The organism is Streptomyces sp. 351MFTsu5.1 (assembly GCF_000383655.1).
Classification (GTDB): domain Bacteria; phylum Actinomycetota; class Actinomycetes; order Streptomycetales; family Streptomycetaceae; genus Streptomyces; species Streptomyces griseorubiginosus.
The window spans coordinates 1-57,671 of the sequence record NZ_KB911788.1 but is presented as its reverse complement, the minus strand read 5'-3'; the positions used below and the strand labels follow the sequence as shown (position 1 = coordinate 57,671).

Annotated in this window: 45 protein-coding genes, 5 tRNA genes and 1 pseudogene (1 of these 51 running past the window's edge); 19 read left to right on the top strand and 32 right to left on the bottom strand. The window is 71.0% G+C overall.

What is annotated here, in order from left to right:
* From H295_RS0128245 to leuC, 3 genes are all read right to left on the bottom strand, one after another.
* Positions 1–149 carry the 5' portion of a hypothetical protein gene (locus H295_RS0128245; RefSeq protein ID WP_028809826.1) on the bottom strand. It extends 82 nt beyond the left edge of the window, so the window shows 149 of its 231 coding nt (coding positions 1–149); its start codon is at positions 147–149; its stop codon lies beyond the left edge, outside the window.
* 302 nt (positions 150–451) lie between these two features.
* Positions 452–1,045 (bottom strand): 3-isopropylmalate dehydratase small subunit, encoded by a 594-nt coding sequence (leuD, locus tag H295_RS0128240; protein WP_020138714.1) that lies wholly within the window; start codon positions 1,043–1,045, stop codon positions 452–454.
* A gap of 5 nt (positions 1,046–1,050) precedes the next feature.
* The gene (leuC, locus tag H295_RS0128235; protein ID WP_020138713.1) at positions 1,051–2,475 is read right to left on the bottom strand and encodes a 3-isopropylmalate dehydratase large subunit; all 1,425 of its coding nucleotides are present in this window, start codon (positions 2,473–2,475) and stop codon (positions 1,051–1,053) included.
* Positions 2,476–2,665: 190 nt separating this feature from the next.
* Here leuC and ndgR point away from each other — a divergent pair, with 190 nt between their 5' ends.
* Positions 2,666–3,382 (top strand): IclR family transcriptional regulator NdgR, encoded by a 717-nt coding sequence (ndgR, locus tag H295_RS0128230; protein WP_007384919.1) that lies wholly within the window; start codon positions 2,666–2,668, stop codon positions 3,380–3,382.
* Positions 3,383–3,630: 248 nt separating this feature from the next.
* Here ndgR and H295_RS0128225 read toward each other — a convergent pair.
* From H295_RS0128225 to H295_RS45710, 7 genes are all read right to left on the bottom strand, one after another.
* A tRNA-Glu gene (locus H295_RS0128225) sits at positions 3,631–3,703 on the bottom strand.
* Positions 3,704–3,744: 41 nt separating this feature from the next.
* Positions 3,745–3,816 (bottom strand) — tRNA-Gln (locus tag H295_RS0128220).
* A gap of 20 nt (positions 3,817–3,836) precedes the next feature.
* Positions 3,837–3,909, bottom strand: a tRNA-Glu gene (locus H295_RS0128215).
* 62 nt (positions 3,910–3,971) lie between these two features.
* Positions 3,972–4,044: transfer RNA gene (locus tag H295_RS0128210), tRNA-Glu, on the bottom strand.
* Positions 4,045–4,100: 56 nt separating this feature from the next.
* Positions 4,101–4,172, bottom strand: a tRNA-Gln gene (locus H295_RS0128205).
* Positions 4,173–4,264: 92 nt separating this feature from the next.
* Positions 4,265–4,996, bottom strand: coding sequence for an HAD family hydrolase (locus H295_RS0128200; RefSeq protein ID WP_028809825.1), 732 nt, complete (start codon positions 4,994–4,996; stop codon positions 4,265–4,267).
* Positions 4,993–5,193 (bottom strand): DUF4241 domain-containing protein, encoded by a 201-nt coding sequence (locus H295_RS45710; protein WP_324606082.1) that lies wholly within the window; start codon positions 5,191–5,193, stop codon positions 4,993–4,995. The genes H295_RS0128200 and H295_RS45710 overlap by 4 nt, the downstream gene beginning before the upstream one ends.
* A 156-nt stretch (positions 5,194–5,349) precedes the next feature.
* Between H295_RS45710 and H295_RS43625 the strand changes: the two genes are divergently transcribed.
* Positions 5,350–5,634, top strand: a complete 285-nt coding sequence (locus H295_RS43625) for a hypothetical protein (RefSeq protein ID WP_020138710.1) — start codon at positions 5,350–5,352, stop codon at positions 5,632–5,634.
* Positions 5,635–5,694: 60 nt separating this feature from the next.
* On the opposite strand, the gene gltX is transcribed toward H295_RS43625, so the two are convergent.
* Positions 5,695–7,179: a glutamate--tRNA ligase gene (gltX, locus tag H295_RS0128185; protein WP_078616765.1), complete on the bottom strand. Its 1,485-nt coding sequence runs from the start codon at positions 7,177–7,179 to the stop codon at positions 5,695–5,697.
* Positions 7,163–7,948, bottom strand: coding sequence for a fumarylacetoacetate hydrolase family protein (locus tag H295_RS0128180; RefSeq protein WP_020138708.1), 786 nt, complete (start codon positions 7,946–7,948; stop codon positions 7,163–7,165). Before H295_RS0128180 ends, gltX begins: the two co-directional genes overlap by 17 nt.
* A 253-nt stretch (positions 7,949–8,201) precedes the next feature.
* Here H295_RS0128180 and H295_RS0128175 point away from each other — a divergent pair, with 253 nt between their 5' ends.
* Positions 8,202–8,642, top strand: coding sequence for a peptidase inhibitor family I36 protein (locus H295_RS0128175; RefSeq protein WP_020138707.1), 441 nt, complete (start codon positions 8,202–8,204; stop codon positions 8,640–8,642).
* 89 nt (positions 8,643–8,731) lie between these two features.
* Positions 8,732–9,562 carry a hypothetical protein gene (locus H295_RS0128170; protein ID WP_020138706.1) on the top strand — a complete coding sequence of 277 codons (831 nt, stop codon included), beginning with the start codon at positions 8,732–8,734 and terminating at the stop codon, positions 9,560–9,562.
* A 60-nt stretch (positions 9,563–9,622) separates the two neighbouring features.
* On the opposite strand, the gene H295_RS0128165 is transcribed toward H295_RS0128170, so the two are convergent.
* Complete coding sequence (locus tag H295_RS0128165; protein ID WP_020138705.1) at positions 9,623–9,808, bottom strand: hypothetical protein; 186 nt, start codon at positions 9,806–9,808, stop codon at positions 9,623–9,625.
* A gap of 567 nt (positions 9,809–10,375) precedes the next feature.
* On the opposite strand from H295_RS0128165, the gene H295_RS0128160 reads away from it, so the two are divergent.
* The 8 genes from H295_RS0128160 to H295_RS0128125 all read left to right on the top strand — a co-directional run bounded on the left by H295_RS0128160 (position 10,376) and on the right by H295_RS0128125 (position 21,109).
* Positions 10,376–14,263, top strand: a complete 3,888-nt coding sequence (locus H295_RS0128160) for a nitrate- and nitrite sensing domain-containing protein (protein WP_028809824.1) — start codon at positions 10,376–10,378, stop codon at positions 14,261–14,263.
* A gap of 9 nt (positions 14,264–14,272) precedes the next feature.
* Positions 14,273–14,686, top strand: a complete 414-nt coding sequence (locus H295_RS0128155) for a roadblock/LC7 domain-containing protein (protein WP_003993189.1) — start codon at positions 14,273–14,275, stop codon at positions 14,684–14,686.
* 111 nt (positions 14,687–14,797) lie between these two features.
* Positions 14,798–15,196 (top strand): DUF742 domain-containing protein, encoded by a 399-nt coding sequence (locus H295_RS0128150; RefSeq protein ID WP_003973454.1) that lies wholly within the window; start codon positions 14,798–14,800, stop codon positions 15,194–15,196.
* Positions 15,177–15,752 (top strand): GTP-binding protein, encoded by a 576-nt coding sequence (locus H295_RS0128145; RefSeq protein WP_007384912.1) that lies wholly within the window; start codon positions 15,177–15,179, stop codon positions 15,750–15,752. Before H295_RS0128150 ends, H295_RS0128145 begins: the two co-directional genes overlap by 20 nt.
* 402 nt (positions 15,753–16,154) lie before the next feature.
* Positions 16,155–19,454: a nitrate- and nitrite sensing domain-containing protein gene (locus H295_RS0128140; RefSeq protein ID WP_028809823.1), complete on the top strand. Its 3,300-nt coding sequence runs from the start codon at positions 16,155–16,157 to the stop codon at positions 19,452–19,454.
* Between the two features lie 10 nt (positions 19,455–19,464).
* Positions 19,465–19,878 (top strand): roadblock/LC7 domain-containing protein, encoded by a 414-nt coding sequence (locus H295_RS0128135; RefSeq protein WP_007384910.1) that lies wholly within the window; start codon positions 19,465–19,467, stop codon positions 19,876–19,878.
* Positions 19,879–19,974: 96 nt separating this feature from the next.
* Positions 19,975–20,547, top strand: a complete 573-nt coding sequence (locus tag H295_RS0128130; RefSeq protein ID WP_028809822.1) for a DUF742 domain-containing protein — start codon at positions 19,975–19,977, stop codon at positions 20,545–20,547.
* The gene (locus tag H295_RS0128125; RefSeq protein WP_026248371.1) at positions 20,528–21,109 is read left to right on the top strand and encodes a GTP-binding protein; all 582 of its coding nucleotides are present in this window, start codon (positions 20,528–20,530) and stop codon (positions 21,107–21,109) included. The genes H295_RS0128130 and H295_RS0128125 overlap by 20 nt, the downstream gene beginning before the upstream one ends.
* 146 nt (positions 21,110–21,255) lie before the next feature.
* Here the strand turns inward: H295_RS0128125 and H295_RS0128120 are convergent, their stop codons facing one another.
* The 3 genes from H295_RS0128120 to H295_RS0128110 form a co-directional block, all read right to left on the bottom strand.
* The gene (locus tag H295_RS0128120) at positions 21,256–21,447 is read right to left on the bottom strand and encodes an acyl-CoA carboxylase subunit epsilon (protein ID WP_020138701.1); all 192 of its coding nucleotides are present in this window, start codon (positions 21,445–21,447) and stop codon (positions 21,256–21,258) included.
* Between the two features lie 57 nt (positions 21,448–21,504).
* The gene (locus H295_RS0128115; RefSeq protein WP_043218082.1) at positions 21,505–23,100 is read right to left on the bottom strand and encodes an acyl-CoA carboxylase subunit beta; all 1,596 of its coding nucleotides are present in this window, start codon (positions 23,098–23,100) and stop codon (positions 21,505–21,507) included.
* 151 nt (positions 23,101–23,251) lie between these two features.
* The gene (locus H295_RS0128110) at positions 23,252–25,582 is read right to left on the bottom strand and encodes a polysaccharide lyase 8 family protein (RefSeq protein ID WP_043218081.1); all 2,331 of its coding nucleotides are present in this window, start codon (positions 25,580–25,582) and stop codon (positions 23,252–23,254) included.
* 132 nt (positions 25,583–25,714) lie between these two features.
* Between H295_RS0128110 and H295_RS0128105 the strand changes: the two genes are divergently transcribed.
* The gene (locus H295_RS0128105; protein WP_020138698.1) at positions 25,715–26,269 is read left to right on the top strand and encodes a YceI family protein; all 555 of its coding nucleotides are present in this window, start codon (positions 25,715–25,717) and stop codon (positions 26,267–26,269) included.
* A 27-nt stretch (positions 26,270–26,296) separates the two neighbouring features.
* Here H295_RS0128105 and H295_RS0128100 read toward each other — a convergent pair whose 3' ends face one another.
* Positions 26,297–30,169, bottom strand: coding sequence for a hypothetical protein (locus H295_RS0128100; RefSeq protein ID WP_020138697.1), 3,873 nt, complete (start codon positions 30,167–30,169; stop codon positions 26,297–26,299).
* 252 nt (positions 30,170–30,421) lie between these two features.
* Here H295_RS0128100 and H295_RS43620 point away from each other — a divergent pair, with 252 nt between their 5' ends.
* Entirely contained in the window at positions 30,422–31,711 is a 1,290-nt protein-coding gene (locus H295_RS43620; protein WP_020138696.1) for a glycosyltransferase 87 family protein, read from the top strand.
* Between the two features lie 143 nt (positions 31,712–31,854).
* Positions 31,855–32,637, top strand: coding sequence for a serine protease (locus tag H295_RS0128090; protein WP_020138695.1), 783 nt, complete (start codon positions 31,855–31,857; stop codon positions 32,635–32,637).
* A gap of 214 nt (positions 32,638–32,851) precedes the next feature.
* On the opposite strand, the gene H295_RS0128085 is transcribed toward H295_RS0128090, so the two are convergent.
* A complete protein-coding gene (locus tag H295_RS0128085) occupies positions 32,852–34,240 on the bottom strand; it encodes a hypothetical protein (RefSeq protein WP_020138694.1) in 1,389 nt (462 codons plus the stop codon).
* Positions 34,241–34,337: 97 nt separating this feature from the next.
* Positions 34,338–37,352 carry a glycoside hydrolase family 3 protein gene (locus H295_RS0128080; protein ID WP_020138693.1) on the bottom strand — a complete coding sequence of 1,005 codons (3,015 nt, stop codon included), beginning with the start codon at positions 37,350–37,352 and terminating at the stop codon, positions 34,338–34,340.
* Between the two features lie 134 nt (positions 37,353–37,486).
* On the opposite strand from H295_RS0128080, the gene H295_RS0128075 reads away from it, so the two are divergent.
* Positions 37,487–37,993, top strand: a complete 507-nt coding sequence (locus H295_RS0128075; protein WP_106960960.1) for a hypothetical protein — start codon at positions 37,487–37,489, stop codon at positions 37,991–37,993.
* A 7-nt stretch (positions 37,994–38,000) separates the two neighbouring features.
* Here H295_RS0128075 and cimA read toward each other — a convergent pair whose 3' ends face one another.
* From cimA to H295_RS0128040, 7 genes are all read right to left on the bottom strand, one after another.
* On the bottom strand, positions 38,001–39,605 hold the full coding sequence (cimA, locus tag H295_RS0128070; RefSeq protein ID WP_020138691.1) for a citramalate synthase: 1,605 nt from the start codon (positions 39,603–39,605) through the stop codon (positions 38,001–38,003).
* 390 nt (positions 39,606–39,995) lie between these two features.
* The gene (locus H295_RS0128065) at positions 39,996–40,598 is read right to left on the bottom strand and encodes a TetR/AcrR family transcriptional regulator (protein ID WP_020138690.1); all 603 of its coding nucleotides are present in this window, start codon (positions 40,596–40,598) and stop codon (positions 39,996–39,998) included.
* Between the two features lie 185 nt (positions 40,599–40,783).
* Positions 40,784–41,809, bottom strand: a complete 1,026-nt coding sequence (locus H295_RS0128060; RefSeq protein WP_020138689.1) for an agmatine deiminase family protein — start codon at positions 41,807–41,809, stop codon at positions 40,784–40,786.
* A 16-nt stretch (positions 41,810–41,825) separates the two neighbouring features.
* Complete coding sequence (locus tag H295_RS0128055; RefSeq protein ID WP_020138688.1) at positions 41,826–43,535, bottom strand: urease subunit alpha; 1,710 nt, start codon at positions 43,533–43,535, stop codon at positions 41,826–41,828.
* A 55-nt stretch (positions 43,536–43,590) separates the two neighbouring features.
* Complete coding sequence (ureA, locus tag H295_RS0128050; protein ID WP_020138687.1) at positions 43,591–44,286, bottom strand: urease subunit gamma; 696 nt, start codon at positions 44,284–44,286, stop codon at positions 43,591–43,593.
* 141 nt (positions 44,287–44,427) lie between these two features.
* Entirely contained in the window at positions 44,428–45,516 is a 1,089-nt protein-coding gene (locus H295_RS0128045) for a branched-chain amino acid aminotransferase (protein WP_020138686.1), read from the bottom strand.
* A 254-nt stretch (positions 45,517–45,770) separates the two neighbouring features.
* A complete protein-coding gene (locus H295_RS0128040) occupies positions 45,771–46,814 on the bottom strand; it encodes a 3-isopropylmalate dehydrogenase (RefSeq protein WP_020138685.1) in 1,044 nt (347 codons plus the stop codon).
* 166 nt (positions 46,815–46,980) lie between these two features.
* On the opposite strand from H295_RS0128040, the gene H295_RS0128035 reads away from it, so the two are divergent.
* The gene (locus tag H295_RS0128035; RefSeq protein ID WP_020138684.1) at positions 46,981–48,540 is read left to right on the top strand and encodes a purple acid phosphatase family protein; all 1,560 of its coding nucleotides are present in this window, start codon (positions 46,981–46,983) and stop codon (positions 48,538–48,540) included.
* A gap of 67 nt (positions 48,541–48,607) precedes the next feature.
* Here the strand turns inward: H295_RS0128035 and H295_RS48425 are convergent, their stop codons facing one another.
* The 3 genes from H295_RS48425 to H295_RS0128020 all read right to left on the bottom strand — a co-directional run bounded on the left by H295_RS48425 (position 48,608) and on the right by H295_RS0128020 (position 51,681).
* Positions 48,608–48,739 (bottom strand): hypothetical protein, encoded by a 132-nt coding sequence (locus tag H295_RS48425; protein WP_020138683.1) that lies wholly within the window; start codon positions 48,737–48,739, stop codon positions 48,608–48,610.
* A 305-nt stretch (positions 48,740–49,044) separates the two neighbouring features.
* The gene (gene pruA / locus H295_RS0128025) at positions 49,045–50,676 is read right to left on the bottom strand and encodes an L-glutamate gamma-semialdehyde dehydrogenase (RefSeq protein ID WP_020138682.1); all 1,632 of its coding nucleotides are present in this window, start codon (positions 50,674–50,676) and stop codon (positions 49,045–49,047) included.
* A gap of 78 nt (positions 50,677–50,754) precedes the next feature.
* On the bottom strand, positions 50,755–51,681 hold the full coding sequence (locus tag H295_RS0128020) for a proline dehydrogenase family protein (RefSeq protein WP_020138681.1): 927 nt from the start codon (positions 51,679–51,681) through the stop codon (positions 50,755–50,757).
* A 146-nt stretch (positions 51,682–51,827) separates the two neighbouring features.
* Here H295_RS0128020 and H295_RS0128015 point away from each other — a divergent pair, with 146 nt between their 5' ends.
* Complete coding sequence (locus H295_RS0128015; RefSeq protein WP_020138680.1) at positions 51,828–53,258, top strand: PucR family transcriptional regulator; 1,431 nt, start codon at positions 51,828–51,830, stop codon at positions 53,256–53,258.
* 13 nt (positions 53,259–53,271) lie between these two features.
* On the opposite strand, the gene H295_RS0128010 is transcribed toward H295_RS0128015, so the two are convergent.
* Positions 53,272–53,859, bottom strand: coding sequence for a TetR/AcrR family transcriptional regulator (locus H295_RS0128010; protein WP_020138679.1), 588 nt, complete (start codon positions 53,857–53,859; stop codon positions 53,272–53,274).
* 76 nt (positions 53,860–53,935) lie between these two features.
* Between H295_RS0128010 and H295_RS0128005 the strand changes: the two genes are divergently transcribed.
* Positions 53,936–55,465 carry an MFS transporter gene (locus H295_RS0128005; RefSeq protein WP_020138678.1) on the top strand — a complete coding sequence of 510 codons (1,530 nt, stop codon included), beginning with the start codon at positions 53,936–53,938 and terminating at the stop codon, positions 55,463–55,465.
* 8 nt (positions 55,466–55,473) lie between these two features.
* On the opposite strand, the gene serA is transcribed toward H295_RS0128005, so the two are convergent.
* Entirely contained in the window at positions 55,474–57,063 is a 1,590-nt protein-coding gene (gene serA, locus H295_RS0128000) for a phosphoglycerate dehydrogenase (RefSeq protein ID WP_020138677.1), read from the bottom strand.
* 229 nt (positions 57,064–57,292) lie between these two features.
* A pseudogene (locus tag H295_RS0127995) lies at positions 57,293–57,671 on the bottom strand (ketol-acid reductoisomerase); the annotation flags it as partial.

Here is a 57,671-nt window from a genome sequence, read left to right as displayed (position 1 = left end):
TGCTTGGCCGCGGCCGTAATGACCAGCAGCTTCCGGGTCAGCGCCATCCGTACGCCCTCCGGGACTTGCAGTGCGCGCACTCTTGCGTGCGCTTCCTTGAGTTGGTCCGCGACTGCCGCATAGAGCTCGAGTTGGCCGTCGTGTTCCATGCACAGATTGTGCCATCTGGGGCGAGTTGTCGCCTGCCAGGGGTGCAACTGCCGCCTGAAACGGCCTTCCGGGCAGATGGGGAAGCCACGGTGACAAGGGACGCGTACCCCGACAACACCCGTCTTAACGTGGGAAGTTGAGCGGGCGTGTCGCAGCGCGCCGGGCCGTGCGGGAACAGACACGGCCGTACCCCCGATCGGGCTGATCGGGGGTACGGCCGGGGGTGTTGGGGTGGCCGAAACTCGACCTGTTCAGTTGCTCCGAAGGAGGGGTGGCGGCACCCCGGGGGGCGCCCCCGGGGTCAGACCTGAAGCGTCCGCGGCTTGAACGAGGGCCGCTTGGCCTCGTACGCCGCGATGTCCTGCTCGTTCTGGAGGGTGATGGAGATGTCGTCCAGGCCGTTCAGCAGCCGCCAGCGGGAGTTCTCGTCCAGCTCGAAGCTCGCCGTGATGCCCTCGGCGCGCACCTCGCGGGCCTCGAGGTCGACGGTGATCTCGGCCTCGGGGTCCTTCTCGGTCAGCTCCTGGAGCGCGTCCACGATCTTCTGGTCCAGAACCACCGTGAGCAGGCCGTTCTTCAGCGAGTTGCCGCGGAAGATGTCGGCGAAGCGCGAGGAGATCACGGCCTTGAAGCCGTAGTTCTGCAACGCCCACACCGCGTGCTCACGGGAGGAACCGGTGCCGAAGTCGGGGCCGGCGACCAGGACCGTGGCGCCCTCGCGCTCGGGCTGGTTGAGGATGAATTTCTCGTCCTTGCGCCAGGCCTCGAACAGCCCGTCCTCGAACCCGTCCCTGGTCACCTTCTTGAGCCAGTGAGCAGGGATGATCTGGTCGGTGTCGACGTTCGAGCGACGCAGCGGAACGGCCCGGCCGGTGTGTGTGGTGAATGCTTCCATGACTCTCAGACTCCAGCGGCGGCAGGGGCGTCGGACAGGTCGGCAGGCGAGGCCAGGTGGCCCAGTACGGCGGTGGCGGCCGCGACCTGCGGCGACACCAGGTGCGTACGGCCGCCCTTGCCCTGCCGGCCCTCGAAGTTGCGGTTGGAGGTGGACGCGGAGCGCTCACCCGGGGCCAGCTGGTCCGGGTTCATGCCCAGGCACATCGAGCAGCCCGCGTGCCGCCATTCGGCGCCGGCCTCCTTGAAGACGACGTCCAGGCCCTCGGAGACGGCCTGTAGACCGACCCGCGCGGAGCCGGGGACGACCAGCATCCGTACGCCGTCGGCGACTTTGCGGCCCTTGACGAGCTCGGCGGCCGCGCGCAGGTCCTCGATGCGGCCGTTGGTGCACGAACCTACGAAGACGGTGTCCACCTTGATGGAGCGCAGCGGCTGTCCGGCCTCCAACCCCATGTATTCCAGGGCCTTTTCGGCGGCGAGGCGCTCCGAAGCGTCTTCGTACGAAGCAGGATCGGGGACGTGGGCCGAAAGCGGCGCGCCCTGGCCGGGGTTGGTGCCCCAGGTGACGAACGGCGACAGTTCGGCGGCCTCGATGACGACCTCGGCGTCGAACTCGGCGTCCTCGTCCGTCTTCAGGGTCTTCCAGTACGCGACGGCCGCGTCCCAGTCCTCGCCCTTGGGGGCGTGCGGACGGCCCTCGAGGTAGTCGAAGGTGGTCTGGTCGGGGGCGATCATGCCCGCGCGGGCGCCGGCCTCGATCGACATGTTGCAGATGGTCATGCGGGCTTCCATCGAGAGCTTCTCGATGGCGGAGCCGCGGTACTCCAGGACGTAGCCCTGGCCGCCGCCGGTGCCGATCCTGGCGATGATCGCCAGGATGAGGTCCTTGGCGGTGACGCCGTCGGGCAGTTCGCCGTCGACCGTGATCGCCATGGTCTTCGGGCGGACCAGGGGCAGCGTCTGGGTGGCCAGCACGTGCTCCACCTGGGAGGTGCCGATGCCGAACGCCAGACCGCCGAAGGCGCCGTGCGTGGAGGTGTGGGAGTCGCCGCAGACCACGGTCATACCGGGCTGGGTCAGGCCCAGCTGCGGGCCGACGACGTGCACGACGCCCTGCTCGACGTCGCCCAGCGGGTGCAGGCGCACACCGAACTCGGCGGCGTTCTTGCGCAGCGTCTCCAGCTGGACCCGGGAGACCGGGTCGGCGATGGGCTTGTCGATGTCGAGGGTCGGGGTGTTGTGGTCCTCGGTCGCGATGGTCAGGTCGAGCCGGCGCACCGGGCGTCCGCTCTTGCGCAGTCCGTCGAAGGCCTGCGGGCTGGTCACCTCGTGCAGCAGGTGCAGATCGATGAAGAGGAGGTCGGGCTCGCCCTCGGCGCGCCGGACGACGTGGTCGTCCCAGACCTTCTCCGCGAGTGTCCTACCCATCGCTTTCCCTCCGGCCGGCGAGATCGTCCACCGGCCCAACTAGAGATCTTGAGGAGACGGCACCCGGCCCCAGTTCACGGGCGCCCGTCACCAGGCCCGTACGGTCACCGGGCCGCTGTGCCTACAAGGGTTGCGCGTCTCACGGAAAAAGGAACTTGCGTTTCACAGAGTGAGACGTGAGTATCGTTTCATGGACAACAGTAGCGGCGTCGGCGTTCTGGACAAGGCAGCCCTTGTCCTCAGCGCCCTGGAGTCCGGTCCGGCCACCCTCGCGGGTCTGGTCGCGGCGACCGGACTGGCTCGACCCACGGCCCACCGGCTGGCCGTGGCTCTGGAACACCACCGCATGGTGGCACGCGACATGCAGGGCCGTTTCATCCTGGGCCCCCGGCTGGCCGAGCTGGCCGCCGCGGCGGGCGAGGACCGCCTCCTCGCGACCGCGGGCCCGGTGCTCACGCATCTGCGGGACATCACCGGCGAGAGCGCGCAGCTCTACCGCCGCCAGGGCGACATGCGCATCTGCGTCGCCGCGGCGGAGCGCCTGTCCGGCCTTCGGGACACCGTCCCGGTGGGCTCGACGCTCACCATGAAGGCGGGCTCCTCCGCGCAGATCCTGATGGCCTGGGAGGAGCCGGAGCGCCTGCACCGCGGCCTCCAGGGCGCCCGCTTCACGGCCACGGCCCTGTCGGGCGTACGGCGCCGGGGCTGGGCCCAGTCCATCGGCGAGCGCGAGCCGGGCGTCGCGTCCGTCTCGGCGCCCGTACGCGGCCCGTCCAACCGCGTGGTGGCCGCGGTCTCCGTCTCCGGCCCGATCGAGCGCCTCACGCGCCACCCCGGGCGCATGCACGCACAGGCGGTCATCGACGCGGCGGCCCGTCTCTCCGAGGCCCTGCGCCGCACGGGTTGAGGGCGGTTCCCTGTCGGACCGGGCCGGCCTCAACGCCGCGGCAGGCCTGTGCGCCGACGGGGACATGTCTCACCTTCTCGGGGTGCGCGGGGAACCGCGCCCCTGACGCCTCATCCACGTCGCCCTGCGAGCGAAGAGCCCGAACAGCTCGTGCCGTACGCCGAGTTGGTGCATCGGGCGGCGACCCTGGACCGAGTGATCCCGGACGCAACGAAGGCCCTCCGCCGAAGCGAAGGGCCTTCATCTCGTACCCCCGACCGGATTCGAACCGGCGCTACCGCCTTGAGAGGGCGGCGTGCTAGGCCGCTACACAACGGGGGCGTGGAGCCTGTAGGCGGTGATCACACCACCACAGGTCCGAGCTGGTCTACCTGGACTCGAACCAAGACTAACTGAACCAGAATCAGTCGTGCTGCCAATTACACCATAGACCAATGTGGTTTAGACCAGTGCGTACCCCCGACCGGATTCGAACCGGCGCTACCGCCTTGAGAGGGCGGCGTGCTAGGCCGCTACACAACGGGGGCCCTAGCGATCCTGCATGAGAGTCAGCGGGTGCGACCCGGACTGACCCTCCGGGAAGGATCTGTACCCCCGACCGGATTCGAACCGGCGCTACTGCCTTGAGAGGGCAGCGTGCTAGGCCGCTACACAACGGGGGCTTCGCGGAGTTGATCTCCGCTTGCAGATACTGTGTTCAATTCAAAGCATCTGCGAGCTGGCCTACCTGGACTCGAACCAAGACTAACTGAACCAGAATCAGTCGTGCTGCCAATTACACCATAGGCCACTGGAACGCAAGCCCCTGCGGGGATCTTGTTCTAGTTCTGCTCCTCCGGTTTCCGGCCTTTCGGCCCGCTCCCCGGCGGCGCAGGAAGAACATTACCCGAAGGTGGACGGGGCTCCAAAACGGGTATCCGCGCCGAGGATCGTGGGGAGTTCGGCGAGGGAAGCGATGCGGTGGGTGCCGTCGGGGGCTTCGACGGTCGCGTACATGCCCTCGCGGGCGATCCAGACCGAGAGCAGCCCGGCGTCCGCGGCACCCCGCCCGTCGATCTCGGGGTGATCGCCCACGTACGCCACCTGGTGCGGATCCAGCTCCAGGGCGTCGCAGGCCGCGAGGAAGGCGCCGGCCTCGGGCTTGGAGACGCCCAGCTCGGCGGCGCACAGGATGACCTCGAAGCGGTCGTGGACGCCGAGCACGCGGAGCTTGTGGTCCTGGACGTGGATGCTGGAGTTGGACAGCACCGCGTGCCGGTGGCTGGCGGCGAGGGCGTCCAGCGCGGGCAGGACGTCCGGGAAGAGGGACCAGGCGGTCTCGTAGTGAGCGATGTAACGCTGGAACCAGGCGTCGGCCTCGGCGTCGGTGAGCTCCTCGCCCAGGAACACCCGGACCCGGTCCCGACGCTGGCCCTGGAAGTCGACCTCCCCCGCCGAGAAGCGCGCCCACTGCGCGTCGGTGACCTCCCGCCACCGGTCGATCGCCTGCTCGACGCTGTCGTGGGCCGCCAGCAGCCCCTCGGCCGCCAGGTGCAGCCCCATTCCGATCCGGTCGGCCCCCCTGTAGTCGAAGAGAGTGTCGTCGACGTCCCAGACCACGGCCCGAATGCTCATGATCCGACGGTAACCCGGGGTACGGGGCCGCGTCCGGGGATTGCCGCCCCGCAGGAGGGGTCGGGCGCGACGAAGAAGTCCGTGAGGAAGCAGGTGACCTCGCCGGACGCCGAACGCCCGATCCAGGTCGGGCAGAAGCCGTCGCCCCAGCCGGAGGTGAACGCGACGAGGGTGCGACCGGTGGAGGGGGACGTCACCAGGTGCGGGCCTGGGGACCACGCCGTAGCCGTAGAACTCGTCGTCCTCGATGTCGGCGAGGTCCTGGTCGGGGCGCAGGGCCAACTCCCAGGTGGCGGTGGGTTCGGCGACGGCAACCCGGGCCGGCGGCGGGGCGTCGCTGGCACACTGGGGTCATGAGCGAGTACCGCGTCCAGTTCACCGTCGAGGCCCGTGCGGCCTACGACGCCCTGCCCCCCTCGCGTCAGGCCCACCTGGACAGGGCTGTGCGGATACTGGCGCGTGACCCTTTCCGTAAGCACTCGACCGCACAGTTGGGGCCCGACGAACATCTGCGCAAGGCGTACGTCGCTCCGGGCGTGATGCTGGAGTACATGGTGGCCGGCGCCGTCATGGTCGTCGTCGTGCTGGAGATCTTCGACGAGAGCGCCTACTTGATCGACGAGGCCGACGCGCAGTGACCGCAACACGAAGGGGCGGTACCCGGAGTTCCGGGTACCGCCCCTTCGTGCGGGTGCGCCCTACGCCGCCAGCTTCTCCAGGGCCGCGTCGATCCGGGCCAGCGTGGTGTCCTTGCCCAGGACTTCGAGGGACTCGAAGAGGGGCAGGCCGACCGTGCGGCCGGTGACCGCCACGCGGACCGGGGCCTGGGCCTTGCCGAGCTTGAGGCCGTGGGTCTCGCCGGCGGCCAGGACGGCCTCCTTGAGGGACTCCGGCGAGCTCCAGTCGGCCGACTCCAGCTTCTCGCGGGCCGTGCGCAGCAGGGCGTCCGAGCCCTCCTTCATCGCCTTCGTCCAGGACGGCTCGTCGAAGACCGGCTCCGGGAGGAAGAGGAAGTCGACGTTGTCGGTAATCTCCGAGAGGACCTTGAGGCGGGTCTGGGCGTGCGGGGCGATCGCCTGCCACTTCGTCTCGTCGAAGTCCTCCGGCGCCCAGGGCGCGAAGGGGGCCTTCAGCCAGGGCGCGCAACGCTCGGTGAAGTCCTTCACGTCGAGCATCCGGATGTGGTCGGCGTTGATCGCCTCGCACTTCTTCAGGTCGAAGCGCGCCGGGTTGGGGTTGACGTCCGCGATGTCGAAGGCCGCGATCAGCTCGTCGGTGCTGAAGATGTCCTGGTCCGCGGAGAGCGACCAGCCCAGCAGGGACAGGTAGTTGAGCAGGCCCTCGGGCAGGAAGCCGCGCTCCCGGTAGAGGTTGAGGGACGCCTGCGGGTCGCGCTTGGAGAGCTTCTTGTTGCCCTCGCCCATGACGTACGGCAGGTGGCCGAACTGCGGGACGCCCTTGGCCACGCCCAGCTCGATCAGCGCCTTGTAGAGGGCGATCTGGCGGGGGGTGGAGGAGAGCAGGTCCTCGCCGCGCAGGACGTGGGTGATCTCCATCAGGGCGTCGTCGACCGGGTTGACCAGCGTGTACAGCGGGGCGCCGTTGGCGCGCACGATGCCGTAGTCCGGGACGTTCTCCGGGGTGAAGGTCAGCTCGCCGCGGACCAGGTCCGTGAAGGTGATCGTCTCGTCGGGCATGCGGAAGCGGACGATCGGGGTGCGACCCTGGGCGACGTACTCGGAGACCTGCTCGGCGCTCAGGTCGCGGCAGTGGCCGTCGTAGCCGGACGGCTTGCCGGCGGCGCGGGCGGCCTCGCGGCGGGTGTCCAGCTCCTCCTGGGAGCAGTAGCAGTGGTAGGCGTGGCCGGCGTCCAGGAGCTTGGCGGCGACGTCCTTGTAGAGGTCCATCCGCTGCGACTGGCGGTACGGCGCGTGCGGGCCGCCGATCTCGGGGCCCTCATCCCAGTCGAAGCCCAGCCAGCGCATGGAGTCGAGCAGCTGGTTGTAGGACTCCTCGGAGTCGCGGGCCGCGTCGGTGTCCTCGATGCGGAAGACGAGCGTGCCCTGGTGGTGCCGGGCGAAGGCCCAGTTGAACAGGGCGGTGCGGACCAGGCCCACATGGGGGTTACCGGTGGGCGAGGGGCAGAAACGTACGCGGACGGGTGCGCTAGCCACGCTTGACAACCTTGTTGGTGAGAGTGCCGATGCCTTCGATGGTGACGGCGACCTCGTCGCCGACGGTGAGCGGCCCGACGCCTGCCGGGGTGCCCGTGAGGATCACGTCGCCGGGGAGCAGCGTCATGGCCTCGGAGATGTTGACGATCAGATCCTCGATCGGGTGGATCATCTCGCTGGTGCGGCCGAGTTGGCGCTGCTCGCCGTTGACGGTGAGCTGGATCGTCAGGTCGGCGGCCGTCCCCAGGTCCAGGTCGGTCTCCACCCAGGGGCCGAGCGGGCACGAGGTGTCGAAGCCCTTGGCCCGCGCCCACTGCTTCTCGCGCTTCTGGACGTCGCGCGCGGTGATGTCGTTGGCGCAGGTGTAACCGAAGATCACGTCCTTGACACGCTCGCGCGGGACCTCGCGGCACATGCGGCCGATGACGACGGCCAGTTCGGCCTCGTGGTGGACGTCCGCGGAGAAGGAGGGGTACTGGATCTCGTCGCCGGGGCCGATCACCGAGGTGGACGGCTTGAAGAAGGCGAACGGGACGTCCGGCACCTCGTTGCCCAGTTCCTTCGCGTGGTCGGCGTAGTTACGGCCGTACGCCACGACCTTGTTGGGGAGCACCGGGGGCAGCAGCCGCACCTTGCTCAGCGGGACCTTCGTACCGGAGAGCTGGAAGTCCGCGAACGGGATGCCCTTGATGATGTCGAGGACGAGTTCGTCCGGCTTGTCGCCCTCGACCGCGCCGAAAGCGACATTCCCGTCGATGGAGAATCTGGCGATGCGCACGGGATCTGGGCGCCCCTCACTGAGAACTGTGCGTACGTGGGCCGGCCGGCGGGTGCGACGGCCGACTCTGGACGGCTCCAGGCTAACCGGTCCGGGCTCTTGGCCGTCGGGCGGCGGGGCGGGTGGACGGGCCGCGAGCACCCGGCACTCCCCGGCCATCCCCTGGCCAGAAACCGCTTGTCGTGATCGCTTCACCCTCTTTAGGGTGATCTCCGCGAATGCCGCTCAGCGCATTCACACAAGAGGGGATTCCATGAAGTCGAAGCGTAAGGTGCTCTCTCTCGCCATGGCGGTTCCCGCTGCGGCCGTGGCGGTTCTGGGTGTGGCCCCGATGGCGCACGCGGAGGCCAGGGAGACCTGTCCCACCTGGGCGAACGACTGCGCCGTCTTCTATTACAACAGCGGCCTCTCGGGGTCGCGCACCGCTTTCACGGACGACGGCGTCCCCAATCTTGCGGGTTACACGTACCTGTCCTCCGGGAGCGGCAAGGGACAGGCCGTGAAGAACAACGCGGCGTCGTTCTGGAACGCGAGTGTCGACCACGTCGCCACGGTGTTCTTCAACAGCAATTACAGCGGCGCCTGCGACACGTTCGCCCCTCTGGCGGATGCCACCAAGCTCGCCAGGACGTACAACGAGAACGCCTCTTTCGATTTCAACCGGAACGGCACCAACTGCTACAAGTGGAATTGACCCGCCCGCTCATGAGGCGCCTGGCGATTCCCGTCCTGTCCCTCGCGCTATTGGTCGGCTGCGCCTCGCACGAGCCGTCGGCCTCACGTATGTCCAGCGACTCCCCCTCCGCACCGGAGAGCATCCCGAGCCCATCGTCCCCTGCACGCGCGAGCTACACCTTCCGGCTCCCTCTCGCCGAGTACAGCTACAGCGACGCCGACTACGAGGTGATCCGGGCGGCCGAGCAGGTCCTGGCCCGTGACTGCATGAAGGACTTCGGCCTCTCTTACAGGCCCGCGAAGAATCCGGCCCCGGCCGGGGCGCAGGACCGCCGGTACGGGTTGACGGACAGGGCGAGCGCCGAGCGGTACGGATACCGGATGCCGCCGCAGCCGGATACGCCGAAGGTGAAGCTCACGGAGGACCAGATCAAGGTCCTCTACGGAAACAGGTCCGCGCCGGCGGCCGCCTCGAAGAACCCGGAACTGCGCTACCGGGGAAAGAAGGTGCCGGACTCAGGCTGCCTCGGCGCGGCGGTGCTGGGATTCCGGAAACCCTACGAGGACGAGGCCGGAGCCGAGGTGGCGAGCCGGATATCGACGGCGAGCTACGAGAATTCCCAGAAGGCCCCGGAAGTCCGGGCGGCCTTCGGGAAATGGTCTTCCTGCATGAAGCAGCAGGGATACGACTACGCCTCCCCCATGGAGGCGATGGCGGCGCCCGAATTCCTTCGGGGCACGGTGTCGGCCGCCGAGAAGAACACGGCCGGGGCCGACGTCTCCTGCAAGGAGAGGACCGGACTTGCGGATGTCTGGTTCGCCGCGGAGTCCTCGATCCAGAAGGACATGATCAAGGCCGACGCCGGGGCGCTGCGGAGACTGGGCGAACTGCACGAGAAGAAGCTTCGCGCGGCGCGGAAGATCCTGGCCGGGTCCTGACATAAAGAAGGCCCCCCGGTCTTCCGGGGAGCCCCTTCCGTGGCCCGTGGGCCTCGTCGACTACTCTGCGGCTGCGGAGACCGGGATCTCCATCAGGACCGTCCGCCGCGGGTTGGCGGTCTGGGCCGGGAGATCGAGGGTGTGCTCCGGCTGCTCCGGGGTGTGCAGTTCGCCGGCGTCCTTGACGTGCACCAGCGTCGTGCGCCGCGGGTTGGCAATGTTGCGGAACATCATCGTCGTCTTCACGGTTGTACTCGACCTCGGATGTGGTGGGTTCGACAGAAGCGTCACTCTTGTAAAGCGTCAGGCTATGCGCGCCATTCCCCTCCGCCGTCGCGAAGACTCAATGATCGCCATGTGAGTTTGCTCACTGACCTGCGGGCAAACCGGACAATTACGAGCCTCGACCCACCCCAACGAAACGGACATTGCCCCCCTGAAGCCCTCATTCCGCTCCTGATCATGGCGACTGGGACACCGTCGACCTGTGCGGGACTCGCGGAGAGATGCCCGTTTTCCACCAGAACGGTTTCCACGCCGGGTGACTCCGTCTTCACTAGGTGTCACCTAGGTCACGGTCTGACCCATGGACCTTGTTGGAGATCCTGCACTGTGCTGGAATTCCACGGACCGCTGCGGGATCGAGCCGGCGCACAGGGGGCGCAGGGAAGCGCCGAGCGGCGGTGAGACAGGGGGAGCAGCGCCGGGTCACTCATGATCCACCGGGGTGCGCATTCAGGGCGCTCCCCACAACGCCGACACCGTGCTTCTCCGTTCTGCGGAGAGGTGCCTGGTCCAGAGGTTGCGACGCTAGTGCAGGGACGTTTCAAGAGGGATGGCAGCGCTTCGGCCGAGCCGGAGCGGCACGGCGGGACTGGCCCCAATGTCGGCAGTTCCTCCCCCCAGCACGCCCAGAACCCGGGCCCGGCTCCGTCGGCTGACGGCGGTTCCGGCGGCCCCGGCCGTCTCGGCTCGTCGGCGTCCTCGGGCCCGGCGGCTCCGGCGACACCACCGGTGAAGCCCCCGAAGGGCCCGACCGGCCCCGGATCGCGAATAGCCCTGCGCAACTGGCGGATCTCCACCCGCCTGGTGTCGCTGCTCGCGCTCCCCGTGGTGGCGGCCACCTCGCTGGGCGCGCTCCGCATCAACGACTCCATGGACGACATCCAGCAGCTCGACAACATGAAGCTGCTGACGGAGATGACCAAGCAGGCCACCGAGCTGGCGGCCGCGCTCCAGGACGAGCGCGACCAGTCGGCGGGCCCGCTGGCGCACGACTCCGCGGCGAGCAACATCACGGTCAAGGGCTACCGGGACAAGACGGACCGGGCCGCGACCAACTTCGTCAACGCCGCCGAGGACATCGACACCTCCAGCAAGGACGGCAATCTCCAGGGCGTCCGCGACAGCCTCGTCGGCCTGGTCCGCGACCTGGACACGCTGAACAAGATCCGCACCGACGCCTACGACACCAAGGGCAACGCGACCCAGACGGTGGAGTCCTACCACCGGCTGATCACCCACCTGCTGGACCTCTCCCAGGACATGGCCGAGGCCACCAGCAACCCGGACATGATCCAGCGCACGCGTGCCCTGGCGGCCTTCTCCTCCGCCAAGGAGTACGCGTCCATCCAGCGCGCGGTCCTCGCTGCGGCCCTGCCGGACAACACCAAGACCCTGGGCAACCTCTCCGAGAACGACCGGCTGTACGCCCAGGGCGCCCTCGACAGCGAGGAGTCCGATCTCAGCACCTTCCGGAGCATCTACGGCGACGACGACGCCGAGGCCCTCCTGAAGCCCATCGAGAGCGGCAACTCCACCATCGAGGCCGCCGACCAGTACGCCGACCGCGCCTTCGGCCGGCCGGAGGGCCTGGCCGACCTGGACCGGCGCTCGTACAAGGACTGGGTCGACGACAGCTCGACCAAGATCCAGGAGATGGGCCGCATCGAGCACACCCTGCTCGAGGACATGGAGCAGAAGGCCCGCGAGCTGCGCAGCGCCACCGAGCGCGACGCGATCATCGCCGGTGCCCTGATCCTGATCGTGCTCGGTGTCTCCCTGGTCGGCGCCTTCGTCGTCGCCCGGTCGATGATCCGCTCGCTGCGCCGGCTCCAGGAGACCGCCACCAAGGTCGCCCAGGACCGGCTGCCCGAGCTGGTCAAGCAGCTCTCCGAGTCCGACCCGCAGGACGTCGACACCTCCGTCGAGTCGGTCGGTGTGCACTCCCGGGACGAGATCGGCCGGGTGGCCGCGGCCTTCGACGACGTGCACCGCGAGGCCGTCCGCCTCGCCGCCGAGCAGGCCCTTCTGCGGGGCAACGTCAACGCGATGTTCACCAACCTCTCGCGCCGCTCGCAGGGCCTCATCCAGCGTCAGCTCTCGCTCATCTCCGAACTGGAGTCCCGCGAGGCCGACCCGGACCAGCTGTCCTCGCTGTTCAAGCTCGACCACCTCGCGACGCGTATGCGCCGTAACGGTGAGAACCTCCTCGTCCTCGCCGGTGAGGAGCCGGGCCGTCGCTGGACCCGTCCGGTCCCGCTGGTCGACGTGCTCCGTGCCGCCGCCTCCGAGGTGGAGCAGTACGAGCGCATCGAGCTGGCCGCCGTGCCGACCACCGAAGTGGCCGGCCGCGTGGTCAACGACCTCGTGCACCTGCTCGCCGAGCTGCTCGAGAACGCCACCTCGTTCTCCTCGCCGCAGACCAAGGTCAAGGTCACCGGTCACGCGCTGCCTGACGGCCGCGTCCTGATCGAGATCCACGACACCGGTATCGGCCTCTCCCCCGAGGACCTCGCGGCGATCAACGAGCGGCTCGCCTCGCCGCCCACCGTGGACGTCTCGGTCTCCCGCCGCATGGGTCTGTTCGTGGTCGGCCGGCTGTCGCAGCGCCACGGCATCCGCATCCAGCTCCGGCCGTCCGACTCCGGTGGTACGACCGCGCTGGTCATGCTGCCCGTCGATGTCGCCCAGGGCGGCAAGAAGCCGCAGCCCAAGCCCGGCCAGGCCGGCCCCGGCGCTCCCGCCGCGGCTCAGGCCGCCGCCGGTGTGGCGTCGGCCCGCCGTGGCGGCAACGGTCAGGGCGGTGGCGCGGGCGGCGGTGCCCTCGGCGCCGGTGCCCCCGCGGGCGGCCGGCTGAACGCCGGTCAGGGACCGCGGGCCGCGCTGCCCGGCAGCGGCCAGGGCGGTCGCCCCGGTGCGCCGGGCGGACCGCAGGGCCCGGGTGTCCCCCCGCAGGGCCGGCCCGCTCCGGCGGGTGCCGGGTTCGGCGGCCAGGCGCCGGGCGCCCCGCAGGGCCTCCAGGCCGCGGGTACCGGTGGGCCGGGCCAGGACGCCTTCAGCGCTCAGGACGCCTTCGGCGGCCAGGACGCCTTCGGCGGCCAGGACTCGTTCGGCGGACAGAACTCCTTCGGCGCCGGCCAGGACGCCTTCGGCTCCCGCACCCCGGTCCCGCCGCAGGCGCAGGCCCCGAAGGGCGGCCAGGCTCCCGAGCAGGGCTCCCGGCGCCGTCGGCCGCAGCTGCCGGGTCGCGGTGGTCCGCGGGCCGAGCTGCCGGGCGGCAACGACCAGCCCCGCACGCCCAGTTGGAGCGACGAGAACGCGCAGCCGCCGGTGCCGCGCGCCTCCCTCGACGTTCCGCGCGGCCACGACGAGCAGGACCCGGCGGCCACCTCCCGCATGCCGCGGATCGAGGAGCACCAGAGCCCCGCGGCCACCTCGGAGTTCCCCCGCCCGGACTTCGGCGCCCCGCAGAACACCGGCCAGTTCCCGCGGCCCGGTGCGATCGCTCCCCGGAACGACCTCCCGCGGCCCGGTGCCAACGGTGCGCAGGGCACGGGCCAGTTCCCGCGGCCCGGCGCCAACGGCTCCCAGGACACCGGCGAGTTCCCCCGTCCGGACGCCAACTCCCAGCAGAACACGGGTTCCTTCGTCCGCTCGGACATCTACGGCACTCCGGCCGGGCAGAACGGCGGCTCGGGGCAGTTCCCGGGTCCGCAGGCGTACGACAGCGGTTCCACGGGCCAGTTCGGCGTGCCGGGCTTCGACGGCAGCTCGACCGGGCAGCACTCCCTGCCGGGCCGACAGGACCCCGCGCACACCGGCCAGTTCGAGCGCCCCCAGGCGGGCGGTTCCGACTTCGGTGCCCCGCGGCCGCCCATGCCGCCGCGTCCGCAGCAGCGGCCGGTCCGCCAGGAGCCGGAGGCGCTGCCCCCGGCCTCGGGCCCCGGTGACGGCCGTACTCCGCTGTACGACACGCTGGAGACCAACTGGTTCCACGGCGGTCAGGGCGGTCAGGGACAGCCGGCCAACGGCAACGGCTCCTCCGCCGCGGCCCCGCGGCCGCCGCAGCAGGCGCCCGCCCCCCAGAGTTCCGCTGCGGCCCCGCAGCGGCCCACGGCCTCCTCGGCCTGGCGTTCCTCCCCGAACGACGATCTCGTCCGGCAGGCGGAGCGCGTGCGGCAGCCGGCGGCGGGCGGTGTCACCACCTCCGGTCTCCCGCGCCGGGTTCCCAGGGCGAACCTCGTCCCGGGAACCGCACAGCAGCAACAGCACCAAACCGGTCCGCAGGTCTCGCGTGCGCCTGACGACGTACGCGGTCGGCTGACCAATCTCCGTCGGGGTATCGCACAAGGTCGTCAGGTCGGCGGCAACGGCCAGACGGGCAGTTTCCCGAACCCCACTCACCAGCAGGAGCGTTAGTTGAGCCCGATGAGCCAGGCGGCACAGAACCTCAACTGGTTGATCACCAACTTCGTGGACAACACCCCCGGGGTGTCCCACACCGTCGTCGTGTCCGCCGACGGTCTCCTGCTGGCGATGTCCGAGGGCTTCCCGCGCGACCGTGCCGACCAGCTGGCGGCCGTCGCGTCCGGACTCACCTCGCTGACCGCGGGCGCCTCGCGGATCTTCGAGGGCGGCAGCGTGGCCCAGACCGTGGTGGAGATGGAGCGGGGATTCCTGTTCCTCATGTCCGTCTCGGACGGTTCCTCGCTCGCCGTCCTGGCCCACCCGGAATGCGACATCGGCCTGGTCGGGTACGAGATGGCACTGCTGGTCGACCGCGCGGGCGCCGTGCTCACGCCCGACCTGCGAGCCGAGCTGCAAGGCAGTCTGCTCCACTGACCCGCCCCGGATCCACCCGTCTCACCAAACCACCGTCCGGCCGCCACAATCCCCCCACCGGCCTCACCAGACGGCTTGCCAGACCGACTTGCTGTCCCGCCCGGAGGATTCATGACCCCGCCCACCGCCTCTCATGATCCGTACGCGGAGCCGTACGAGGATGAGGGCGACCAGCCGCTGGTACGTCCGTACGCGATGACCGGCGGCCGGACCCGGCCGCGCTACCAGCTCGCCATAGAGGCCCTGATCAGCACCACGGCCGACCCGGCGGCGCTCATGGGGCTGCTCCCCGAGCACCAGCGCATCTGCCATCTGTGCCGCGAGGTGAAGTCGGTCGCCGAGGTCTCGGCGCTGCTCGCCATGCCGCTCGGCGTGGCTCGGATCCTCGTCGCGGACCTCGCCGAGGCCGGCCTGGTGGCCATCCACCAGCCGGGCGGCGACGAGAACAACGGCGGCGCGCCCGATGTGACGCTGCTCGAAAGGGTGCTCAGTGGACTTCGCAAGCTCTGACGCGGGGCGTGCCACCACCTCCGCGAAGATCGTGGTGGCGGGAGGCTTCGGCGTCGGCAAGACCACGTTCGTGGGAGCAGTCTCCGAGATCAACCCGCTGCGTACCGAGGCCGTGATGACGTCCGCGTCGGCCGGCATCGACGACCTGACCCACACCGGGGACAAGACGACCACCACGGTCGCCATGGACTTCGGCCGCATCACCCTGGACCAGGACCTGATCCTGTACCTCTTCGGTACGCCCGGTCAGGACCGCTTCTGGTTCATGTGGGACGACCTGGTCCGCGGCGCGATCGGCGCGGTGGTGCTGGTCGACACCCGCCGGCTCGCCGACTGCTTCCCGGCCGTCGACTACTTCGAGAACAGCGGACTGCCGTTCGTCGTGGCCCTGAACGGGTTCGACGGACACCAGCCGTACGCTCCCGAGGAGGTGCGCGAGGCCCTGCAGATCGGGCCGGACGCCCCGATCATCACGACCGACGCCCGGCACCGGTCGGACGCCAAGAGTGCCCTGATCACACTGGTCGAGCACGCCCTGATGGCCCGGCTGCGGTAACGCCCTCAGGGTGTGTCGATCAGCACCCAAATCAACAGCGTCATACGGCAGTTGTCGTAGATGTACCGGAGCCGGCTGTGTCCTTGGACACGGTCGGCCCCGGTGTTCATAACGTTTCGGCAGAGGAATCGGGTGGTATGGCCACGCGTGGTTGCCAACCGGTCTCGCTGCGCTCACAACAGCCCCGTCTTTTGACGGGGCTCGCTCTTTATGACCGTTTTATCTGGGGCTTACATCACGCGTAATCCCCGCGTACCAATGTTTGGAGGTGCGCAGGACGTCGTGCTGGAATGCCTGAACTGCCCAATAGTCAAAGACGTACTCACTAGTCGATGACGCACTGGGCTCTGAGAGACTGCGGCACAACGTAGGTGCCGACCCCTCCGAGAGGTTGTTGGTCGAGTGAGGCGAAGCAAGAACGGTCCCGAGCCGTCGGCCCGGGGCAACTTCACCCCGCCGCCGCGCGGAGCGGCGCCCGCCCCTGTGTCCGGTCCGGAACCGACGGCCGCGCCGCCGTCGAGCGGCGGCCGTTTCTCCCCGCGCAACTGGCGGGTGCCGACCCGGCTGAACGCGATCCTGCTCATACCCGTGATCGTCGGCCTCGTCATGGGCGGCTTCCAGGTCAAGAGCTCGATCGACACCTGGCGGGAGGCCGAGGACGCGGAGAACACCGCGCGTCTGGTGCGGGCCTCCCTCAGCTACGCCGACGCCCTCTACCAGGAGCGCGACAGCACCGCGGCCCCGCTGCTGAGCGGCCAGGGCCAGGACAACCCCACGGTCGTGGCCGCCCGCAAGAAGACCGACCAGGCCGCCGAGGTCTTCAACGAGGCCGCCGAGAAGATGCCGAAGAAGGCGGGCCTCGAACGCCGCCTGAAGCTGTTCCGGGACGGCGAGGGCAGCCTCCAGACGCTGCGCGCCGGCGCCTACACCTCCTCCAAGTTCACCGGGGTGAAGACCGAGGAGGGCTACACCCAGGTCGCGCACCCGCTGACCGAGTTCGCCAACGAGCTCGGTCTGGGCACCGGAAACATCACCAGCTACGGCCGTACGGTCTACGCCATCGAGCTCACCAAGGCGGCCCTGTCGCTGCAGCGCTCCATCGGCATGCACCTGCTGATCAAGCCGGGCCCCGGGCTGAGCAGCTTCGCCAGCCAGAAGGTCGCCCTGTCCTCGTACGCGTACCTCGAGGGCATCGCCGTCGAGGAGTACGTCGGCGGTGGCACCGCGGCCGACGCGGCGAAGCTCGACACGGCCAAGAAGCAGATCCAGACGGAGGGTGCGGCGCTGGCCAAGGAGGCCGCCGCCAAGAACCCGAACTACGTGCCGCCGCCGTCCAACCCGGTGGTCATGGTCTCCAGCCTCGCCCAGCTGCCGTCGATGGACCAGAGCGCCCGTGAGTCGCTCGCCAAGGACGGCATCACCGCCGAGAACTGGTGGGCGGTCAACACCCTCAAGTACAACGCGTACCGCCAGATCGAGACCGACCTGGCCGACACCGCGGTGAACGAGGCCGCGGGCATCGCCGACGACGCCAAGCGGGACGCCTTCATCGTGGGTGCCGCCGTCGTGGTCGCCCTGCTCCTCGCGTTCATCCTGGCCGGTGCCGTGGCCCGCCAGATGTCCCGCTCGATGCGCCAGCTGCGCAACGCGGCCTTCGGCATCGCCGAGCAGCGCCTGCCGATGCTGGTCGACCAGCTCTCCCGCACCGACCCCGGCCGGGTCGACACCCGGGTCGCGCCGATCCCGATCAACACCAAGGACGAGATCGGCGAGGTCGCCCGCGCCTTCGACCAGGTCCACCGCGAGGCGGTGCGGCTCGCCTCCGAGCAGGCCCTGCTGCGGGGCAACATCAACGCGATCTTCACCAACCTCTCGCGCCGCAACCAGTCCCTGATCGAGGGCCAGCTGACCCTGATCACCGACCTGGAGAACAACGAGGCCGACCCGGACCAGCTGGAGAACCTCTTCCGCCTGGACCACCTCGCGACCCGTATGCGCCGCAACGGCGAGAACCTCCTCGTTCTCGCCGGCGAGGAGCCCGGCCGCCGCTGGGACCAGCCGGTCCCGCTGGTCGACGTGCTGCGCGCCGCCTCCTCCGAGGTGGAGCAGTACGAGCGCATCGAGCTGTCCGGCGTCCCGGAGGCCGAGATCCACGGCCGCGCGGTCACCGACCTCGTGCACCTGCTCGCCGAGCTGCTGGAGAACGCGACCACGTTCTCCTCGCCGCAGACCAAGGTCCGCGTCACCGCGACCCGGCTGCCCGACGGCCGCATCATGATCGAGATCCACGACAAGGGCATCGGCCTCACCGCCGAGGACTTCGCGGACATCAACCACAAGCTGGCCAACCCGCCGACCGTGGACGCCGCGATCTCCCAGCGCATGGGTCTGTTCGTGGTCGGCCGGCTGTCCGACCGGCACGGCATCCGCGTCCAGCTGCGCCCCTCGGGCGAGCAGGCCGGCACCACCTCGCTGGTCATGCTGCCCGACGCGATCACCCACGGCGGTGGCGGCGAGCACCAGCCGGCCAGCGACGAGTTCACCGTCTCGCAGATCATGCCGGAGCAGCAGTACCAGGGCGAGGACTTCAACAACGGTCTGCCCATGCGTACGGCCGCGGAGCTCGGCTTCGACGACAGCCGCTACTCCGAGGTCCCGGACGACATACGCGAGCTGGACCCGGTCGGCCGCTCCCTGATGCGTGAGGAGCGCCGCGCGGCCCTGGAGGCCCAGAGCCACGACCAGCCGCCGGCCCTCCAGGCCCCGGAGCAGTCGTACACCGAGGCGTTCGACGGTCCCCAGAACGCCCCGCAGGGCGGCGGGCAGAACGGCTACGACGGCAACCGCAACGGCTTCCCCGAGCAGCAGCCCGCCGGGTACGACCAGCAGACGTCGTACGAGGAGGCTCAGCAGGCTCCGTACGAGCAGCAGCCGCAGCCGTCGTACGAGGAGCCGGGGCGCCCGGCGTACGACGAGCCGTACTACGCGCAGAACGGCGGCCTGCCGCAGAACGACCTGTTCTCCACCAACGGCGGCTACCCCGACCCCGCGTATGCGGAGCAGGCCCAGGAGGAGCCCGCCGCGGTGCACGCGGCCGCGCCGGAGACCTTCTCGGGCTTCGAGGAGCGCCGCCACCAGGATGACTGGCCGCAGCCGGACGGTTACCGGGGCGGTTACGCGGACCAGTACGCTCCGGAAACGGAATCCGTGCAGGCCGCTGACGTGAGTGAGCGGGACCGCGTAGGCTTCGACCGTCCGGGGCCGGCCCCCGCCAACGTGGGTCACGAGTTGACCGACGCCGGGCTCCCCCGCCGTGGCTCCACCGGGAGCGGCGCGAACGGCTCGAACGGTACGCGGCACGCGAACCAGGAGTCGCCGGCCTCCGCGCCGGAGAGCAACGGCGGCGGCGACATCTGGCGCTCGGCCAACGACGCGCGGTGGCAGCAGGCCTCCCAGCTCCGGAAGCCCAAGGCGGGCGGGGTCACCTCCTCCGGTCTGCCGCGGCGGGTACCCAAGGCCAACCTGGTCGAGGGAGCCGCCGAGTCCACTCCGCAGGGAGGCCCATCGGTCTCCCGCGCCCCGGAGGACGTCCGGGGCAGGCTGAGCAACCTGCGTCGGGGGGTCCAGCGGGGCCGCAACGCAGGCAGTGAAACGAACGGTCAGGGCTTCGGTTCTGACAGCACCTACAACCAGGAGCGTTAGTGTGAGCCCGATGAGCCAGGCGGCGCAGAACCTGAACTGGTTGATCACCAACTTCGTGGACAACACCCCGGGGGTGTCCCACACGGTGGTGGTCTCCGCCGACGGACTCCTTCTGGCGATGTCCGAAGGCTTTCCGCGCGACCGAGCCGATCAGCTTGCGGCCGTCGCTTCCGGTCTGACCTCGCTGACCGCGGGTGCCTCGCGCATCTTCGAGGGTGGCGCGGTGAACCAGACGGTTGTGGAGATGGAACGGGGATTCCTGTTCATCATGTCCGTGTCCGACGGTTCGTCCCTCGCGGTTCTCGCACATCCGGAGGCGGACATCGGCCTCATCGGCTACGAGATGGCTCTTCTGGTGGACCGCGCCGGTTCGGTCCTGACGCCCGATCTGCGTGCGGAGCTCCAGGGCAGCCTGCTCAACTGACAGACAGACGGTGCGTTTTGACGTCCCGGGGCCGTAAGGTTTCGGGACGCGGCTCCACAGTGATGGGTGCGCGGCGCAGTCGGAGGAGGAGAGAAAGTGGCAACACCCCCAGGCGGTTCATCTGGCAATTGGTCCTACGGGCCCGGCCAGGGTCCGAACGACGGCCAGAACCCGAACCGTTACAACTTCCCCTCCGCACCCAGCCATCGGCAGCAGCCGTACGCGCCCCAGGGCCCCGGTCCTTCGCCGTACGACCAGCCGCCTGCCCCGCGCATCCAGCCCGTGCAGCCGCAGCGACGCTCTGAGCCGGCGCCCGCTGGGGCGTCGAACAACCCCCTGGTGCGTCCGTACGCCATGACCGGCGGCCGGACTCGCCCGCGCTACCAGCTCGCCATCGAGGCGCTGGTGCACACCACCGCGCAGCCGCACCAGATGCAGGGCCAGTTGCCCGAGCATCAGCGGATCTGCAACCTCTGCCGGGAGATCAAGTCGGTTGCGGAAATCTCCGCGCTCCTGACGATCCCTCTCGGCGTGGCCAGGATCCTCGTCGCCGACTTGGCGGAGGCGGGCCTGGTCGCCATCCATCAGCCCGGCGGCGACGAGAACGCCGGCGGCCAGCCAGACGTGACACTGCTCGAAAGGGTGCTCAGTGGACTTCGCAAGCTCTAGCGGCGGTCCTTCCCGCTCCACCACCTCGGCGAAGATCGTGGTGGCGGGTGGCTTCGGCGTGGGCAAGACCACGTTCGTCGGGGCCGTTTCGGAGATCAACCCGCTGCGCACAGAGGCCGTGATGACGTCCGCGTCGGCCGGCATCGACGACCTGACCCACACCGGGGACAAGACGACCACCACGGTCGCCATGGACTTCGGCCGCATCACCCTGGACCAGGACCTGATCCTGTACCTCTTCGGTACGCCCGGTCAGGACCGCTTCTGGTTCATGTGGGACGACCTGGTCCGCGGCGCGATCGGGGCGATCGTGCTCGTGGACACCCGTCGCCTCGCCGACTGCTTCCCCGCGGTCGACTACTTCGAGAACTCCGGGCTTCCCTTTGTGATCGCCCTGAACGGGTTCGACGGGAACCAGCCGTACAACCCGGACGAGGTCCGGGAAGCCCTTCAGATCGGGCCGGACACGCCGATCATCACGACGGATGCGCGGCATCGGGCGGATGCGAAGTCTGCGCTGATCACGTTGGTCGAGCATGCGTTGATGGCTCGGCTTCGGTAGGTTCTTGCGGCTACGGGGCTGCCTCGGACGGTGTTACGCCGTCTGCGGGCAGCCTGTGGCTTGTCGCGCAGTTCCCCGCGCCCCTAAAGACAAAAACGCTGTAGGGCCCCTCTCTTGATGAGAGGGGCCCTACAGCGTCGTACGGGCTAGTGCCAGCTGTGGGGGGCCCTGAAGCCGCCCTCGCGCTCCAGGCGGCGCCAGCGGGCCTTGGGGCGGCCGGGGTGGGACGGGGTCTCGGAGGGCCGGGCTGCTGCGCGGGCCAGGAGGATCGCCGTGATGGCGGCGACTTCCTCGGGCTCGGCATGGCCCTTCTCGACGCGGATGTCAGGGGTGCTCATAGGTCACAGTCTCCGTGAGAGAGGTTTCCGCGAGGGTGACGCGGAGGGTCCGCCGGGTTACTGCGGGGGATTGCCGTGCTTGCGGGAGGGCAGGTCGGCGTGCTTGGACTGGAGCATGGCGAGGGACTTGATCAGGACCTCGCGGGTCTCGGCGGGGTCGATGACGTCGTCGACCAGGCCGCGCTCGGCCGCGTAGTACGGGTGCATGAGCTCGGACTTGTACTCCTTGACCATGCGGGCCCGCATCGCCTCGGAGTCCTCCGCCTCCGCGATCTGGCGGCGGAAGATGACGTTCGCTGCGCCTTCGGCGCCCATCACGGCGATCTCGTTGGTGGGCCAGGCGTAGGTGAGGTCCGCACCGATGGACTGGCTGTCCATGACGATGTAGGCGCCGCCGTAGGCCTTGCGCAGGATCAGCGAGATCCGCGGCACGGTGGCGTTGCAGTAGGCGTAGAGCAGCTTGGCGCCGTGCCGGATGATGCCGCCGTGCTCCTGGTCGACGCCCGGGAGGAAACCGGGAACGTCCAGGAAGGTGACGATCGGGATGTTGAAGGCGTCGCACATCTGGACGAAGCGCGCGGCCTTCTCGGAGGCCTCGATGTCCAGGACACCGGCGAGCGTGGAGGGCTGGTTGGCGACGATGCCGACGACCTGGCCGTCCAGGCGGGCCAGCGCGCAGATGATGTTGCGGGCCCAGCGCTCGTGGACCTCGAGGTAGTCGCCGTCGTCGACGATCTCCTCGATGACCTTGGTCATGTCGTAGGGCCGGTTGCCGTCCGCCGGCACCAGGTCCAGCAGGACCTCGCCGCGCCGGTCGGCCGCGTCGCCGGACTCCGCCCGCGGCGGGTTCTCCCGGTTGTTCTGCGGGAGCATCGCCAGCAGGTAGCGGACCTCGGCGAGGCAGGTCTCCTCGTCGTCGTAGGCGAAGTGGCAGACCCCGGAGGTCTCGGCGTGCACGTCCGCGCCGCCCAGGCCGTTCTGGGTGATCTCCTCACCGGTGACCGCCTTGACGACGTCCGGTCCGGTGATGAACATCTGCGAGGTCTCGCGGACCATGAACACGAAGTCGGTGAGGGCGGGGCTGTAGGCCGCGCCGCCCGCGCACGGGCCCAGCATCACCGAGATCTGCGGGATGACACCCGAGGCCTTGGTGTTGCGCTGGAAGATGCCGCCGTAGCCGGCGAGCGCCGAGACGCCCTCCTGGATCCGGGCGCCCGCGCCGTCGTTCAGGGAGACCAGCGGGGCACCGGCCGCGATGGCCATGTCCATGATCTTGTGGATCTTGGTGGCGTGGGCCTCGCCCAGCGCGCCGCCGAAGATGCGGAAGTCATGGGCGTAGACGAAGACCGTACGGCCCTCGACCGTGCCCCAGCCGGTGATGACACCGTCGGTGTACGGCTTCTTGGCCTCCAGGCCGAACCCGGTCGCCCGGTGCCTGCGCAGCTGCTCGACCTCCTGGAAGGAACCCGGGTCGAGGAGCAGTTCGATGCGCTCCCGTGCGGTCAGCTTGCCCTTGGCGTGCTGCGCCTCGGTCGCCTTCTCGCTGGGGCCGGCCAGGGCCGTCGCACGGATCTCGTGCAGCTCCGCCACTCGCCCGCGCGCGTCCGTCGGCTCGCCCGTCGACTCACTCGGCGCCTCATCCAAAACGGTCATGTAGCGACCTTACGAAGACCCGCGCGGAAAGCGAGCCGTCGACTCCGTACAGTCTCCGGCCCGTTTTCCTGGTGCCACTGAACAGAACCCTGGAGCCATGCAGGCCTTCTGACTGTTCAGGGGGCCTTTCACTTGTAGGGGTCGCACAAAGTCAGTGCGTGAGAGCCACCTCACACACATGGGTGGCGCATACCTCCCCCGGAGTGACGCGCAGCCGGAGCAGACGGCCCGCGGCGAGCACCTCGACCGTGTCGTCGGCGCGGATCACCGAGCGCACCGGCCGGTTCCAGACGATCTCGAGGGGTTCACCCGTTCGGGTGGGTTCGGCCATGCAGAGGGTAGCCGTACGGCCCGTGCGGCGGACCAGCACGCTCGCCGGTGCCGAGGCGGTGAGCGGTCCGGCCGTGCCGGGCCGCCAGAAGTTCGCGGCGGTCAGGCCGAGGCGGTCGACGTGGACCGCCTGGCAGGTGCCGTCGTTGGCGAGGACCGACAGCCAGTGGCGGTCCGCGGCCCGGGCGGCGACGGTTCGGCGGGCGGCTCCGGGCAGCAGGACGTAGGCGTACGTGGCGTCCACGGGGTCGGTGCCGTGGTCGAGCCAGAGGGTCTGCCAGCGCCGGGTGCGCCGTTCGGCCGTACTGCCGGTGTTGATGTCGGACCAGGCGCCGGTGCGGTCCTCGCGCAGGGTGTGCACCGCGTCGGGGACGAGCCAACCGCCGTGTCCCTCCAGATGCGCCCAGCCCGGCCCCCGTACGAAGGCCTGCTCGCCGCCCTCGCCGAGGTTGCGGTTGTCGACGACGGTCTCGACCGGGACGCCGTCCGTGCAGGTGATCCCGGCGCCGAGGCAGATCACGGCGTCCGCGAGGCAGAACCACGACTTGCGGGCCTGGAGCGTCGACTCGAGCCCCTTCAGGTGCTGGCCGATCGCCGCGTACTCGCCGTCGGTGGTGCCACCGACCCAGCGGACGTCCGGCCCGGGCTCGCCCCATTCGCCGCCCGCGCGGTCGGGGAGGCGTCGGGTGGAGACGGTGGTGCCGGGGAGGCGGTACCAGTCGACGGTGGGCCAGTACCAGTCCGTGTACTGGTCGCTGCGCTTCCCGGCCCACCAGGAGAGCATTCCGGCGCCGGTGTGCCAGCCGCGCGGGTTCTCGCCGTTGCCGCACTCGTAGGCGGCGATGCGGTCGCTCGCCATGGCGATATTGACGACGAAACCGGGGCGGCGGTGGACGGCCCGGTCCATGGCGGCGAAGAGACGGTGGCCGACGGGTGCGGGGGCGGCCGGGACCGGTGAGGCGGCCACCGCGTGCAGCCGGGCGAGGTCGGCGACGCCGAACTGGGGGGAGGTCAGGACCGGCGTGACGGTGTCCCGTTCGGTCCAGCCCTTCACCAGGCCGTACCAGCGCTCCCGTGCCGCCGGGCCCGCCCCGCCCGCGAGCAGCGCGACGGCGGCGACGAGGCCGTGGCCGTGGAAGTGGTCGCTGCGCAGGACGTGCCGGTCGTCGGTTTTCAGGTAGCCGCGGCTGATGGCACGGCCGTTGACGCTGTCCATCACCAGCCCGTCGTGGATCAGCGGGGCGAAGGCGTGCTCGACGCTGCCGAGGACGGTCCGCAGGTTCGGGTCGGTCACCTCCCACGCGGAGCCGGCGAGGAGGGTGAGGAGGCGGCCCAGGCCGTCGAGCAGGACCTGGCCGTAGGTGCCGGAGTAGGCGACCCGGGTGTGCTGGACGAAGGACCCGTCGGCGTAGAGGCCGTCGCCCTTCGTGACGTACGGGAAGACCGGCGAGAGGGCGTCGCGGGCCAGGGCGATCCGGTCGGGGGCCCGGCCGAGGATGCCGCGCAGGGCCACCGAGCGGCACAGGTCGACGCGGTTGGCGCCGGTGGAGGTGCCGGAGTAGTCGGTGAGCAGCGTGTCCGGGACGAAGTGGTCCACGGCGGCGCACGCGGCTTCCCGGCGGGCGTCCGTGAGGCGGTCGTACAGTGCGGCCGTGATGTCCATGAGGAGCCGGGGGCTGCCGATCTGCCATTCCCACCAGTTGCCGTAGCGGGTGGTGGAGGGGTTGTAGACGGTGGCGGAGAGGTGGTCGAGGCCGCGCAGGACCGCCGCGAGGAGGCCCTCGTCGCCGGTCGAGCCGGTGCCCTGCTGGACGTAGGCCTGGGTCATGGTCCACAGGCGGCCGTAGCTCAGGGTGATGCCGGCCGGGGGGTCGAAGGGGACGCCGGGCCACAGGGAGGCGGAGGTCGGGACCATGGCGGCGCGGAAGCCGCGGGCGAGCTCGCCGGTCTCGGCGAGGCGCGTGGCGTAGGGCTCGGCCGCGGGGTCGTAGCCGGTGCCGAGGGCGATGTCGAGCCAGCGGCGGCGGAGGGTGTCGTAGGGGTCGTCGGCTGCGGCGGCGCGGGCGGGCGGGGCGGTGGTGGCCAGGAGCGCCGCCGCGAGTAAGACCGCTCTGCGGGTGGGACGCACAGGTGCTCTGCGCTGCGGATTCATACGGGGGCATGTACCACCTGAGGCGATCGCGCCAACACTTCGCGGATGACGTTGCAAGCTTCAAGGAATAGGTCTACGGTCGTTTCCGTTGAGTGGTTCAACGTTCAACATCCTCAGCAAAGGAGCCTCGTCATGACGAACACCGACCTGACCGCGCTGACCGGCGACTACACGATCGACGCCTCGCACTCCACGATCGGCTTCACCGTCCGCCACGCCATGGTCACCAACGTCAAGGGCAAGTTCGACGAGTTCAGCGGCTCGCTGCACCTGGACGGCGGCAACCCGTCCGCGTCGACGGCCTCCATCGACGTCAAGATGGACAGCATCGACACCGGTTCCGAGGACCGTGACGGGCACCTCAAGAGCGCGGACTTCTTCAAGACCGACGAGTTCCCGACGATGACCTTCCGTTCCACCAAGGCGGAGGCGCTGGGCGACGAGGACTACCGCATCACCGGCGACCTGACGATCCTCGGCACCACCAAGCCGCTCACCATCGACCTCGAGTTCAACGGCGCCGCCAAGGACCCCTTCGGCAACGAGCGCGTGGGCTTCGAGGGCAAGGCCGAGATCAAGCGCTCCGAGTGGGGCCTGACCTGGAACGCGGCCCTGGAGACGGGCGGCGTCCTGGTCTCGGACAAGATCAAGCTGCACTTCGACATCTCGGCGATCAAGAACGCCTGAGCCGCCCTCAGCGCTCGCGTCCGTACGTCAGCAGGTGCGCCGGTACGGCAGGTCCGGGAGGTAGGTCTTCCAGGCCGCCTCGGACAGTCCCGAACCGGCGCGTCGGCAGACCTCGCCGATCAGCCGGTCCGGGCTCAGGTCGTAGCGCAGTACGGGGACGTGGGCGCCGGAGGCGTGGAGCCTGCCGTCCGGGGCGAAGGCCAGGGCGCGGATGTCGTCGCCCGGGGTGGGCAGTGCCGTCCCCAGGAGCGTCTGGGACGCCAGGTCCCACAGGTGCAGGGTGCCGCCTGCTCCGGCGACGGCCAGCGTCCCTCCGTCGGGAGAGAAGGCGAGCGCGGTCACGCCGCCGCCGGCATCCGTCGTCGGGTCGGACGTGGTGCCGTCCAGCACACCGAGTCGGGCCCGCGCGGCACCGTCCCAGAGCGTGACCCGGCCCAGCACGTCACCCACGGCCAGCCGCGAGCCGCCCGGGGCGTAGGCCGCGGCGCTGATCAAGTCCTCGCCCAGCACCCGCGGCTCCATGCGGTCGGCGCGCAGGTCGGCGACCAGGCCCTCCTGGGTCACCAGGGCGGCCCCGTCGGGCCGCAGGGCCAGGCGCACGCCCTCCGAACCGGCGGTGACGGAGTCCGCCTCCCGGACGCTGCGCACGGTCCTCACCCGCTGGTGCCGGCGCACGTCCCACACCTCGACGGCAGGCCGTGCCGCGGAGCGGTACACCAGCAGGGTGCGGCCGTGGGTGTCGAGGGCGAGACCGTCCACCGCGAGCGAACCGCCCGGGGCGGCGCCGATCACCACGGTGGTGCGGACCCGGTGGTGCGCGAGGTCCCACACCGTGATCCTGGTCCGGTCGCGCGGCGGCTCCTGCCCCTGCGCGTAGGGGTTGAGCCCGGTCGCCAGGTATCTGCCGTCGCCGCTGAGCGCCGTGAGGTCGGCGCAGGACTCGGTGCCGGGGCACGGCGTGGCGGGCGGCTCGAAGACCACGCGCCCCGCGGGCCCGTCCCGGGTGTCCAGCACCCGCACCCGCCGCTGGCCGCCCGTCTCCACGGAACGGGCCAGGACCCGGCCGTCGTCGGAGAGTTCCGCCCGGTACGCCGTGGACCCCTGCCAGGGCGCGGCCGGAGCGGTGCCGAGGGCCAGTGAGCGTACGACGGTCGCGGAGCCGTTGAGATACCGCACGGCTCCCGTGGTCCGGTCGAAGGCGATGTCGTCCCACTCGTCCGCGTCGATCCGCCGGCTCAGCACGGGCACCTGGGGATGGGCGGCCCGCAGCACGACGAGCCGGTGGGGTCCGGTGGCCACCAGGAAGGTGCCGTCCCCGCCGGGCCACACCTGGGTCAGTCCGTCGGCCGTGAAGGACGGTGTCGCGCGTCCGCTGCGCAGGTCCCAGCCGTGGATCCCGTCGGCGGCGGCGACGGTGAGCGCGCGGCTGTCCGGGGTGAACGCCAGCGCCTGGTCACGGCAGTCGGCGGGCCGCGCCTTCGCCACCCACGGCGCCGAGACCCGGCGCCGGTGCGTGACATCCCAGAGCTCCGGGGCGTGGCCGTCGCCCGTGCACAGGGCGAGCCACCGGCCGTCCGGGCTGGCCGCGACACCGCTCACGCCGCCGGCCGGTTCGGGGAGCCGCAGGGTGGAGCGGCCGGTGTCCGGGTCCCACACGTGCACACTGCCGTCGTCCCAGTCGACGGCGACCAGAGCGTGGGCGGTGTAGGCGAACGGGGTCTGCATGGCGTCCACGCCGGGGAGTGTCCTGGTCACCCGTCCGGTCCGCACGTCCCACAGCTCGACGCGGTCTCCGGCCAGCAGCGCGAGGGTCCGGCCGTCCGGGGCGACGGCGGCCGGGACGCCGTCCATCAGTTTTCCGGGGCCGGGCGCGGAGCGGGTGAGCCGCCGGGTGCGCAGGTCCCAGATCCGGACCCGGTCCGCGGTGACGGACACCACGGACCGGCCGTCCGCCGTCAGCCGGTGCACGTCGTTGCCGGAGCCGTCGAAACCGGCGTCCGCGCCCGGCACCGCGAACACGTCCTCGTCCCGCTGGGCCATCGCCCCGATCAGCGCCGACCGGGTCTCCGTCGTGTCGGCGAGCCGGGCGGCGGCCACGCTGAGCCGCATCGCGGTGCGCGGGTCGGAGAACCGCATGCCGTCGGCCACGGCGGCGATCCGACGGGCCTCGGCCTCCACCTGGCGGCGGTCGCTCGTCCGGTTCTGCTGCCAGGCGGCGGCCCCCGCGACCAGCGCGAGCACGAGCAGCGCGGCGAGGGCCCCGACGAGTCCGCGGCGCCTGCGGCGCTCACCCCGGCGTGCGGCGCTGCTCGCCGTGAGGAAGGCCCGCTCCTGCGCGGTCAGCGAGGCCCCGGCCAGCTGTTCCTCGGCCGTCGCCAGCCGGGTGCCGCGGTACAGGGCGCCGGGGTCCCGCCCCAGGTCGTCCCAGGCCCGGGCCGCCTCGGTCAGCCGGCGGTGCGTCCGCAGTTGCTCCCGCTCCTGCTCGATCCAGCCGGACAGCCGGGGCCAGGCGGTGATCAACGCCTCGTGGGCGAGGTCGACGGTGCCGTGATCGAGGGTCAGAAGCCGGGCACGGACGAGGCGGTCCAGGACGAGGGCCATGTCGGGGGTGGTGGGCGGGGCGGGAGCGGAGGACGGGGCGGGGGTGGTGGGCGGGGCGGGGGCGCCGGGAGGGTCTGCGGACGTCGAGCCGGGCGGCCGACGGACAGCGGTCGGCCGCGCCTCCGTGTCCTCCGGCGGTACCGTGAAGTCGAGTTCCGTCCGGTCGATCGGGCGGCGGGTGTCCTGCGAGCCCTCGCCCGGGGTGATGAGCCGGAGCAGGACGAGCCGGGCGAGTTCCGCGTGGTGCAGGGAGAGGTCCGCCCAGACCTCCTCGGCGCTCTGGGCGATGGCCCCGCGGACACCGCCCGCGGCCTCGTACGCCTCCTCGGTCAGCGCCCGGCCGCGACGGCGGCGCCAGGTCTCGCGCAGGACGTGCGACAGCAGCGGCAGTCCACCGGGCTCGTCGGCGATCTCGTCGACCAGGCGGGCGGTGAGGGCCCGTTCGACGATGTACCCGGCGCCCTGGGCCGGCTTGACGATGACCTCGCGCAGCTCGGCCGGGTCCATCGGGCCGACCAGCAGCCCGGCCTCGCCCAACACGTCCGCCAGGCCCCGGTGTTCGGCGCAGCGGCCGTAGAAGTCCGCCCGTACGGCGATGACGACCCGCAGTCCGCTGCCGGGCTCCCGTGCGGCGAGCAGGCGGTCGAGGAAGGCGCGGCGTTCGTCCGGGTCCCGGCAGAGGGTGAAGACCTCCTCGAACTGGTCGACGACGACCAGGGTGTCGCCCGCGGCCCCCGCCGGCCGCAGCGCGTCCGCGTGGGTGCGGGCCGGGTGGGCCCCCGGGGTCAGGACGCGGATCGCGGCGAGTTCGCGCTCGGCGCGCAGGGCGGGGATGAGTCCGGCCCGCAGGAGGGAGGACTTGCCGCTGCCGGAGGGGCCGAACACCGCGGTGAAACGCCGGTCCCGGACCAGCCGGCACAGCGCGGTGACGAGGCGGTCGCGCCCGAAGTACCGGTCGTGGTCGTCGGGTTCGAAGCGGGCCAGACCCTGGTAGGGCGGCTCCACGTCGTCGTCGAGGCCGGCGGCCGCCTCGCGGACCTCCCGCTCGGCCTCCTTCCAGCGCCGCTCCCACTCCCCCGCGTCGCCGCCGCAGGCCGTGGCGTAGGCCAGGGTCACCTGGAGCGAGGGCAGTTGCTCGCCGGCCGCGGCCTGGGAGAGCGCGGTCACGGAGAAGTGCGCGCGGCGGGCGAGTTCGCGGTAGGTGGGGCCGCCGGCCTCCTGGCGGAGCTTGCGCAGTTCGTACGCGAACCTCGGCACCGGTCCCGCGGCCGGATCGACCGGGGTCTCCCGACGGCCCATGTGCGCTCGTCTCCCCCGTGTCCGCCCACGCCCCGTGACGTGGACGCCTGTTCGTCGCGGCCACCCTAAGGAACCGTCCGGACCCCCCGCAAGGTTCCGCCACGCCCGTCACCAGGGGCTTTCGTTTTGTTCAGAGTGGTGTGCGGTGGCTGCTGAACAACGCGCCGCCCGCTGGACTCGTGGTCACGGGCCCTGTTCCGGAGGCCGTACCGCAGCGTGCGGTCCCCGCGCTCAGACGCCATGAGAGACGACATGACCCTCACCGACAGGCCGGCGACGCCGGCCCCGCACACGGCCCGAGGTGTCCTCACGGGGGTGGGACACCTCGGGCAGACCTCCCCGCCCGTGCAGACGGCCGGACGGCGTGCCGTCCTCGCCCGCCGGACGTGGGTGTACTGGCTCGGGTGCGCGGCCTTCGCGCTGATCCTGGCGACCACGACGGGGCTCGGCCCGCACCGGGTCTGGGGCGCCTGCGCGGCGGCCGGATACGGCACGGCCGCGGTGCTCGCCGTACGGAACTCGCCCCGCCGCGCCGCCGGGGCCGCGCTCCTGGGAGCGGTCCTGGTGCCGCTGGCGGTGCTCGTCGTCTCGGGCGCGGCCCAGTCGGAGGTCGGGGTCGTCGAGCGGTCGGGTGCGCTGCTGCTGCACTCCGGCAGCCCCTACCTCCCGCATCCCGTCCACACGGTGGACTACAACCCGTACCTGCCCGGCATGGCGCTCTTCGGCGTTCCTCGCGCGCTCTTCGGGAACGGTCCGCTCACCGATGCCCGGGTCTGGCTCTGCCTCACCTTCCTGGCCTGCATGGGCGTCGCCGCGGGCTCCGGCCGACGGCAACGCCGGTCAGGCGGCGTGCTGTCGCTGGCCGCGTTCCCCGCGGTGGCCCTGCCGCTGGCCGTGGGCGGGGTGGATCTGCCGGTGGTCGCGCTGATGTGCCTGAGCCTGGCGCTGGCGGGCCGGGGCGGTTCGGGCACGGCGGCCGGCGTGGCCATGGGGGCGGCGGCCGCGCTGAAGTGGACGGCCTGGCCGTTGCTGCCGGTGGGGCTGGTGCTGCTCGCGGTCACGGCGGGGCGCCGCCCGGCGCTGCGGGCGGGTGCGGCCGCGCTGTCGGTCGCGGCCTCGGCGGTCGTGCCGGTCGCCCTCGCCGACCGGCACGCCTTCGTCGAGCACGTGGTGCTCTTCCCGCTCGGTCAGGGCGGCGTCCGCTCCCCGGCGACCAGCCCGCTGCCGGGCCGTCTGCTCGCCGAGTACGCCCCGCACGGTGCCGCGCTCGCGACGGCCGGACTCGTCGCCGCGGCCGTGGGGATGGCGGTGTCACTGCTGATACGACCGCCCCGGACCGTCCGCGCGGCGGCGGACCGGCTGGCGGTGGGCCTGGGCCTGGCCATCTGCCTGATCCCGGCGACCCGCTTCGGCTACCTCGTCCTGCCGTTGGTCCTCGCGGGCTGGTTCCGGTACCCGACCGAAACGGGTGGCACTTGCTCCGCCGATGTGGGGGACCTCGCTGAGTGTCCAGCCCCGAAGCGGCCGGAGGCGCTTGGCTGAATCGCGCCCCTTGTGCGGGAGTTCACGGGATTCTCATAATCCATCAGCAGATTTGACCGGCCCATGTCAGAACTTGGGCGTCCCTTTGCCGCCCAGATTTGGCATGTGCCCGCCAAAGCCACCCCCACCTGGAAGGCAGCACCGTGAACAAACTCGTCACCGCCCTCAAGAGATGTCTGGCGGTCGGAGCCGCCGCGCTCGCGATCGCCAGTCTCCAGCCCCTCTCGTCCGCGCAGGCCGCCCCCGCCCCCGTCGTCGGCGGCACCCGTGCCGCGCAGGGCGAGTTCCCGTTCATGGTCCGGCTCTCCATGGGCTGCGGCGGCGCCCTGTACACCCAGCAGATCGTGCTGACCGCCGCGCACTGCGTGAACGGCACCGGCGCCAACACCAGCATCACGGCCACGGCTGGCGTCGTGGACCTCCAGTCCACCAGCGGCCGGGTGCAGGTCAGGTCGACCTACGTCTACCGGGCCCCGGGCTACAACGGCGACGGCAAGGACTGGGCGCTCATCAAGCTCGCCCAGCCCATCAACCTGCCGACGCTGCCCATCGCCACGACCACGCAGTACAACACCGGCACCTTCACCGTCGCCGGGTGGGGAGCGGCCACGCAGGGCGGTGCCCAGCAGCGGTATCTGCTCAAGGCGACCGTGCCGTTCGTCAGCGACGCCACCTGCCGGTCGTACAGCGGGTACAGCGGGCTCATCGCGAACGAGGAGATCTGCGCGGGGTACACGTCCGGCGGGGTGGACACGTGCCAGGGGGACTCCGGTGGGCCGATGTTCCGGCGGGACGCGAACAACGCGTGGATCCAGGTCGGGATCGTGAGCTGGGGCATCGGCTGCGCCCAGCCGAACGCGCCCGGGGTCTACACCGAGGTGTCCACGTTCGCCTCGGCGATCGCCTCCGCGGCGGCGTCGCTGTGAGGTGACGGGGTTCTTGACGCGGGTCCGGTGCGGTGTGCCGGGCCCGCGTTCTTTCGCCCCCGCCGCCCCTACCCGTCCCATCCTCCAGGGGGGCCGGCCCCCTTCGACCCCCGATTCGGGGGCGCTGCCCCCGGACCCCCGCTCCTCGAACGCCGGAGGGGCTGAACTGCCCCACCGGCTCCGGAGGGGCTGAATGCCCGACCGGCCGGCAACCTCAGAAGCCGCCGCCTCCGAAGTCCCCTCCGCCTCCGCCGAAATCGCCGCCCCCGCCGAAGTCCCCGCCGCCTCCGAAGTCCCCGAAGTCCCCCGAGTCGAAGTCCGCCCCCGACAGGTCGCCGCCCTCGTAACCGGTGCCGAAGTCGCCGTAGCCGGAGCCGTAGTCGGCCGCGTAGGCGGGGGTGGCCATCATGGAGCCGAGGACCGTGCCGACGAGCAGGCCGGGGAGGATGCCGCCGCCGAAGTAGCCGCCCGCCCAGGGGCCGTAGGCCGGGCCCGCGTCCCAGTAGGGGCGGCGGCCCTGGTCGGTGTCGACCTCGCGCATCACCGGGTCCCGGCCGTCGGACAGCCGGGTGGCGTCGGCCGCGCAGACCGGCACCTCGCGTGCGGCACCGCCCGGCGGCGTCCACGTGGCGTCGGTGACGGACGGGCCGTGGCGCGGGTCGAAGAAGCAGGGCACCCGGCGTTCGGGCAGCGGCCGGCCCTCGCGGCGGGCCGCGAGTTGGGCCAGCGAGAAGCGGCCGTCCTCCAGGGCCTGGGTGACCCCGCGCACGTCCTCGGGTCGGGCGGCCGCCGCCATGAGCGACTTCGCCTGGTCGTAGGCGTCGAGGGCGCGCTCGTAGTCGGCGCGCATCACGTCGTCGGCGCCCGCCTCGGCCGGGTGGAAGTCCAGGCGGTCCAGTTCCTCGCCGAACGCGGTGATGTCCTCGTCCACCACCACCCGCAGCTTCTCCAGCGCGGCCCGCTGCTCCTCGGCGTGCCGGCGCCGGTTGCGGCGCACCAGCGTGTACGCGCCCGCGCCGCCCGCCACCAGGACGGCGCCGACGGTGATCAGCGCGGTGCCGGACATCCCGCCGCCGTCGTCCTGCGCGGACCGCCAGGTCGACGGGGCCGAGCCGCCCATGTTGGTGACCGCGGCGGAGGTGAAGTCGGTGAGCTGGGTCCGGGTGTCCTCGCCCTGGACGGTGGTCACCAGGTTGCGCACGGCCGCCTTCGGCAGGACGGCGGAGTCGGCCCGGGCGTCGAAGGCGTCGCCGAGGCGGACCGCGTACAGGCCGGTGATGCCGGTCGCCGTGCGCAGCTTGGTGAAGAGATCCTTCTTCGGGTAGTCGGCGGGCAGCACCGCCACGAACAGCGGTCGGTCCGCCTTGGCGATCCGGTCCGCGAGGGCGTCCGCGTCCTTGGCGGACAGCTGGGCCGCGGCGGCCGGATCGACATAGACGGGATTCTTCCGCAGGGCCTGCCCGATCTCCGAGATGCCGGTGACGGAGTCGGCCGAGGCCCGCGGGGTGCTCGCCGACAGGACGGCCAGAGCCGCCACCACCAGGGTGAGGAGCAGCCCCGGGAGGCTTCGGGCCCGTACCACGGCCTGTGCGCTGGCCTTCATACCTCGACGCTACCCGAAGCCTCCCGGATGAGACCTCCGCGAGGGGCCCCGCCCGAAACCGCGGGGCCCCTCGCCTCGGGCTGACCCGCGGCTCCGCTCAGGCCGCCCGGTACGCCTGCGTCAGCTTCGCCACCGCCTCCCCGTAGCGTCCGGTCAGCAGCAGGTGGTCGGCGTCCGCGAAGGGCCCGGCCACGGCGGCCGTCATCCGCCCGGCCGCCCGCTGCTGGACGATCAGCCGCGCCTCGGCGACGAGCGCACGGCCCGTCCCGTCGGCGCCGGCCCGCTCGGCCCTGCTCGCCGCGGCCCCGAGCGCCTTCAGGGTGCTCTCCCCGCCCTTGGGGACCTCGGTGAGGGTGGTCAGGCCCCAGCCGTACGGGAACTGCGGGTCGTACGCCCGGTCGCCGACGTTGATCGGCAGCTGGGCCTGTGACCGGGGCCAGGTGACGGGCAGCCGGCCGGTGAAGGGCCGCCTGCCGTACAGGACGTCCGCGACGCCGTCGCCCTCGGTGCCCGGCAGCCAGGAGGCGACCAGGGCGTCGATGTCGCCGAGCCGGTCGCCGATGAGCTGCGGCCGTCCGGAGACGATCAGCACCGCGCACTTCATCGCCGCACACACCTTGTCGACGGCTGCCTGGTCGGCGGCGGACAGCGCGAGGTCGTGGCCGTTGCCCACGTCCCCGACGCCCTCGGCGTACGGGGTCTCGCCGACGACGACCACGCCGACGTCATAGCCGCTCAGCGGTGCGGAGGCATCCTTGGAGTACGTCAGCGCCGCGGAGTTCTTCCGCATGGCCTGAAGGATCGTCGTACCGGGCGTGATGTTGCCGGACGCGCCCTGCCAGGTGACGGTCCAGCCGCCGGACTGGTTGCCGATGTCGTCGGCGTTGGACCCGGCGACGTACACCTTCTGGGACGTGCGCAGCGGCAGCACGTCACCCGCGTTCTTGAGCAGCACCTGCGACGCGGCGGCCGCCTCGCGGGCCACGGCCCGGTGACCGGCGGAACCGATCGCCGAGGCGCCGGCGGTGTCGGCGTAGGGCTTCTCGAAGAGGCCCAGCCTGAACTTCTGCGTGAGGATGCGGGAGACGGCGTCGTCGATCCGCCGCTCGCTGACGCGCCCGGCCTGCACCTCCGCGACGAGCGCGGTGCGGAAGTCCTTGTAGGCGTACGGCGCCATGACCATGTCGACGCCGGCGTTGACCGAGGTCCGGACGTCCGAGGCGTAGTCGCCGGGGATCTGGTCGATGCCGTTCCAGTCGCTGATGACGAAGCCGTCGAAGCCCAGCTTCTGCTTCAGCACTCCGTCGATCATGTCGGCGCGGGCGTGCATCTTGACCGGGCCGAGGCCGTCGCCGATGACGTCGAGGGAGGAGTAGGACGGCATGACCGTGCCGATGCCACGCTTCACGGCCTCCTTGTAGGGGGCGAGATGGACGGCTTCGAGCTGCTGCCGGGTGACCGTGGTGACGCCCTGGTCGATGGTGTACGTCCCCGTGGTGGACGAGCCGTAGGCGGTGCCGCCGTCGCCGACGAAGTGCTTGGCGGTGGCGAGGACCTTGTCGTCGCGGTCGAGGTCCTTGCCGTTCCGGGCGCCCTGGAGGCCCTGGATGATCGTCTCCATGGACTCGACGAGGGCCGGGTCCTCGCCGAAGGACTCGTAGGAGCGGCCCCAGCGTTCGTCGCGGGTGACGCAGAGACAGGGCGCGAAGTCCCAGGGGACGCCGGTGGCGCGGACCTCGGCGGCGGTCACGGCCCCGGTCCGCTGGACGAGTTGGGGATTCCGGGTCGCGCCGAGTCCGATGTTGTGGGGCATGACGGTGGCGCCGACCAGGTTGTTGTGACCGTGCACGGCGTCGACGCCGTAGATCAGCGGGATCTGGAACCGCGTGGCCCGCGACCGGAGCTGGAAGGAGTCGATCATCTTCGCCCAGGCCTCGGGGGTGTTGGGCGTGGGGGTCGAACCGCCGCCGGACAGCAGCGAACCGAGGTCGTAGGCGGTGACGTCGGCCCCGCCTCCGACGGCTCCGCGCTCGGCCTGGGTCATCTGCCCGGCCTTCTCCGCGAGGCTCATCCGGGAGAGCAGGTCGGCGACCCGTTTCTGCACGGGGAGCTTGCTGTTCAGATACGGCAGTCCGTGCGCGTCGATGACGACCTGCGGGGTCTCGGCGGGCGGCTTGGCGCCGGTGACGGTGAGCTTGACGGGGATGGTCTCGGCGGCCTCCGCGCCCTTGTCCCGGACGGTCGGGACCTGGATGGTCCGGCCGGCGCCGGAGGCGGTGCCGGCCGGGAAGGTGAGGGTGCCGGAGACGGGGGTGTAGTCCTTGCCGGGGGTGGCGGTGCCGCCGGCGGTCTCGTAGGCGACCGTCACGGGGTCGGCGAGCGGGGCGGAGCCGGTGGTGGCCACGGCGATCTTGATCTTCGCGGTCCCGCCCTCCCGCACCGGGTGGACGACGGAGTCGGTGGTGACGCTCGCGCGCAGGGACTGGTCGGCCCGGCCGTACAACTCGACGCCGTCCATGGCGAATCGGCCGGGTGCGCCGACCGGGAGGGTGACCGCGTAGCCCCAGGTCTCGGTGAGGCCGAGGACGTGGTCGATGCCGCCGACGGGCTGGTAGTCGGTGCGGTAGGTGAAGTCGGTGAAGGGGAGCTCGATCTGCTTCCAGCCGGTGAAGTCGTCGGTGAAGGAGGTGGTCCACAGCTCGGAGGCCTCGCCGTCGGCGCCGCCGTCCTTGAGCTCGAAGGCGACCTTCTTGCCGTTGTTCTGTCCCTCCCACCAGAAGCGGATGCCCTTGCGGGCGGACCAGTCGTGGGCGGGCTCGGCGAAGGCGAAGTCGTGGGTGAAGCCGCCGTAGCCGCTGATGTCGTAGGTGCCGGCGAGCACCTTGTCGCCCTCGGGGGCGTCGCTTCGTGTGCTCAGCTGGAGGGCCGGCGGGTCGTCGGTGTCGCCGCCCCAGGTGAAGATGCCGCCCGCGGGCGGGCTCGCGAAGGGGACCTCGCCCTCGAAGCGGTCGACGGGGACCGGGGGCGGATCGTCGGCCGCCGCGCGGGCGACCGCCACGGGCAGCAGGGAGGTGAGCAGGGCGGCGGAGACGAGCAGGGCGGTTCTTCGCATGGACCTTCCCTCGGCTCTCAGTGGTGCACACAGGACTTACGTCACGGCGTGAGTGAACTGAGAGCACACAGATCCGTCAAGACACTCCGTCGGCCATCGCGGGCCTGGCGAGTTGCGCGACGGCGACCCGACCTGTGGGGAGGGGACGGGGTGTCGTCGCGGTCGCCGGAGTGGCCGCCGCCGTAGGGCTGTTGAGCGGGTGCGAGGCCGAGTACCTGCCGTTGGCCGCGGTGCGGGTCGATGACACGGGGGCGGCCGGGGTCGTGCCGCGGCCCTGCGGGGACGATCGGGTGCTGGGGCCCTCGCTGGAGGGCGTGCCCTCCGACCTCTTCGGTCAGGAGGACCCCGGGCGGAACGTGTCCGGGTGGGAGGCGCCGGGCAGCCGGCGTCCGGCGGACGGCGAGTTCCCGCTCTTCTCACCGCCCGGCGCCTGGCATGTCCTGCCGGTCGGCGAGCAGCGGCTGCTGCCCGGCCACGCCTATCAACTCGCCTTCGGCAAGGACGAGTACAACTACGAGTACTCCGGCGTCGTGACCTTCACGGCCACCGACCTCGCCCGCCTGACGCTCGGTCAGGTCTGGGCCGACGACCGGGCGATGAGCCTCGGCGAGTTCGAGAGGCTCGCCGAGGGCTCCTGCTGAGCGTGGGCTACTCCGCCGGCTCCACCCCGGCCCGCAGCAGGCCGTACGTGTAGGCGTCCTCCAGTCCCTGCCAGGAGGCGGCGATCACGTTCTCCGCGACGCCCACCGTGGACCACTCGCCGGAGCCGTCCGACGTGGAGATCAGGACGCGGGTGGTGGACTGGGTGCCGTGCACGCCCTCCAGGATGCGGACCTTGTAGTCGACGAGCTCGAGCTTGGCGAGCTGCGGGTAGATCTTCTCCAGAGCCACGCGCAGGGCACGGTCCAGGGCGTTCACCGGGCCGTTGCCCTCCGCCGTGGCGACGATGCGCTCGCCCTTGGCGAAGAGCTTCACGGTGGCCTCGTTGGCGTGGGTGCCGTCGGGGCGGTCCTCGACGATCGCCCGCCAGGACTCGACGGCGAAGTACTTCAGGGGCTTGCCCTGGACCTCGGCGCGCAGCAGGAGTTCGAAGGAGGCGTCGGCCGCCTCGTAGGTGTAGCCCTTGAGCTCGCGCTCCTTGACCCGCTCCACCACCCGGCCGACCAGCTCGCGGTCACCGCCGAGGTCGACACCGAGTTCCTTGCCCTTGAGCTCGATCGAGGCGCGGCCCGCCATGTCGGAGACCAGCATCCGCATGGTGTTGCCGACCTGCTCGGGGTCGATGTGCTGGTACAGGTCGGGGTCGACCTTGATCGCGGAGGCGTGCAGGCCGGCCTTGTGGGCGAAGGCCGAGACGCCGACGTAGGGCTGGTGGGTGGAGGGGGTGAGGTTGACGACCTCGGCGATGGCGTGCGAGATCCTCGTCATCTCGCGGAGCCTGCCGTCGGGGAGGACCTTCTTGCCGTACTTCAGCTCCAGGGCGGCGACCACCGGGAAGAGGTTGGCGTTGCCGACCCGCTCGCCGTAGCCGTTGGCCGTGCACTGGACGTGGGTCGCGCCCGCGTCCACGGCGGCGAGGGTGTTGGCGACCGCGCAGCCCGTGTCGTCCTGGGCGTGGATGCCGAGCCGGGCGCCGGTGTCGGCGAGGACGGTGGCGACGACCGCCTGGATCTGGGCGGGGAGCATGCCGCCGTTGGTGTCGCAGAGGATGACCACGGAGGCGCCGGCCTCCGAGGCGGCCCGTACGACCGCCTTCGCGTACTCGGGGTTGGCGCGGTAGCCGTCGAAGAAGTGCTCGCAGTCGACGAAGACCCGGCGGCCCTGCTCGCGCAGGTAGGACACCGTGTCGCGGACCATCTGCAGGTTCTCGTCCAGGGTCGTCCTGAGCGCCAGCTCGACGTGCCGGTCGTGGGACTTGGCGACCAGGGTGATCACCTCGGCACCGGAGTCCAGGAGGGCCTTGACCTGCGGGTCCTCGGAGGCCTTCGCCCCGGCCCGGCGGGTCGCGCCGAAGGCGACCAGCTGGGCGTGCCTGAAGTCGATCTCCTGACGGGCCCGCGCGAAGAACTCGGTGTCCCGCGGGTTGGCGCCGGGCCAGCCGCCCTCGATGAAGCCCACGCCGAAGTCGTCCAGGTGCCGTGCGATGGCCAGCTTGTCCGCGACGGTGAGGTTGATGCCCTCCCGCTGGGCGCCGTCGCGCAGGGTGGTGTCGAAGACGTGGAACTGATCGTCGAGCTCGCTGGTTGCGGTCATGGTCTGAAGGCTCCTGAGAATCGGATCTCGGTCGTACCGGAATGACCGGCTCCACCGCCCCCACATACTCCCTCGCGCTCTCGCCTCCGGCTGCGGGTGGGCCAGAAAAAGCGAAAAACCCCTCGCGGGTGCGAGAGGTCTGCGCGCGGGTCGAGGACGACGGTGTCCACCCGTACCTGGTCGTACGTGGCGGTCACTGCGGACCGGCGCGCCTGCTGCCAATAATCATGGCGAACGAGAGCACGGACGCAGTCTGGCACAACCCCCGCGCCTCGCTCACGCTTGTCTCAGGATTCGGTACCGACGAGCCCGGTGCGTCCGGTGCGCAGATCGCGGACGTGGGCGTCGCTCCGGTCCCCCGGGGTGCTTGCGTACCACCCGGGCGGATGGTCACCCGTCCGCGAGGAGGCTCTCGTCGAGGAACTCCCGTACGTGGCCGAGAACCGTCCCCCGGTCCGTCCCCCGCAGCCCGATCGCCACGTGGATGGAGAACCCGTCGAGCAGGGCCCGCAGCCGGGTCGCGAAGCGGTCCGGGTCCACGGCCCGGAACTCCGTCCGCGAGACCCCCTGCGCGATCAGGGCGGCCAGGTCGCGGTGCCAGGCGTCCTCGATGGCGGCCTGCCGGTCACGGGCGTCGGCGTCGGCGTTCTGCGAGCGGTTCCAGACCTCCAGCCAGAGGGTCCAGTGCGGGTCACGATGGCCGTCCGGGACGTACAGGTCGACGTAGGCGTCGAGCCGTTCGCGGGCGGTCGCCGTGCGGGTGAGCAGCCGGGCGCGCTCGGCACCGAGCCGCCCCTCGCTCCACTCCAGGGTCCGGAGCAGCAGCTCGTCCTTCGTGCGGAAGTAGTAGAGGAGGTGACCGCTGCTCATGCCGACCTCCCGCCCGAGGGCCGCCATGGTGAGTTTCTCCAGGCCGCGTTCGGCGATCATCTCCATGGCCGCGGCGAGGATCCGCTCGCGCGGCGGGGCGGGGGTGCGGCGGGCGGTGGTCATACGGCGGTCACGCGCACGGCGTCGGGCAGGGAGTCCGTCCCGTGCGGGCCGGAGCCGTCGGACTCAGGGCGCGGCGGCGGCTCGGGCAGGAGTCGCAGCGGCCGAAGTCCCAGCGGCCGGAGTCGCGGCGGCCCGGTCGGGCGGAGTCCGCAGGCGGTGCGGGTCAGCACGTTCACCTCTCTGTTCTACCGGACCGTCGCCCTCGGCTGCTGCTGGGTGATGCAGTGGATGCCGCCCCCGCCCGCGAACACCGTCCGCGCGTCCACCAGCGTGACCGTCCGCTCGGGGAACAGCCGCCGGAAGATGCCGGCGGCCTGCTCGTCGCGCGGGTCGTCGAAGCCGCAGAGCACGACGCCGCCGTTGCAGAGGTAGTGGTTGATGTAGGAGTAGTCGGCCCAGTGGCCGTCGGCCTCCAGGACGGTCGGCGCGGGCACCTCGACGACCTCCAGGCGGCGGCCCCGGGCGTCGGTCGCGGACCTGAGGAGCCCGATGACCTCCTGGGTCACCTCGTGGTCCGGGTGCGCCGGGTCGGGTTGGTGGTGGGCCACGACCACGCCGGGGCGGGCGAAGGCGGCGACGATGTCGACGTGTCCCTGGGTGCCGTACCTGCCGTAGTCGCCGGCGAGGCCGCGCGGGAGCCAGATCGCCTTGGTGGTGCCGAGCCTGGCGTGGATCTCCGCCTCGACCTGTTCCCGGCTCCAGCCGGGGTTGCGGCCGGCACCGAGCTGGACGGTGTCGGTGAGCAGGACGGTGCCCTCGCCGTCGACGTGGATCGCGCCGCCCTCGTTGACCAGCGGGCTGCCGAGCACCGGCACCCCGGCGAGGTCGGCGACCTGACGGGCGATCTTCGCGTCGTGCTCCCAGCGGGCCCAGTCCTGGCCGCCCCAGCCGTTGAACACCCAGTCCACGGCGGCGAGTCGGCCTTCCTGGTCGTGGACGAAGGTCGGGCCGATGTCTCGCATCCACGCGTCGTCCAGCTCGCGCTCCACCAACTCGACGTCCGGGCCGAGCAGTTCGCGCGCGGAGGACGCGTGGCCCGGGCCGTGCACCATCGTCACCGGCTCGAAGCGGCGCACCGCGCGGGCGACGGAGGCCCAGGCGGCGCGGGCCCCGGCCAGTTCGTCGTCGTCGGTGAAGGTGGGGTTGGGGCCGGGCCAGGCCATCCAGGTGCGCTCGTGCGGGGCCCACTCGGGCGGCATGCGGTAGGTCATGACAGGTCCACGGGTCCTAGAGGAAGTACAGGCGGTTGAGGGAGACGGAGTCGGCAGGCTCGGAGTGCAGCGGCTCGCCGTCCAGCGTCACCAGGCCGGTGCGCTGGTCCACGTCCACCGCTCCGGTACGGGAGTTGAGGCGCAGGTCGGCGGGTCCGATGCCGCGGGTGCCGCGGACGGCGACCCTTCTCCTGCGGGTCGGCATCAGGTCGTGCCCCTGGTCGAGGGCGGCCTGCGCGACGAAGGCGACGGAGATCTCGGCGGGGGTGGCGCCGTGCGCCCCGAACTGCGGTCCCAGCACCAGGGGTTCACAGGTGTCGGTGGCCGCGCCGGGGTCGCCGACCACGCCGTAGGCCGGGAAGCCGGACTTCAGGACCAGTTGCGGCTTGGCGCCGAAGTACTCCGGCCGCCACAGCACGATGTCGGCCAGCTTGCCGACCTCCAGGGAGCCCACCTCGTGCGCGAGCCCGTGGGCGATGGCGGGGTTGACGGTCAGCTTGGCGATGTAGCGCAGGACGCGTTCGTTGTCGTGCTCGTCGGGCGCGCCGAACTCGGCCTTCATCTTCCCGGCCATGGCGAAGGTACGGCGGACCGTCTCCCCCGCGCGCCCCATGCCCTGCGCGTCCGACGAGGTGATGCCGATCGCGCCCAGGTCGTGCAGCACGTCCTCGGCGCCCATGGTGCCGGCGCGGATGCGGTCGCGGGCGAGGGCGGCGTCGCCGGGGAGGTCGGGCTTGAGGCCGTGGACGGAGACGATCATGCCGTAGTGCTCGGCGACGGCGTCCCGGCCGAAGGGCAGGGTCGGGTTGGTGGAGGAGCCGATGACGTTGGGGACGCCCGCCATCTTCAGCACGTTCGGCACGTGGCCGCCGCCGCAGCCCTCGATGTGGAAGGCGTGGACGGTACGGCCCTCCAGCACTCTCAGGGTGTCCTCCACGGACAGGCACTCGTTCAACCCGTCGCTGTGCAGGGCTACTTGGACGTCGTGCTGCTCGGCGACCCGCAGGGCGGTGTCCAGGGCGCGGGTGTGGGCGCCCATGTCCTCGTGCACCTTGAAGCCGGAGGCGCCGCCCTCGGCGAGGGCCTCGACGAGGGGGGCCGGGTCCGAGGACGAACCCCGGCCCAGGAAGCCGATGTTGACCGGCCAGGCGTCGAAGGCGCCGAAGGCGTGCCGCAGCGCCCAGGGCGAGTTGACCCCGACGCCCCACACGGGCCCGAACTCCTGCCCGATGACGGTGGTCACCCCGGACGCCAGGGAGGCCTCCATGATCCGCGGCGACAGCAGGTGGACATGGGTGTCGACGGCTCCGGCGGTGGCGATGAGCCCCTCGCCGGACACGATCGACGTGCCGGTGCCGACGACGACGTCCACGCCGTCGACGGTGTCGGGGTTCCCGGCCCGCCCGATCGCGCAGATCCGCCCCTCCCGGATCCCGAGGGAGACCTTGCGGATGCCCAGCACGGCGTCGATCACGACGACGTTGCTGACCACGACGTCACAGGTCTCCCGTACGGCGGCGGCCTTGAGGTGCAGCCCGTCCCGCGCGGTCTTGCCGAACCCGGCGAGGAACTCGTCGCCGTACCGCTGCGCGTCCTCCTCGACCCGGATCACCAGGCCGGAGTCCCCGAGCCGCACCCGGTCCCCGGCACGGGGGCCGTGGGCGGCGGCGTACTCCCGGGGCGTGAGCCGCCGGGCCTCAGCGGGATGCCCACCGGGACGACTCATCGGACGACCTCCTCGGAGCGGGCAGCCAGGTCGGGGAGTGCGACAGCGGCGCGGTTCATCGCGGGACCTCCTCGTCACGCACGCCCAGGTATCCGCAGGCCGCAGCCCTCCGCAGGGCCTCTTCCCGCGCTCCCGGCGCGTCCAGCGGGCCGTCGACGAGGCCTGCGAAGCCGATGGCGACGCGCTCGCCGCCGATGGGCAGCAGGCCGACCCGCACGCTCTCCCCCGGTCCGAAGCGCACGGAGGACCCGGCGGGGACGGCGAGCCGCATCCCGTAGGCCGCGGCCCGCGGGAAGTCGAGCCGCGGGTTGGCCTCGAAGAAGTGGAAGTGGGAGGTGACGGAGACGGGCACGCCGGCCGTGTTGGTGACGGTCAGCCGGACGACCGCTTCCGGTTCGGCGTGCGCCGGACCCGGCAGCAGCGCGCCCGGGGCCGCGTCGCCGAGCCCGCCGCCGATCGGGTCGCTGACGACCGCGAGCCGTGAGCCGTCCTCGAAGACCGCCTCGACATGCACCTCGGTGACGACGTCCGCGACGCCGGGCAGCACGTCGTCCGGACCGAGCACCGACCGCGCCCGCTCCACGGCCTCGGCCAGCCGCGCCCCGTCCCGGGCGGCCTCGCACACGGTGTCCGCGATGAGCGCGGTCGCCTCCGGGACGTTCAACCGCAGGCCACGGGACCGGCGCGCCCTGGCCAGCTCGGCGGCCCCGAAAAGCAGCAGCCGGTCGCGCTCGGTGGGAGTCAGCCGCATGTCGCCCCCTTCACTTAGAACGACGCTCAAACTTTTAGAGCGCCACTCTAACCGACCGGCCCTCGGACATGGCAACGGCCCCGGCCTCCGTCACGACGTCGTGACGGAGGCCGGGGCCGGCGAGGGTGGGAGCGCGGGGGCTCAGCCCAGCTTGTGCATCCAGCCGTGCTTGTCCTCGGCCGTGCCGCGCTGGATGTCCAGCAGGGCCCGGCGGAGCCGCAGGGTGACCTCGCCGGGCTCGCCGCCGGACTGCTGCCACTCGGCGCCCGCGCGCTTGACCGTGCCGACGGGGGTGATCACCGCCGCCGTACCGCAGGCGAAGACCTCGGTCAGGGTGCCGTTCTCGGAGTCGCGCTGCCACTGGTCGACGGAGACCCGGCTCTCCTCGGAGCTGTAGCCGAGGTCGCGGGCGACGGCCAGCAGGGAGTCGCGGGTGACGCCCTCCAGGATCGAACCGGTGAGGGTGGGGGTGACGATCCGGTCCCCGTACACGAAGTACAGGTTCATGCCGCCGAGCTCCTCGACCCAGGTGTGCTCGACCGCGTCCAGGTAGCAGACCTGGTCGCAGCCCTTGGCGGCGGCCTCGGCCTGGGCGAGGAGGGACGCGGCGTAGTTGCCGCCGGTCTTGGCGTCGCCCATGCCGCCCGGGACGGCGCGGACGCGGTCCTCGGAGAGCCAGATGGAGACCGGCTTGACGCCACCGGGGAAGTAGGCGCCGGCCGGCGAGGCGATGACCAGGAAGAGGTACTCGTTGGCCGGCTTGACGCCCAGGCCGACCTCGGTGGCGATCATGAAGGGGCGCAGGTAGAGGGACTCCTCGCCGCCGTGCGCCGGGACCCAGGCCTCGTCCTGCTGGACCAGCACGTCACAGGCCTCGATGAAGGTCTCGACCGGCAGCTCCGGCATGCCGAGCCGGTGCGCGGACCGCTGGAAGCGCTCGGCGTTCTTCTCGGGCCGGAACGTGGCGACGGTCCCGTCGGGCTGGCGGTACGCCTTGAGACCCTCGAAGATCTCCTGCGCGTAGTGCAGGACCATGGTGGCCGGGTCGAGGGAGATCGGCGCGTACGGGACGAGCTGAGCGTCGTGCCAGCCACGGCCCTCGGTCCACTTGATCGTCACCATGTGGTCGGTGAAGTGGCGGCCGAACCCGGGGTTGGCCAGGATCGCCTCGCGCTCCGCGTCGGAAAGTGGCGAGGCCGAGGGCTTGAGCTCGATCGTGGGCGTCGTCATGAGTGGTTGTCCTTCACCGGTTGGGTAGTGACGGGCCGCGCTCACGCCCTTGTACTGTCAGTGACCAGTGCTAGGACGTCCGAGCATTCCCTCATTCCGCGGCTCCTCGTTCGATTATCGCAAGCGGGGAGCCAGGGAAGAAACGGCGTGAAATGCGACCCGGGGGATGATGGTGGCACCCGGCGGGGGACATGCGAAAGCCGCCGGGTGCGGGTGACCCGGCGGCTTCGAAATCTTTCGAGTGGTCCGCCCGGTCAGCCGGCTACTCGTACGGCCAGCGCGTCACCGATCTCCGACGTGGAGCGGGCCGGCTTGCCGGAGCGCTCGGCGAGGTCGGCGGAGACCGCCTCGTCGATCCGGGCGGCCTCGGCCTCGAAGCCGAGGTGGCGCAGCAGCAGGGCGACGGACAGGACCGTGGCGGTGGGGTCGGCCTTGCCCTGGCCCGCGATGTCCGGGGCCGAGCCGTGCACGGGCTCGAACATGGACGGGAACTCGCCGCTCGGGTTGATGTTCCCGGAGGCGGCGACGCCGATGCCGCCGGAGACGGCCGCGGCGAGGTCGGTGATGATGTCGCCGAAGAGGTTGTCGGTGACGATCACGTCGAAGCGCCCGGGGTCGGTGACCAGGTAGATGGTCGCCGCGTCGACGTGGATGTAGTCGGTGGTGACCTCGGGGAACTCCTTGGCCACCTTGTTGAAGACGTTCGTCCACAGGTGTCCGGCGAAGGTCAGCACGTTGTTCTTGTGGACCAGCGTGATCTTCTTGCGCGGACGGGCCTGGGCACGGGCGAAGGCGTCCCGGACCACCCGCTCGACACCGAAGGCCGTGTTCACGGAGACCTCGGTGGCGACCTCGTGCTCGGTGCCCTTGCGGATGGTGCCGCCGTTGCCGGTGTAGGGGCCCTCGGTGCCCTCGCGGACGACGACGAAGTCGATGGCCGGCTCGCCCTTGAGGGGCGTGTCGACACCCGGGAGCAGCTTCGACGGACGCAGGTTCACGTGGTGGTCGAAGGCGAAGCGGAGCTTGAGCAGGAAGCCGCGCTCCAGCACACCGGAGGGGACCGACGGGTCGCCGATGGCGCCGAGCAGGATCGCGTCGTGCTTCTTCAGCGCGTCGAGGTCGGCGTCGGTGAGGGTCTCACCGGTGGCGTGGTAACGCTGGGCGCCGAAGTCGAAGTCCTTGGTCTCCAGCTTCACATCCTGCGGAAGGACGGCGGAGAGGACCTTCAGACCTTCGGCCACGACCTCCTGGCCGATGCCGTCACCGGGAATCACTGCGAGATTGATGCTGCGAGACATGCGGGAACCCTACTCCTCGTCCCATGGGATGACATGGCCTGTCCGCGATACGGACAGAGCGGGAGGGCCGGGAGGAGGGCCGGCAGGAGGGCCTGGAGTCAGCCCTTCTCCTGGCGTTCACCCTTAGGAGTGGCGGCCGTTGGGCTTCGCTGGGAACTTCACAGCCATGGACCTTCCCGACTTCGGCATTCCGCCCCAGCTCGCGCGTCGGATGAGCATGGCCGAGCAGCACGAGTACCTGCGGGCGAAGCTGACCCGGCGCCGCACGCTGGTCACCGCGGGCGCGGTGGCGGGCGGTCTGCTGACGGGCTGCTCCGGGGAAGGGACGGCCGCCGCAGGGACCGCCGCCGGCAGAGCCACCCCCTCGGTCCACGGTTCCGCCGTCACCCCCTTCGGCCGCCACCTCGCCTTCGGCGCCGACCCGAGGACACAGATGCGGGTCTCGTGGCAGGTCCCGCTCGCCGTCCGCAAGCCGTACGTCCGCATCGGCCTGCGCCCCGACGACCTCAGCCGGAAGATCGAGGCCGAGCTGCGCGACCTGCACACCCCGGGGCAGAGCGGCGTCCGGCTCGCCCTCGACCAGTACTACCTGCACGCGGCCCTGGACGGACTGCGCCCCGGCACCACGTACTACTACGGCGTCGGCCACGAGGGCTTCGACCCGGCGGACGCCGGACACCGCGCGACCATCAGCAGCTTCCGCACGGCCCCGGCGAGCCCGGAGAGTTTCGTGTTCACGGCCTTCGGCGACCAGGGCGTGGGCACGGCCGCGGCCGCCAACGACAACCTGCTGCTGCGCCAGAAGCCCGCCTTCCACCTCCACGCCGGCGACCTCTGCTATGCCGACGCCAACGGCCAGGGCCTCACCTCGGACGGCTACGACCCGGCGTTCTGGGACCTGTTCCTCAAGCAGAACGAGGGGGTCGCGCGGAGCGTGCCGTGGATGGTGACGACCGGCAACCACGACATGGAGGCCTGGTACTCACCCGACGGCTACGGCGGCCAGCTCGCCCGCTGGACCCTCCCGGACAGCGGCTTCGACGCGCGGTCGGCGCCGGGCGTCTACTCCTTCGTGTACGGCAACGTCGGCTTCGTGGCACTGGACGCCAACGACGTGTCGTACGAGATCCAGGCCAACTTCGGTTACACGGACGGGAAGCAGACGGCGTGGCTGGACCGGCGGCTCGGTGAGCTGCGGGCGGCCAAGGGGATCGACTTCGTGGTCGTCTTCTTCCACCACTGCGCGTACTCGACGTCCTCGCACGCCTCCGACGGCGGCGTACGGGCGCAGTGGCTGCCGTTGTTCGAGAAGCACCGGGTCGATCTGGTGATCAACGGGCACAACCACGTGTACGAGCGGACCGACGCGATCCGCGGCGGCGAGGTCGGCCGCAAGGTGCCGGTCGGCGGGGCCACGGACCCCACGCGGGACGGCATCGTTCACGTGACCGCGGGCGGGGGCGGCCGGGATCTGTACGGCTTCCCCGCGGGCGTGAAGGAGAGCTACGAGGGGCGGGTGCACGACCACGAGTCGGTCGAGACCTTCCACTGGACCAGGTCGAGGCAGGCCCACAAGGAGACCGTGGAGTGGTCGCGGGTGCGCTATCGCGGGTTCTCGCTGCTCTCCGTGGAGGCGCGCAGCGGGGCACGGCCGAGCCTGACGGTGTCGGCGCTCGCGCAGGACGGCAAGCGCGTCGACCATTTCGAGGTGCGGCGCGGGGCGTGAGCACGGCCCGCGCCACACCTCGTGCGGGTGCGGCTCCCGGCTTGGGGCGATCTTGCGGCGATCAGGGTCAGTGGCCGGTCGAGCCGCCGTTGTCACGGCGGTCGAGGGCGCGCTGGAGCGCCGCGGCGGCGTTCTTGCGGTCGGAATCGCTCGTACGGGAGATGTGACGGACTCGACGGCGGGCGGTCGTCTCGGCCATGAGGAATCGACTCCTTCGAAGTACCTGGGAAGGGGATTACGAGACGCCGGAAGGGGCGGGGAGCGCTGGCCGCAGGGGTTGCCTGCATCGGGCCCGGCTCACGACCGCCATTCGCTTGATCGAGCGAGACGTTCGGCTCCTACAAAGCTAAGGGAGGAGAGCCTGTCTGTCTCCACAATTACTCGGACTTCCTACTATCTGAGACGGTGAAGTGGATCACCCCGCGCTGACCTGCGCTTTCACCGAAGGCGCGCACGAAGGGGCCGGGCAACAGCCCGGCCCCTCAAGGTGACTGACGGGAGGTGTCAGCCCATGTGCGGGTAGCCGTACTCGGTCGGCGGGACCAGGGTCTCCTTGATGGCGCGGGTCAGCGTCCAGCGCTGGAGGTTCTGCGGGGCGCCGGCCTTGTCGTTGGTGCCGGAGGCACGGCCGCCGCCGAAGGGCTGCTGGCCGACGACGGCACCGGTCGACTTGTCGTTGATGTAGAAGTTGCCGGCCGCGTAGCGCAGCTTCTCCATCGTGTACGCCGCCGCCGCACGGTCTCCCGAGATCACCGAGCCGGTCAGGGCGTAGTCGGACGCGGACTCCATCTGGGTCAGCATCTCCTCGTACCGGTCGTCCTCGTAGACGTGCACGGCGAGGAAGGGGCCGAAGTACTCGGTGGTGAAGACCTCGTTCTCCGGATCGGTGCACTCCACGACGGTCGGACGGACGAAGTACCCCACCGAGTCGTCGTAGGAACCGCCCGCGACGATCGTGCAGGTCGGGTCCGACTGGGCCCGGTCGATCGCGGCCTTGTTCTTGGCGAAGGCCCGCTCGTCGATGACGGCACCGATGAAGTTGGAGAGGTCGATGACGTCACCCATGGTGATGCCGTCGACCTCGGCGGCGAACTCCTCGCGGAAACCGCTGTTCCAGATCGACGCCGGGATGTAGGCCCGGGAGGTGGCGCTGCACTTCTGGCCCTGGTACTCGAAGGCACCGCGGGTGAGGGCCGTCTTGAGGATCGCGCGGTCGGCGCTCGGGTGGGCGACGACGAAGTCCTTGCCGCCGGTCTCGCCGACCAGGCGCGGATAGGTGCGGTACTTCTCGATGTTGTTGCCGACCGTCTTCCACAGGTGCTGGAAGGTCTTGGTGGAGCCGGTGAAGTGGATGCCGGCGAGGTCCCGGTGCTCCAGGGCGACCTTGGAGACCTCGATGCCGTCGCCGGTGACCAGGTTGATGACGCCCTTGGGCAGGCCCGCCTCCTCCAGGAGCTGCATCAGCAGCACGGCGGCGTGGGTCTGCGTGGGGGACGGCTTCCAGACCACCACGTTGCCCATGAGTGCGGGCGCGGTGGGCAGGTTGCCCGCGATCGCCGTGAAGTTGAACGGCGTGATCGCGTAGACGAAGCCTTCGAGCGGGCGGTGGTCGAGGCGGTTCCAGACGCCGGGGGCGTTGGCCGGGGGCTGCTCGGCGAGCAGGTCACGGGCGTACTTGACGTTGAAGCGCCAGAAGTCGACCAGCTCACAGGGTGTGTCGATCTCGGCCTGCTGGGCGGTCTTGGACTGGCCGAGCATGGTGGAGGCCGCCAGGGTCTCGCGCCAGGGGCCGGCGAGGAGTTCGGCGGCGCGCAGGATGATCGCGGCGCGGTCGTCGAAGGACATCGCGCGCCAGGCGGGGGCGGCGGCGAGGGCCGCGTCGATGGCGTCCTGGGCGTCCTGCTGGGTGGCGTTGGCGTAGGTGCCGAGGCGGGCCTTGTGGTTGTGCGGCTGCACGACGTCGAAGCGCTCACCGCCGCCCATCCGCTTCTCGCCGCCGATGGTCATCGGCAGGTCGACCGGGTTCTCGGCCAGTTCCCTGAGCTTGGCCTCCAGCCGGGCCCGCTCGGGCGAACCGGGGGCATAGCCGTGCACCGGCTCGTTGACGGGGGTGGGGACCTGGGTCACAGCGTCCATGGGTTCCGTAACTCCTTGAACTTGAGCGGGTGTTCGGGGATCAGCCCTTGCTGACCAAGCTGTGGGTGACGAGGCTTCTCAGCCTCGCGAGACCATGCTGCGGACGAAGAAACGCAGGTTCGCCGGCTTCTCCGCGAGCCGCCGCATGAAGTAGCCGTACCAGTCCGTGCCGTAGGCCGTGTAGACGCGCATGCGGTGGCCTTCGGCGGCGAGCCGCAGGTGCTCGTCGCTCCTGATCCCGTACAGCATCTGGAACTCGTACTCGTCCAGCTTGCGGCCGGTCTGGCGGGCGAGTTCCTGGGCGATGGAGATCAGGCGCGGGTCGTGGGAGCCGACCATCGGGTAGCCCTCGCCCTCCATGAGGATGCGCAGGACCCGGACGTACGCCTTGTCGATCTCGTGCTTCTGCTGGTAGGCGACCTCGGCGGGCTCCTTGTAGGCGCCCTTCACCAGCCGCACCCGGCTGCCGGCCGCGGCGAGGCGGCGGGCGTCGGCCTCGGTGCGGAAGAGGTAGGCCTGGATGACACATCCGGTCTGCGGGAAGTCCTTCCGCAGTTCCTCGTGGATGGCGAACATCGAGTCGAGGGTGGTGTGGTCCTCGGCGTCGAGCGTGACCGTCGTACCGATCGCCGCGGCGGCCTCGACGACCGGCCGGACGTTGGCGAGCGCCAGCTCATGGCCGCCGTCGAGGGCCTGGCCGAACATGGACAGCTTGACGGACATCTCCACCCGCTCGCCGAGCCCGAGGTCGCGCAGCCGGTCGACCAGTGCCAGGTAGGCGTCCCGGGCCGCGCCCGCCTGCTCGGGGGTGGTGATGTCCTCGCCGACGACGTCCATCGTCAGCTCCAGGCCGCGGCCGGTCAGCTCCTCGATGATCGGCACCACGTCGTCGACGCGCTCACCCGGGATGAAGCGGTCGACGACCTGCTTGGTCACCGGGGCCGCCGAGATCAGGCGTCGCATCCGGTCGCTGCGCGACGCGGCAAGAATCACGGGACCCAGCACGGGGCACCTCCACAAACCAGCAGATAGAACCACCGTGAAACCTAAGGATCCCTCCGATCGTCGGCCATCGACAGCTGTCACGCATCCGTGCCGCAGATCTCAGACAGATGTATGAAGTGACGGGTTCCGTGGGGGAGAATGCCCGGATGACGACGGATTCCCGAGGCGACTACCAGGAACTGGTCGACGAGATCTCGGAGCTGCTGGGCGTTCCGGCGACCCTGGAGAACCGGGACTTCGAGCTGATCGCCTTCGGTGCGTACGACAGCGAGGACGAGCTCGATCCGTCGGCGCTGGACCCGGTCCGCACCCGCTCGATCCTGACCCGCCGGTCGACCACCGCGGTCCGGACGTGGTTCGAGGGCTTCGGCATCACGCGCGCGACCGCCCCGGTCCGGATTCCGCCCACTCCGGAGGCGGGCGTGTACCGCGGCCGGATCTGCCTTCCCGCACGGCACCGGGGGGTCGTCCTCGGTTACGTCTGGCTCCTGGACTCCGATCCCGGCCCGACCGACCCGCAGCTGGAGGCGGCCATGCGGGTGGCGGCCCGGATCGGGGCGCTGCTCGCGGACGAGGCGCAGCACGGGGCCGACCTCAGCCGGGAGCTGCGGGCCGTGCTCACCGCCGAGCGCGGCTGGCAGGCCGACATGGCGGTGGCCGCCCTGCGCACCGCACTGGGCCCCCGGGGTGACGGCCCGTACGCCGTGGTGTGCGTCGCGCCCTGGCCGTCCGCCGACCCGGACGACGCCCCGTCCGCTCGTACGGTCCCGCACGCGACGGCCCTCTGCACGGTCCCGTGGGGTCCCACGGCCCAGTGGCTGGCGGCCCTGATCCGCCTGCGCGCGACGGACACCCTCACCCCGGCGACCTCGGCGGCGACCCGACTGCTGGAGCGGGCGCGGGGGGTGGAGGCGGGCGGGGCCGACACGGGCACGCACGGCACGGCGGGCACGCAGGGCGCGCAAGACACTTGGGGCACGCAGGGCACGGCGGGCACCTCTGGCACACGCGGCACGGCAGGCACGCAGGGCACGCAGGGCACGCAGGGCACGCAAGACACTCGGGGCACGCAGGGCACGGCAGGCACCTCTGGCACACGCGGCACGGCAGGCACGCAGGGCACCCCGGGCACGCACGGCACCCCGGCCGCGGCGATCGCCCCCCTCGCCGTCGCCGCCGGCATCGCCTCCCCCCGCGTGGCCCTCGGCGACCTCGCCGTCGCCTGGCAGGAGGCGTCGGCCGCGGCTCGGGCCGCGCTCGCGGAGCCCGCGTTCGGCCCGGTCGCGGAGTGGTCGCGGATCGGCCCGTACCGCCTGCTGACGTCCCTGCCCCCGGAGACGGCCCACGACCCCGCCGTACGCCCCCTCCTCTCCCCCGCCCACCGCGAACTCGCCCGCACCGCCGAGATCTACCTCGACTGCGCGGGCCAGGCAGCCCGCACCGCGGCCGAACTCGGCATCCACCGCCAGACCCTCTACTACCGTCTCTCCCGAGTGGAACAGCTCACCGGCCTGGACCTGGACGACGGCGAGCACCGCCTGCTCCTGCACATGGCCCTCAAGGGGGCGAGACTCTAGACCCGGCCGGCGGTCAGCCTCTCGTGCCGTCGATCACCCGGCGCAGGCCCTCCGTGAGCTGGGTGGCGTTCGTCGCGGTCTCCGGGTTGAACAGCCACTGGACCATGAGCCCCTGGAGGAGGGTCTGGTAGAAGCGGCCCTCGGTGTCGACGGCGTCCTTGCCCTGCTGCTCCTCCGGTACGCCGTTGAACAGCGGGAGGAGACCCGAGCGGCCCTGCTCCTCCGCCTCGACGAGCATCCGGCGCACCTCCGGCATCCGGTCGCCCTGGATGATCAGTTCGAAGCTCAGCATCCAGAGCGCCCGGGACTCGCCGACCGCCTCGACGATATGGGTCCACACCTCCTGGAAGCGCTCCAGCGAACCGGGGGCGGTGGCCATGGCCTCCCGCCCTGCCCGGCCGGGGTCGAAGCGGTCGCCGGTCGCCTCGACGAGCGAGACGTAGGCCTGCACCAGAAGCGCGTCCTTAGAGCCGTAGTGGTAGCCGATGGACGCCAGGTTCGTCCCTGACTCCTTGACGATGTCCCGCGCGGTCGTCCGCAGGAACCCCTTCTCCAGCAGACAGCGCTTCGCGCCTTCGAGCAGATCCTCACGGTGTCCCATGCGCCCACCCTATCTAGACAAGCGATTTATACAAGCGTCATGGACAAGCGTTTAAGACGCTCGTATAGTCACCGGCATGACGAACCCGACTCCCACCGGCCCTCTGGCCGGACGCCGCGAATGGACCGCACTCGTCGTCCTGATGCTGCCGCTGCTCCTGGTCTCGATGGACGTCTCCGTCCTCTACTTCGCGGTCCCCGCGATCAGCGCCGACCTGGAGCCGAGCGGCACCCAGCAACTGTGGATCTTCGACATCTACGCGTTCGTCCTGGCCGGCCTGCTGATGACCATGGGCTCCCTGGGCGACCGCATCGGCCGCCGCAAGCTGCTGCTGATCGGCGCGTTCGCCTTCAGCGCGGCCTCGCTGGCGGCGGCGTACGCGCACAGCGCCGAGATGCTGATCGCGGCCCGCGCGGTCCTCGGCATCGGCGGCGCGACCCTGATGCCCTCGACGATGGCGCTGATCCGCACGATGTTCACCGACCCGGGACAGCGCGCGAAGGCGATCGGCCTGTGGTCCGGAGTGATGACGGCGGGCATCGCGCTCGGCTCGGTGATGAGCGGGGTGCTGGTCCAGTACTTCTGGTGGGGCTCGATCTTCCTGGTCAACCTGCCCGTGATGGCCCTGCTGCTGGTCCTCGGCCCGCTCCTGCTGCCCGAGTCCAGGGACCCCGCACCCGGCCGCTTCGACTGGCGGAGCGTCCCGCTGTCCATGGCCGCCGTCCTGCCCGTCGTCTACGGCCTGAAGGAGATCCCGTCCGAGGGCTGGCACGTCGGATACGTCGTCTCGATCACCGTCGGCCTGCTCTTCGCGACCCTGTTCGTGCACCGCCAGCGCACCACGGCCTCACCGATGATCGACCCGGCGCTGTTCCGCGGCCACGGCTTCGCGCCCTCCGTCGTGCTCAACCTGATCGGCTCGTTCGCCATGATGGGCTCCGCGTACTTCACCACGCAGTACCTCCAGTCGGTGCTCGGCAAGAGCGCCCTGGAGGCGGCCCTGTGGGCGCTGCTGCCCTCGGTGCCGATCGGCGCGGCCGCCCCGACGGCGACCGCGCTGGTGCAGAAGGGCGTCAACCGGGCCTACGTCGTCACCGCCGGCTTCCTGATCGGCGCGGTCGGCTACGCACTGCTGGCTTTCACGGGCACCGACTCCCTGTGGCTGGTCCTGGTCGCCTGCGGTGTCCTGGCCTGCGGGATCGTCGTGGTCATCTCGCAGATCACGGACCTCGCCCTGAGCAGCGCCCCGGTGGAGCGGGCGGGCTCGGCGTCCTCCCTGATGGAGACCGCCGGGGAGTTCGGCGGCGCCCTCGGGATGGCGGTCCTCGGCTCGATCGGTACGGCGATCTACCGCCACGACATCCCGAGTTCGGCCCCGGACGCGGCCCGCGAGACGCTGGGCGGGGCGCTGGCCCTCGCGGACCGGGTCCCGGGTCTGGCCGCGGCGGCCCGGGAGGCGTTCACCAGCGGGATGCAGGGGGCGGCGATAGCGGGGGCGGTGCTGCTGGTGGGGGCGGCGGGACTTGCGGCGGTGACGCTGCGGCGGATTCCGGTGCACAGCAAAACGCCGGACGAGCCGAGTTCCCTCAGCCCGTCCGGCGTGTGAGACAGATGTCAGACCAGGTTCACCGCACGCGCGGACGTCGCACCGATCTCCTCGGCAACCTCGGTCAGCACCCCGGCAGGCACCGTGTCGTCCACCGTCAGCACCGCAAGCGCCTCACCGCCCGCGACGGCCCGGGAGACCTGCATACCGGCGATGTTGATCCCCGCCTCACCGAAGATCCGCCCGACCGTGCCCACGACACCGGGACGGTCCTCGTACCGCAGCACCACCATGTGGTCGGCGAGCGCCAGGTCCACGTCGTACTCGCCGACCGCGACGATCTTCTGGAGGTGCTTGGGACCGGCGAGCGTGCCGGACACGGACACCTCCTCGCCGCTGCCGAGCGTGCCGCGCACGGTGACGACGTTGCGGTGGTCGGCCGACTCCGAGCTGGTCGTCAGCCGCACCTCGACACCGCGCTCCTGCGCGAACAGCGGGGCGTTGACGTACGACACCGTCTCGGCGACGACGTCCTCGAAGACGCCCTTCAAAGCAGACAGCTCCAGCACCTTCACGTCGTGCTGGGTGATCTCGCCGTACACCTCGACGTCGAGGCGGACCGCGACCTCGCCGGCGAGCGCGGTGAAGATGCGGCCGAGGCGCTCGGCGAGCGGCAGGCCCGGCTTGACGTCCTCGGCGATGACACCGCCCTGGACGTTGACCGCGTCCGGCACGAGCTCACCGGCGAGGGCGAGCCGCACCGAGCGGGCGACGGCGATACCGGCCTTCTCCTGGGCCTCGTCGGTGGAGGCACCGAGGTGCGGGGTGGCGACGACCTGGTCGAACTCGAACAGCGGGGAGTCCGTGCAGGGCTCCTTCGCATACACGTCGAGACCGGCACCGGCGACCCGGCCCTCCTTGAGGGCGGAGTACAGCGCCTCCTCGTCGACGATCCCGCCGCGCGCGGCGTTGACGATGCGCACGCTCGGCTTGACCTTGCGCAGCGCCTCGTCGCCGATGAGGCCGACGGTCTCGGGGGTCTTGGGCAGGTGGACGGTGATGAAGTCGGAGACCTCGAGCAGCTCGTCCAGGGACAGCACCTTGACGCCCATCTGGGCGGCGCGGGCGGGCTGGATGTAGGGGTCGTAGGCGACGACCTTCATGCCGAAGCCGGACATGCGCTGGGCGACCAGCGCGCCGATGCGGCCGAGGCCGACGACACCGAGGGTCTTCTCGGCCAGCTCGACACCCGTGTACTTGCTGCGCTTCCACTCGCCGTTCTTCAGCGCGGCGTTGGCCTGCGGGATGTGGCGGGCGGTGGCGACGAGGAGACCGCAGGCGAGCTCGGCGGCGGTCACGATGTTCGAGGTGGGGGCGTTGACGACCATCACGCCGGCCTTGGTGGCGGCGGAGACGTCGACGTTGTCGAGGCCGACGCCGGCTCGTGCGACGACCTTCAGCTTGTGCGCGGCGGCGATGGCCTCGGCGTCCACCTTGGTGGCGGAGCGGATCAGGATCGCGTCGACGTCGGCGATGGCCGGGAGCAGTTCGGCTCGGTCCGCTCCGTTGCAGTGCCGGATCTCGAAGTCCGGACCAAGCGCGTCCACGGTCGCGGGCGACAGCTCTTCAGCGATGAGTACGACAGGTTTCGAGCTCACGTGAGTCCTCACAAGTCCATTGCGGACGGCCGTCCCGACGGCCGCAGGCGGTGGAGGGGCTAGCCGCGTGGAAGACGCACGACGTTGTGGGCCTGACGCGTATGTTGTGCGCCAGTGTAGTGGCGCGACGGGGGGCGTATTGCGCCTCCGCGGAAGGATCACCCGGACGTGATCCGCCAGGTTGGACAACGGGACCGGAGCTCACCGCCCCGGCCCCGCCATCGGAGGCTTACGCCTCCTCGTCGACCCACGACATCAGCTTGCGGAGCTGCTTGCCGGTGGTCTCCAGCAGGTGCTCGGAGTCCTGCTGCTTGTACTCGTTGTACTTCTTCAGACCGCCGTGGTACTCGGCCATCCACTCACGCGCGAAGGTGCCGTCCTGGATCTCGGCGAGGACCTTCTTCATCTCGGCCTTGGTGGCGTCCGTGATGATCCGCGGGCCGGTGACGTAGTCGCCCCACTCGGCGGTCTCGGAGATCGACCAGCGCATCTTCTCCAGGCCGCCCTCGTACATGAGGTCGACGATGAGCTTCAGCTCGTGCAGGCACTCGAAGTACGCGATCTCCGGCTGGTAGCCGGCCTCGGTCAGCGTCTCGAAACCGGCCTTG

What these genes read in the sequence shown, in the direction of transcription:
- leuD (WP_020138714.1), bottom strand. Translation starts at nt 1,045, where the DNA reads ATGGAAGCATTCACCACACACACCGGCCGGGCCGTTCCGCTGCGTCGC.
- leuC (WP_020138713.1), bottom strand. Translation starts at nt 2,475, where the DNA reads ATGGGTAGGACACTCGCGGAGAAGGTCTGGGACGACCACGTCGTCCGG.
- ndgR (WP_007384919.1), top strand. Translation starts at nt 2,666, where the DNA reads ATGGACAACAGTAGCGGCGTCGGCGTTCTGGACAAGGCAGCCCTTGTC.
- H295_RS0128200 (WP_028809825.1), bottom strand. Translation starts at nt 4,996, where the DNA reads ATGAGCATTCGGGCCGTGGTCTGGGACGTCGACGACACTCTCTTCGAC.
- H295_RS43625 (WP_020138710.1), top strand. Translation starts at nt 5,350, where the DNA reads ATGAGCGAGTACCGCGTCCAGTTCACCGTCGAGGCCCGTGCGGCCTAC.
- H295_RS0128175 (WP_020138707.1), top strand. Translation starts at nt 8,202, where the DNA reads ATGAAGTCGAAGCGTAAGGTGCTCTCTCTCGCCATGGCGGTTCCCGCT.
- H295_RS0128170 (WP_020138706.1), top strand. Translation starts at nt 8,732, where the DNA reads ATGTCCAGCGACTCCCCCTCCGCACCGGAGAGCATCCCGAGCCCATCG.
- H295_RS0128155 (WP_003993189.1), top strand. Translation starts at nt 14,273, where the DNA reads ATGAGCCAGGCGGCACAGAACCTCAACTGGTTGATCACCAACTTCGTG.
- H295_RS0128150 (WP_003973454.1), top strand. Translation starts at nt 14,798, where the DNA reads ATGACCCCGCCCACCGCCTCTCATGATCCGTACGCGGAGCCGTACGAG.
- H295_RS0128135 (WP_007384910.1), top strand. Translation starts at nt 19,465, where the DNA reads ATGAGCCAGGCGGCGCAGAACCTGAACTGGTTGATCACCAACTTCGTG.
- H295_RS0128120 (WP_020138701.1), bottom strand. Translation starts at nt 21,447, where the DNA reads ATGAGCACCCCTGACATCCGCGTCGAGAAGGGCCATGCCGAGCCCGAG.
- H295_RS0128115 (WP_043218082.1), bottom strand. Translation starts at nt 23,100, where the DNA reads ATGACCGTTTTGGATGAGGCGCCGAGTGAGTCGACGGGCGAGCCGACG.
- H295_RS0128110 (WP_043218081.1), bottom strand. Translation starts at nt 25,582, where the DNA reads ATGAATCCGCAGCGCAGAGCACCTGTGCGTCCCACCCGCAGAGCGGTC.
- H295_RS0128105 (WP_020138698.1), top strand. Translation starts at nt 25,715, where the DNA reads ATGACGAACACCGACCTGACCGCGCTGACCGGCGACTACACGATCGAC.
- H295_RS0128100 (WP_020138697.1), bottom strand. Translation starts at nt 30,169, where the DNA reads ATGGGCCGTCGGGAGACCCCGGTCGATCCGGCCGCGGGACCGGTGCCG.
- H295_RS43620 (WP_020138696.1), top strand. Translation starts at nt 30,422, where the DNA reads ATGACCCTCACCGACAGGCCGGCGACGCCGGCCCCGCACACGGCCCGA.
- H295_RS0128085 (WP_020138694.1), bottom strand. Translation starts at nt 34,240, where the DNA reads ATGAAGGCCAGCGCACAGGCCGTGGTACGGGCCCGAAGCCTCCCGGGG.
- H295_RS0128080 (WP_020138693.1), bottom strand. Translation starts at nt 37,352, where the DNA reads ATGCGAAGAACCGCCCTGCTCGTCTCCGCCGCCCTGCTCACCTCCCTG.
- cimA (WP_020138691.1), bottom strand. Translation starts at nt 39,605, where the DNA reads ATGACCGCAACCAGCGAGCTCGACGATCAGTTCCACGTCTTCGACACC.
- H295_RS0128065 (WP_020138690.1), bottom strand. Translation starts at nt 40,598, where the DNA reads ATGACCACCGCCCGCCGCACCCCCGCCCCGCCGCGCGAGCGGATCCTC.
- H295_RS0128060 (WP_020138689.1), bottom strand. Translation starts at nt 41,809, where the DNA reads ATGACCTACCGCATGCCGCCCGAGTGGGCCCCGCACGAGCGCACCTGG.
- H295_RS0128055 (WP_020138688.1), bottom strand. Translation starts at nt 43,535, where the DNA reads ATGAGTCGTCCCGGTGGGCATCCCGCTGAGGCCCGGCGGCTCACGCCC.
- ureA (WP_020138687.1), bottom strand. Translation starts at nt 44,286, where the DNA reads ATGCGGCTGACTCCCACCGAGCGCGACCGGCTGCTGCTTTTCGGGGCC.
- H295_RS0128045 (WP_020138686.1), bottom strand. Translation starts at nt 45,516, where the DNA reads ATGACGACGCCCACGATCGAGCTCAAGCCCTCGGCCTCGCCACTTTCC.
- H295_RS0128040 (WP_020138685.1), bottom strand. Translation starts at nt 46,814, where the DNA reads ATGTCTCGCAGCATCAATCTCGCAGTGATTCCCGGTGACGGCATCGGC.
- H295_RS0128035 (WP_020138684.1), top strand. Translation starts at nt 46,981, where the DNA reads ATGGACCTTCCCGACTTCGGCATTCCGCCCCAGCTCGCGCGTCGGATG.
- H295_RS48425 (WP_020138683.1), bottom strand. Translation starts at nt 48,739, where the DNA reads ATGGCCGAGACGACCGCCCGCCGTCGAGTCCGTCACATCTCCCGTACG.
- pruA (WP_020138682.1), bottom strand. Translation starts at nt 50,676, where the DNA reads ATGGACGCTGTGACCCAGGTCCCCACCCCCGTCAACGAGCCGGTGCAC.
- H295_RS0128015 (WP_020138680.1), top strand. Translation starts at nt 51,828, where the DNA reads ATGACGACGGATTCCCGAGGCGACTACCAGGAACTGGTCGACGAGATC.
- H295_RS0128010 (WP_020138679.1), bottom strand. Translation starts at nt 53,859, where the DNA reads ATGGGACACCGTGAGGATCTGCTCGAAGGCGCGAAGCGCTGTCTGCTG.
- H295_RS0128005 (WP_020138678.1), top strand. Translation starts at nt 53,936, where the DNA reads ATGACGAACCCGACTCCCACCGGCCCTCTGGCCGGACGCCGCGAATGG.